The organism is Actinoplanes sp. NPDC049548 (assembly GCF_040676695.1).
GTDB lineage: Bacteria > Actinomycetota > Actinomycetes > Mycobacteriales > Micromonosporaceae > Actinoplanes.
The window spans coordinates 1-54,829 of sequence record NZ_JBFAPM010000031.1; the positions used below are offsets into that span (position 1 = coordinate 1).

Annotated in this window: 49 protein-coding genes and 1 riboswitch; of the genes, 20 read left to right on the forward strand and 29 right to left on the reverse strand. The window is 73.2% G+C overall.

Features of this window, described 5'->3' with window-relative positions; genetic code table 11:
- Positions 1–106 precede the first annotated feature (106 nt).
- The 5 genes from AB0J80_RS35635 to AB0J80_RS35655 form a co-directional block, all read right to left on the reverse strand.
- Positions 107–976, reverse strand: coding sequence for a DUF72 domain-containing protein (locus AB0J80_RS35635; protein WP_364713899.1), 870 nt, complete (start codon positions 974–976; stop codon positions 107–109).
- A gap of 71 nt (positions 977–1,047) precedes the next feature.
- Entirely contained in the window at positions 1,048–1,470 is a 423-nt protein-coding gene (locus tag AB0J80_RS35640) for a TraR/DksA C4-type zinc finger protein (protein ID WP_364713900.1), read from the reverse strand.
- 217 nt (positions 1,471–1,687) lie between these two features.
- Complete coding sequence (locus AB0J80_RS35645; protein ID WP_364713902.1) at positions 1,688–2,320, reverse strand: uridine kinase; 633 nt, start codon at positions 2,318–2,320, stop codon at positions 1,688–1,690.
- Between the two features lie 167 nt (positions 2,321–2,487).
- Positions 2,488–3,066 (reverse strand): winged helix-turn-helix domain-containing protein, encoded by a 579-nt coding sequence (locus tag AB0J80_RS35650; RefSeq protein WP_364713903.1) that lies wholly within the window; start codon positions 3,064–3,066, stop codon positions 2,488–2,490.
- A 197-nt stretch (positions 3,067–3,263) separates the two neighbouring features.
- Positions 3,264–3,689 carry a signal peptidase I gene (locus AB0J80_RS35655; RefSeq protein ID WP_364713905.1) on the reverse strand — a complete coding sequence of 142 codons (426 nt, stop codon included), beginning with the start codon at positions 3,687–3,689 and terminating at the stop codon, positions 3,264–3,266.
- 52 nt (positions 3,690–3,741) lie between these two features.
- On the opposite strand from AB0J80_RS35655, the gene AB0J80_RS35660 reads away from it, so the two are divergent.
- Together AB0J80_RS35660 and AB0J80_RS35665 are read left to right on the forward strand one after the other, a co-directional pair.
- Positions 3,742–4,134 carry an ankyrin repeat domain-containing protein gene (locus AB0J80_RS35660; RefSeq protein ID WP_364713907.1) on the forward strand — a complete coding sequence of 131 codons (393 nt, stop codon included), beginning with the start codon at positions 3,742–3,744 and terminating at the stop codon, positions 4,132–4,134.
- Positions 4,135–4,153: 19 nt separating this feature from the next.
- Positions 4,154–5,056 (forward strand): DUF3500 domain-containing protein, encoded by a 903-nt coding sequence (locus AB0J80_RS35665; protein WP_364713978.1) that lies wholly within the window; start codon positions 4,154–4,156, stop codon positions 5,054–5,056.
- Here the strand turns inward: AB0J80_RS35665 and secA2 are convergent.
- Together secA2 and AB0J80_RS35675 are read right to left on the reverse strand one after the other, a co-directional pair.
- The gene (gene secA2, locus AB0J80_RS35670; RefSeq protein ID WP_364713908.1) at positions 5,053–7,347 is read right to left on the reverse strand and encodes an accessory Sec system translocase SecA2; all 2,295 of its coding nucleotides are present in this window, start codon (positions 7,345–7,347) and stop codon (positions 5,053–5,055) included. The genes AB0J80_RS35665 and secA2 overlap by 4 nt on opposite strands.
- A 54-nt stretch (positions 7,348–7,401) precedes the next feature.
- Entirely contained in the window at positions 7,402–9,132 is a 1,731-nt protein-coding gene (locus tag AB0J80_RS35675) for an ABC transporter ATP-binding protein (RefSeq protein ID WP_364713910.1), read from the reverse strand.
- Between the two features lie 108 nt (positions 9,133–9,240).
- On the opposite strand from AB0J80_RS35675, the gene AB0J80_RS35680 reads away from it, so the two are divergent.
- From AB0J80_RS35680 to AB0J80_RS35695, 4 genes are read left to right on the forward strand one after another with little or no spacing between them, the layout of a single operon-like run.
- Positions 9,241–9,984, forward strand: coding sequence for an ATP-binding protein (locus AB0J80_RS35680; protein ID WP_364713911.1), 744 nt, complete (start codon positions 9,241–9,243; stop codon positions 9,982–9,984).
- The gene (locus AB0J80_RS35685; RefSeq protein ID WP_364713913.1) at positions 9,981–10,994 is read left to right on the forward strand and encodes a chemotaxis protein CheB; all 1,014 of its coding nucleotides are present in this window, start codon (positions 9,981–9,983) and stop codon (positions 10,992–10,994) included. Before AB0J80_RS35680 ends, AB0J80_RS35685 begins: the two co-directional genes overlap by 4 nt.
- A gap of 31 nt (positions 10,995–11,025) precedes the next feature.
- On the forward strand, positions 11,026–12,867 hold the full coding sequence (locus AB0J80_RS35690; protein WP_364713914.1) for a CheR family methyltransferase: 1,842 nt from the start codon (positions 11,026–11,028) through the stop codon (positions 12,865–12,867).
- A gap of 60 nt (positions 12,868–12,927) precedes the next feature.
- Positions 12,928–13,653: an ATP-binding protein gene (locus AB0J80_RS35695; RefSeq protein WP_364713916.1), complete on the forward strand. Its 726-nt coding sequence runs from the start codon at positions 12,928–12,930 to the stop codon at positions 13,651–13,653.
- An 8-nt stretch (positions 13,654–13,661) separates the two neighbouring features.
- On the opposite strand, the gene AB0J80_RS35700 is transcribed toward AB0J80_RS35695, so the two are convergent.
- Positions 13,662–14,801, reverse strand: coding sequence for a SigB/SigF/SigG family RNA polymerase sigma factor (locus AB0J80_RS35700; RefSeq protein WP_364713918.1), 1,140 nt, complete (start codon positions 14,799–14,801; stop codon positions 13,662–13,664).
- A 245-nt stretch (positions 14,802–15,046) separates the two neighbouring features.
- Entirely contained in the window at positions 15,047–16,657 is a 1,611-nt protein-coding gene (locus AB0J80_RS35705) for a hypothetical protein (RefSeq protein ID WP_364713919.1), read from the reverse strand.
- A gap of 1,246 nt (positions 16,658–17,903) precedes the next feature.
- On the opposite strand from AB0J80_RS35705, the gene AB0J80_RS35710 reads away from it, so the two are divergent.
- On the forward strand, positions 17,904–18,155 hold the full coding sequence (locus AB0J80_RS35710) for a CDGSH iron-sulfur domain-containing protein (protein ID WP_364713920.1): 252 nt from the start codon (positions 17,904–17,906) through the stop codon (positions 18,153–18,155).
- Between the two features lie 42 nt (positions 18,156–18,197).
- Here AB0J80_RS35710 and AB0J80_RS35715 read toward each other — a convergent pair whose 3' ends face one another.
- Both AB0J80_RS35715 and AB0J80_RS35720 read right to left on the reverse strand, forming a co-directional pair.
- Complete coding sequence (locus AB0J80_RS35715) at positions 18,198–19,151, reverse strand: iron-containing redox enzyme family protein (RefSeq protein WP_364713922.1); 954 nt, start codon at positions 19,149–19,151, stop codon at positions 18,198–18,200.
- Positions 19,152–19,214: 63 nt separating this feature from the next.
- Positions 19,215–20,336: a Vms1/Ankzf1 family peptidyl-tRNA hydrolase gene (locus AB0J80_RS35720; protein WP_364713924.1), complete on the reverse strand. Its 1,122-nt coding sequence runs from the start codon at positions 20,334–20,336 to the stop codon at positions 19,215–19,217.
- A gap of 127 nt (positions 20,337–20,463) precedes the next feature.
- Here AB0J80_RS35720 and AB0J80_RS35725 point away from each other — a divergent pair, with 127 nt between their 5' ends.
- Positions 20,464–21,003 (forward strand): hypothetical protein, encoded by a 540-nt coding sequence (locus AB0J80_RS35725; RefSeq protein WP_364713925.1) that lies wholly within the window; start codon positions 20,464–20,466, stop codon positions 21,001–21,003.
- Between the two features lie 6 nt (positions 21,004–21,009).
- On the opposite strand, the gene AB0J80_RS35730 is transcribed toward AB0J80_RS35725, so the two are convergent.
- Positions 21,010–22,272, reverse strand: a complete 1,263-nt coding sequence (locus AB0J80_RS35730; protein WP_364713926.1) for an SGNH/GDSL hydrolase family protein — start codon at positions 22,270–22,272, stop codon at positions 21,010–21,012.
- 166 nt (positions 22,273–22,438) lie between these two features.
- On the opposite strand from AB0J80_RS35730, the gene AB0J80_RS35735 reads away from it, so the two are divergent.
- On the forward strand, positions 22,439–23,914 hold the full coding sequence (locus tag AB0J80_RS35735; RefSeq protein ID WP_364713928.1) for a glutamate--cysteine ligase: 1,476 nt from the start codon (positions 22,439–22,441) through the stop codon (positions 23,912–23,914).
- 50 nt (positions 23,915–23,964) lie between these two features.
- On the opposite strand, the gene AB0J80_RS35740 is transcribed toward AB0J80_RS35735, so the two are convergent.
- The 7 genes from AB0J80_RS35740 to AB0J80_RS35770 all read right to left on the reverse strand — a co-directional run bounded on the left by AB0J80_RS35740 (position 23,965) and on the right by AB0J80_RS35770 (position 31,000).
- Positions 23,965–24,339 carry a cobalamin biosynthesis protein gene (locus tag AB0J80_RS35740; protein WP_364713929.1) on the reverse strand — a complete coding sequence of 125 codons (375 nt, stop codon included), beginning with the start codon at positions 24,337–24,339 and terminating at the stop codon, positions 23,965–23,967.
- Positions 24,336–25,706, reverse strand: a complete 1,371-nt coding sequence (locus AB0J80_RS35745) for a cobyrinate a,c-diamide synthase (RefSeq protein ID WP_364713931.1) — start codon at positions 25,704–25,706, stop codon at positions 24,336–24,338. The genes AB0J80_RS35740 and AB0J80_RS35745 overlap by 4 nt, the downstream gene beginning before the upstream one ends.
- Positions 25,700–26,302: a cob(I)yrinic acid a,c-diamide adenosyltransferase gene (gene cobO / locus AB0J80_RS35750; protein WP_364713933.1), complete on the reverse strand. Its 603-nt coding sequence runs from the start codon at positions 26,300–26,302 to the stop codon at positions 25,700–25,702. The genes AB0J80_RS35745 and cobO overlap by 7 nt, the downstream gene beginning before the upstream one ends.
- Positions 26,302–28,353, reverse strand: a complete 2,052-nt coding sequence (locus AB0J80_RS35755) for a VWA domain-containing protein (protein ID WP_364713934.1) — start codon at positions 28,351–28,353, stop codon at positions 26,302–26,304. Before AB0J80_RS35755 ends, cobO begins: the two co-directional genes overlap by 1 nt.
- Positions 28,354–28,409: 56 nt before the next feature.
- Positions 28,410–28,483: riboswitch (cobalamin riboswitch) on the reverse strand.
- Positions 28,484–28,552: 69 nt separating this feature from the next.
- Positions 28,553–30,124, reverse strand: a complete 1,572-nt coding sequence (locus AB0J80_RS35760) for a gluconokinase (protein WP_364713936.1) — start codon at positions 30,122–30,124, stop codon at positions 28,553–28,555.
- A 46-nt stretch (positions 30,125–30,170) separates the two neighbouring features.
- The gene (locus tag AB0J80_RS35765; protein WP_364713938.1) at positions 30,171–30,698 is read right to left on the reverse strand and encodes an SRPBCC family protein; all 528 of its coding nucleotides are present in this window, start codon (positions 30,696–30,698) and stop codon (positions 30,171–30,173) included.
- The gene (locus tag AB0J80_RS35770) at positions 30,695–31,000 is read right to left on the reverse strand and encodes a metalloregulator ArsR/SmtB family transcription factor (RefSeq protein WP_364713940.1); all 306 of its coding nucleotides are present in this window, start codon (positions 30,998–31,000) and stop codon (positions 30,695–30,697) included. Before AB0J80_RS35770 ends, AB0J80_RS35765 begins: the two co-directional genes overlap by 4 nt.
- Positions 31,001–31,066: 66 nt before the next feature.
- Here AB0J80_RS35770 and AB0J80_RS35775 point away from each other — a divergent pair, with 66 nt between their 5' ends.
- Complete coding sequence (locus tag AB0J80_RS35775) at positions 31,067–32,353, forward strand: glycosyltransferase (protein ID WP_364713941.1); 1,287 nt, start codon at positions 31,067–31,069, stop codon at positions 32,351–32,353.
- 6 nt (positions 32,354–32,359) lie between these two features.
- On the opposite strand, the gene AB0J80_RS35780 is transcribed toward AB0J80_RS35775, so the two are convergent.
- Positions 32,360–33,643: a citrate synthase gene (locus tag AB0J80_RS35780; protein ID WP_364713943.1), complete on the reverse strand. Its 1,284-nt coding sequence runs from the start codon at positions 33,641–33,643 to the stop codon at positions 32,360–32,362.
- A gap of 178 nt (positions 33,644–33,821) precedes the next feature.
- Between AB0J80_RS35780 and AB0J80_RS35785 the strand changes: the two genes are divergently transcribed.
- The 7 genes from AB0J80_RS35785 (at position 33,822) to AB0J80_RS35815 (ending at position 41,417) form a co-directional block, all read left to right on the forward strand.
- Positions 33,822–34,682 carry a universal stress protein gene (locus tag AB0J80_RS35785; RefSeq protein WP_364713945.1) on the forward strand — a complete coding sequence of 287 codons (861 nt, stop codon included), beginning with the start codon at positions 33,822–33,824 and terminating at the stop codon, positions 34,680–34,682.
- 21 nt (positions 34,683–34,703) lie between these two features.
- Entirely contained in the window at positions 34,704–36,995 is a 2,292-nt protein-coding gene (locus AB0J80_RS35790) for an EAL domain-containing protein (protein ID WP_364713946.1), read from the forward strand.
- Positions 36,996–37,133: 138 nt separating this feature from the next.
- A complete protein-coding gene (locus AB0J80_RS35795; protein WP_364713948.1) occupies positions 37,134–37,283 on the forward strand; it encodes a hypothetical protein in 150 nt (49 codons plus the stop codon).
- Between the two features lie 76 nt (positions 37,284–37,359).
- On the forward strand, positions 37,360–38,139 hold the full coding sequence (locus AB0J80_RS35800; RefSeq protein ID WP_364713949.1) for an exodeoxyribonuclease III: 780 nt from the start codon (positions 37,360–37,362) through the stop codon (positions 38,137–38,139).
- A gap of 82 nt (positions 38,140–38,221) precedes the next feature.
- Positions 38,222–39,946: a PP2C family protein-serine/threonine phosphatase gene (locus tag AB0J80_RS35805; RefSeq protein WP_364713951.1), complete on the forward strand. Its 1,725-nt coding sequence runs from the start codon at positions 38,222–38,224 to the stop codon at positions 39,944–39,946.
- Positions 39,946–40,989 carry a cobalamin-dependent protein gene (locus AB0J80_RS35810; RefSeq protein ID WP_364713953.1) on the forward strand — a complete coding sequence of 348 codons (1,044 nt, stop codon included), beginning with the start codon at positions 39,946–39,948 and terminating at the stop codon, positions 40,987–40,989. Before AB0J80_RS35805 ends, AB0J80_RS35810 begins: the two co-directional genes overlap by 1 nt.
- Positions 40,990–41,183: 194 nt before the next feature.
- Positions 41,184–41,417, forward strand: a complete 234-nt coding sequence (locus AB0J80_RS35815) for a hypothetical protein (RefSeq protein ID WP_364713955.1) — start codon at positions 41,184–41,186, stop codon at positions 41,415–41,417.
- A gap of 229 nt (positions 41,418–41,646) precedes the next feature.
- On the opposite strand, the gene AB0J80_RS35820 is transcribed toward AB0J80_RS35815, so the two are convergent.
- From AB0J80_RS35820 to AB0J80_RS35835, 4 genes are all read right to left on the reverse strand, one after another.
- Complete coding sequence (locus AB0J80_RS35820) at positions 41,647–42,444, reverse strand: LamG-like jellyroll fold domain-containing protein (protein ID WP_364713957.1); 798 nt, start codon at positions 42,442–42,444, stop codon at positions 41,647–41,649.
- 64 nt (positions 42,445–42,508) lie between these two features.
- Positions 42,509–42,889: a DUF6401 family natural product biosynthesis protein gene (locus AB0J80_RS35825; protein WP_364713959.1), complete on the reverse strand. Its 381-nt coding sequence runs from the start codon at positions 42,887–42,889 to the stop codon at positions 42,509–42,511.
- Between the two features lie 93 nt (positions 42,890–42,982).
- Entirely contained in the window at positions 42,983–46,900 is a 3,918-nt protein-coding gene (gene hrpA, locus AB0J80_RS35830; RefSeq protein ID WP_364713961.1) for an ATP-dependent RNA helicase HrpA, read from the reverse strand.
- Between the two features lie 59 nt (positions 46,901–46,959).
- Positions 46,960–47,739 carry an aldo/keto reductase gene (locus tag AB0J80_RS35835; RefSeq protein WP_364713963.1) on the reverse strand — a complete coding sequence of 260 codons (780 nt, stop codon included), beginning with the start codon at positions 47,737–47,739 and terminating at the stop codon, positions 46,960–46,962.
- 95 nt (positions 47,740–47,834) lie between these two features.
- Here AB0J80_RS35835 and AB0J80_RS35840 point away from each other — a divergent pair, with 95 nt between their 5' ends.
- Positions 47,835–48,200, forward strand: a complete 366-nt coding sequence (locus AB0J80_RS35840; protein WP_364713965.1) for a response regulator — start codon at positions 47,835–47,837, stop codon at positions 48,198–48,200.
- Here AB0J80_RS35840 and AB0J80_RS35845 read toward each other — a convergent pair.
- Complete coding sequence (locus AB0J80_RS35845; protein ID WP_364713967.1) at positions 48,133–50,454, reverse strand: ATP-binding protein; 2,322 nt, start codon at positions 50,452–50,454, stop codon at positions 48,133–48,135. The genes AB0J80_RS35840 and AB0J80_RS35845 overlap by 68 nt on opposite strands.
- A 72-nt stretch (positions 50,455–50,526) precedes the next feature.
- Positions 50,527–51,669, reverse strand: coding sequence for a sporangiospore maturation cell wall hydrolase GsmA (gene gsmA, locus AB0J80_RS35850; RefSeq protein WP_364713969.1), 1,143 nt, complete (start codon positions 51,667–51,669; stop codon positions 50,527–50,529).
- Between the two features lie 175 nt (positions 51,670–51,844).
- Between gsmA and AB0J80_RS35855 the strand changes: the two genes are divergently transcribed.
- Both AB0J80_RS35855 and AB0J80_RS35860 read left to right on the forward strand, forming a co-directional pair.
- Positions 51,845–52,786, forward strand: coding sequence for a phosphatase PAP2 family protein (locus AB0J80_RS35855; protein WP_364713970.1), 942 nt, complete (start codon positions 51,845–51,847; stop codon positions 52,784–52,786).
- Between the two features lie 15 nt (positions 52,787–52,801).
- Complete coding sequence (locus AB0J80_RS35860) at positions 52,802–53,371, forward strand: general stress protein (RefSeq protein ID WP_364713972.1); 570 nt, start codon at positions 52,802–52,804, stop codon at positions 53,369–53,371.
- A 36-nt stretch (positions 53,372–53,407) separates the two neighbouring features.
- Here AB0J80_RS35860 and AB0J80_RS35865 read toward each other — a convergent pair whose 3' ends face one another.
- The 3 genes from AB0J80_RS35865 to AB0J80_RS35875 all read right to left on the reverse strand — a co-directional run.
- Positions 53,408–54,253, reverse strand: a complete 846-nt coding sequence (locus AB0J80_RS35865) for a hypothetical protein (protein WP_364713974.1) — start codon at positions 54,251–54,253, stop codon at positions 53,408–53,410.
- Positions 54,250–54,585 carry a hypothetical protein gene (locus AB0J80_RS35870; RefSeq protein ID WP_364713976.1) on the reverse strand — a complete coding sequence of 112 codons (336 nt, stop codon included), beginning with the start codon at positions 54,583–54,585 and terminating at the stop codon, positions 54,250–54,252. Before AB0J80_RS35870 ends, AB0J80_RS35865 begins: the two co-directional genes overlap by 4 nt.
- 135 nt (positions 54,586–54,720) lie before the next feature.
- On the reverse strand, positions 54,721–54,829 hold a 109-nt coding region (locus AB0J80_RS35875; RefSeq protein ID WP_364713980.1), incomplete at its 5' end, for a sigma factor-like helix-turn-helix DNA-binding protein.

The window sequence follows — 54,829 nt, forward strand, 5'->3', positions numbered from 1 at the left end:
CCCAGGCAGCACCCCACCATCCTCACAGTTGTATCCGGCCGTCCGGACCGCGCCGCGAGGCGGAAGCTGGGCCCGTCGCAGGCCGTCATGATCGGCAGGACACGCCCTAGTCGCCCAGCAGCTCGATGAGCGTCGTGGCGTTGCGCTGGGCGTAGTCGGAGTAGCAGTTGTTCATGAAGACCTGTGTCTTCTCGGTCTCGTCCGCCAGGGCGCGCACCTTCGGCGCCCACTCCTCGAGCTCCTTTCGGGAATACTCGTAGCCGAACTTCTCGTGAATATCCTTGCTCGTCCACTTGTCGCTGTGACCGTGGAAACGGACCACCGCGAGATCGGCCGTGGCGGCGGCCACCGGGGGCACCGATGACTTGTAGCCCTGCGGCATGTCCACGCACACCAGCGGCAGCTCGTGCTTGCGCAGGAAGTCGAGGGTCTCCTCGGCGTTGTCGCCCTCGAACCAGGAAGCGTTGCGGAACTCGAACACCGGCCGCAGCGGCTTGCAGCGGGCCGCCACCTCGCGCAGGTAGTCCTTGTTCGCGCGGCGGATGCCCCACCATGGCGGGAACTGGAACAGCAGGGCGCCGAGCTTGCCCGCCGCCACGAGGGGGTCCAGGGCCGACAGGAACCGGGTCCAGATCTCCTCGTACGCCTGCGGTGGCAGGTCGTCCGGGTAGACGTTCTTCTTGTCGGTCTCCGGGCGCAGGTCCTTGTAGATGGCCGAGACCTTCGTCGGGTGACCGGTCAGCAGGCTGAACGCCTTGATGTTGAAGGTGAAGCCGTCCGGCGTGCGCTGCGCCCACAGCTTCGTGGTCTGCTCGGCCGGTGGCCCGTAGTACGTGGAGTCGACCTCGACCACCGGGAACTGCTTCGCGTAGTACGCCAGGCGCTTCTCGGGGTTGTCGGCGGTGGCCGGATACCAGCCGGACTCGAGCAACGTCTTGTCGGTCCACGACGCCGTGCCCACCTGGATCTCGCCCATGAGTCGAAGCTAGCCCCGAAGCGGCCGGTCCGCCGCCCGAGCTCGGGCGGCGGACCGGGACGACGCTTCTATCAGCCCGCGCGACGCTCGCGGTTCGCCTTGCAGTGCACGCACGTGGTGGCCGACGGGAACACCTCGAGCCGCTCGACCGGGATCGGGTTCGAGCAGCTCTCACAGTTTCCGTAGGTGCCCTCCTCGAGGCGCTGCATGGCGATCTCCGCCTGCGTACGCCGGTCGAGCAGAGTGCGCAGCAGCGACGTCGCCGCGTCGCGCTCGGCGGTCTTGGATCCGCTGTCCGCCTGGTCGTCGCCGGCGGCGTCGCCGATCTCGACCAGCCTCAGCCGCTGGTTCTCGGCCACGGCCTCCTCGTACTCGGCGTTGAGATCGTCGAACCGGGACTGCAGCAGAGCCCGGATCTGGTCGACCTCCTGCGTCGAACGCGCCTTGGCGGTGTCGGCACCTTTACCCGTGATGACCGCGCTGTTGACGAGCATTGTGCTCCCCCTGCCCTTCCCTCTGCCCCTGCCGGTGGACTCCCCCGTGCCGGCCCTTCGGTGTCACACCGTGGGGTCGGCTGATACCCACCGCCGGAGATCGGAAACTCCGATCCCGCAAAAAAGTAACCGCAGCATAACTGTCAGTGCTCGTTACCGCCACGGACTGCGCGAACCTGCTTTCGCGTCGCAGGTCACAGCGGGTGTCGGCGGGGATTCACTCACGCTCGAGGACCACGGCCGGCCGCCTCGGGTCGTCCACCCGGACCACGACGTCCGCGAATGCCCCGGGATCCACCTCGTCGGCGTAGCGTGCGAAGGCCGGCAGCGTCCAGCGCTCGTCGGGGCCGGTACGCCGGGCCAGCGCCGGCGCCGACAGTGCCAGGTGGACCGTCAGGTCGAAGGGCAGGCCGGCGCCGAGCAGCAGCGGCCCGCTCACGATCACCACGGCGTCCGCCGGCAGCTCCCGGTACGGCTCTCGGGCGGCCCGGTCCACGGTGGCGTCCCACAGCCGGGTCAGGATGCGCCCGCTGCCGCCCGGGCCGGCCGGATCGAGCACCTCCCGGCGCAGGCCCGCCTCGTCGACCCAGCCGGCGTAGAACGAGTCCGGGTTGGTCCGCCCGAACTCCAGCCGCAGCGAGGCCGGCCGCAGGAAGTCGGCCGTGGCGACGTGCACCGCCGGGCGCCCCCGCAGCCGCAGCGGGGCGATGAGGGCCTCGGCGAGGGATCCCGGGCCGGCGGCGGACGGGCCGTCGATGGCGGCGCGCAACGGGTGACCGGGCTGCAGCCCGGCGAGCCGGTCGGCCAGCTCCTCGACCAGGAGCTCCGTCGAGACGGGACGCACGCGCATCGTGGCAGCCTAGCGGCGGCAGCCGGGCAACCGGGGCCCGGCCGATGCGACGGCCGGGCACATGAGGCCCGGCTTCTGAGCTGCCGGGCGCATCAGGCCGGCTGCTTCGGCGCGGGCAGACAGGGCGCGCGGTCCGCGCGCCCACCACACCCCCCGCTGGGCGCGGCCTACTCGTGCGGCAGGACGACGATCCGGGCCTCGTCCGAGAGCCGGTAGCCGACGCCGTAGACGGTGGTGATGAGGGGCAGGTGCGAGCCCATCTTCACCCGCAGCCGGCGCACGTGGACGTCGACCGTGCGCTCGCCCGTGTGCTCGTAGCCCCACACGGCGTTGAGGAGCTGGGTGCGGCTGAACACGCGGCGCGGGTGCTCGGCCAGGAACAGCAGCAGGTCGAACTCGAGCCGGGTGAGGGGCAGCAGGACGCCGTCCAGGAGCACCTGGCGCGACGCCGTGAGCAGGCGCACCTCGACGCCTCCCTCCCGCACGGGTTCGGCGGGGAGCCGCTCGGGCTCGGGCTGCGGCTGCTCGACGGCGACCGAGCCCTGACCGGCCTCGACCAGCTCCCGCAGCGCATCGAGGAGCCGGTGCGCCTGCGGAGGCAGGGTGTCGCCGGTGAGCGGGATGTTGAGCGTCACGGTGAGTGCGGCGGCGGGCGCCGGGGGTGGCGCGGCGCGCCGGATCGTGGCCACCCGGCCCGACCCCGTCGCATGTCGTCCCGTACGCCCCGGCAGGGCGGTGACCGGCATGAAGCCTCCCGCGTCAAAGAATGGAAACGCCGTGCATCACAACGGCGATCGTATTAATGCACGCTTAAACCGCGGTCGATATTTCCGGTGCGCCGCCCGACGGGTCAAGGCGGCAACCACACTGTGGGAAACTCGTTCCAAACCCCGCCGATGCATCGTGTTTTTACGCACAGACAATGCGATTACCGTCACGCAGGTTAACGGGGCGCATCCGTTTCTTGCAGTTGTGAATAATCACGGGTTTCCCGAGGTGAGACAGGGGGCAGCCGCCACCCGGGCACCGACGGCCAGCGCACGGTCAGCACCACCGTCTCCACCTCGCCGGCCCGCCAGGAATGATCGTGGCCCGGACCCCAGACCACGTAGTCGCCGGGCTCGCGCAGGACCACCGTGCGATCTCTCAGCTCGATGTTGAAGCTGCCCCTGATCAGCACCAGCAGCGCCGTGCGGACCTCCCGGGTGGCCCAGGCGGCGCGGCGCTCGCCGGGCGGGTGGACGCCCCACTTCACCTCCACCGCGTCGGTGTGAAGCAGCTGCCCGGTGGGCATGAAATGGCCGAGCAGCCAGCCCTGGTTGCGCGCGCCGTCCTCGCCGGCGCGGCCGACGTAGACGCCGTCGGACACCCCTCACCCCCTCATAGAATGCAGCGCACATTAGCACCGTAGGCTGGCCCGCATGCCCGAGGAATTGGACGCCGAAACGATCGCGTTCGCACACCGGATGTTCGACCTGGCGCGCTCCGGCGGCGCCGGCGAGCTGGGCGACAACCTCGCACAGGGCCTGCCGGCCAACCTGACCAACGACAAGGGCGACACGCTGCTGATCCTGGCCGCGTACCACAACCATCCGCCGGTGGTCGCCACGCTGCTCGAGCACGGCGCCGACCCCGCCCGGGTCAACGACCGCGGCCAGACCGCGCTCGCGGCCGCGGTGTTCCGCAAGAACCCCGAGACGGTACGCATGCTGCTCGACGCCGGCGCGAACCCGGACGACGGCAGCCCCAGCGCCCGGGAGACGGCGGAGTTCTTCGACCTGCCCGAGATGACCGCCCTGCTGCGGGGCGAGTGACATGACGCTCGCCGGGGACATGAGCGCCGCCGCCCGGGACCTGCTGGCGGCCCACCCGGAGGCGGGCGTCGCGTTCGAGGACCGGCACCGGCGCTGGATCGAGTACCGCCCGGAGCCGCGTCCCGGACTGTCCCTGGCGGATCTCGCGCCCGCACCCCGCAAGGCCGCACACCGGCTGCTCGCCACCGGGCTGAGCCCGGCGGCGTTCGCCCAGGCGATGGCGGTGATCGCCCTCGAGGAGGTGCTCGACCGGCGCGAGGGCGGACGGCGCGGGCGGCACAGCGAGGACTACCGCGTCATCGTCTTCGGGGCGCCCGGCGACGACCGGTGGGCCTGGCGCTTCGAGGGTCATCACCTGTCGGTCAGCATGACGGTCGCGGACGGCCGGGTCTCCCCCGCGCCGGTGTTCCTCGGCGCCAACCCGGCCCGCGTGGACGCGCTGGGGCGGCCCGTGCTGCGGCCCCTCGGCGTCGAGGAGGACCTGGGACGGGAGCTGCTGCTCTCGCTGTCGACGGGGGCACGCCGTGCTGCGGTTGTGGCGGACGTCGCGCCGTACGATATCCGCACCGCGACCCACCCCCGCAGCGAGCCCATCGCACCGCCCGGCGTCGCCCGGGCCGACCTGCGGCCCGGCGAGCGTGCCCTGCTCGACCAGCTGGTCGCCCTCTACCTGGGCCGGCTGCCCGACGAGCTGGCGGCGGCGCTGGACCCGGCCGGCGGCGACCTGCACTTCGCGTGGGAGGGGCCGCCGCAGCCGGGCACCCGGCACTACTACCGGATCCAGGCCGACGACCTCGTCATCGAGTACGACAACACGACCGACGACGGCAACCACGCGCACACGGTGCTGCGGCGCCCGCGTGGCGAGTTCGGCGGCGACATCCTCGCCGCCCACCACGCGGGCGAACCGCATCAGCGCTAGCTGTTACCCCCGGAGATGAGCCGGCGGCCGACCGCCGCGATGAGGCGGTCGAGCTCCGAGCCGAACGGGTTGTCGTGCACGAGGTACGTCCAGGTGGCGCTCGGGCGGACCAGCTCGGCGCGCTCCGGCTGCCAGCCCTCGCTGAAGTCGGTCTCCTCGAACGTCTCGATCGTGCGGCGCTCGATCTCGGTGAAGACCTTCTGGAACGCCGGCACCGCCGCCCGGTGGAACTCGTCCAGCGGGTCCAGCTTGCCCAGCGCACGCAGGTGCACGCCCTCGCGGACCTCGGAGAGCTCGGCCAGGTGCTCCGCCCACAGCCGGTCCAGGTGGTAGAGGGCGATCGAGCGGGCCGCGTCCGACAGCACGTCCTCGTCGAGCTCCTTGGCCTTGTCCGGCGACTTCTCCAGCAGCATGATCGCCGCGACCTCGGAGGTCAGCAGGCGCTCGCGGCGCTCGGCGAGGGCGAGACGCTGCTGCTCGATCACCACGCTGTAGCGCCAGGTGTTGCGGTGGATCTCGTGGTTGACGCCCTCGGCCACGCGCTGGGCGTGCTCGACGGCGTACTCGGCCTGGTCGTCGTGGACGACGCCGTCCATGTCCATCCGCGGCGACGACGGCAGGACGTCGCCGGCGTGCCGGGTGATCAGGTCATCCTCGAGGCTGACGAAGAACACCGAGCCGCCCGGGTCGCCCTGCCGGCCGGCGCGGCCGCGCAGCTGGTCGTCGACGCGGCGGCTGTCGTGCCGGCCGCTGCCGATCACGTAGAGGCCGCCCAGCTCGACCACCTTGTCGCGGTCCTTCTCGTCGCTGCCGCCGAGGCGGATGTCGACGCCGCGGCCGGCCATCTGGGTGGAGACGGTGACCGCGCCCAGCGCGCCCGCCTCCGCGATGATGGCGGCCTCCTCGTCGTCGTTCTTGGCGTTCAGCACGACCGACGGGACGCCGGCCGCGGCGAGCTGCTTGGCGAGCAGCTCCGACGCCTTGACGTCCAGGGTGCCGATGAGCACCGGCCGGCCCTTCTCGTGGGCCAGCTTGATCTCCTCGACCAGCGCCTCGTCGCGCATGTCGTGCGCCGAGTAGATCCGGTCCGGCTCGTCCTCGCGGATGTTCGGGGTGTTCGACGGGATGACCGCGACCTCGAGCTTGAAGTACTCGCGCAGTTGCTCGCCGACGTGCACGGCGGTCGCCGTCATGCCGCACACCGTCTTGTAGAGGGCGATGTACGCCTGCACGGTGATGGTGTCGAGCACCTCGCCCTCGGCGGTGGCGTGCAGCCCCTCCTTGGCCTCCACGGCCGCCTGCAGGCCGTCGGGCCAGCGGCGGCGCTGGGCGACCCGGCCGCGCATCTCGTCGATCAGCTCGACCGTGCCGTCGCGCACGATGTAGTCGACGTCGCGCCGCAGCAGCGCCCGGGCGTGCAGCGCCACGTTGACCGCCGAGAGCTGGGCGACGTGCTCGTCCGCGTACAGGTCGATGCCCATCTTTTCCTCGAGGGCTTTGAGGCCCGCGTCGGTGAAGGCGACGCTGCGGCCGTCCTCGGCGACCTCGAAGTGCTTGCCGGCGCGCAGGTCGCGGACCAGCTCGGCGGCCTCGTGGACCGGGTCGCTCTCGGTGGCGATGCTGCCGGCGAGGACCATCGGTACGCGCGCCTCGTCGATGAGGATCGAGTCGGCCTCGTCCACGATCGCCGTGGCGAGTGCGCGCTGCACCCGGTCCTCGACGTCGGTGACCAGCTGGTCGCGCAGGTAGTCGAAGCCGCCCTCGCTGACCGACACGTACGTGACGTCGGCCGCGTACGCCGCGCGGCGCTCCTCGGGCGTGGACGCCTCAGTGACCCAGCCGACGGTCAGGCCGAGCAGCTTGTAGACGGGCTCCATCCAGGTGGCGTCACGACGGGCCAGGTAGTCGTTGACGGTGAGCACGTGGACCGGGCCATTGCCGAGGCGGACGTGCCCGTACGCGGCGATCGTGGCGGTGAGGGTCTTGCCCTCACCGGTGGCCATCTCGGCGACCTTGCCGGAGAGCAGCGCCATCGCGCCGACCAGCTGGACGTCGTAGGGCCGCTGCTCCAGAGCGCGCCACGCGGCCTCCCGCCCGATGGCGCACAGCTCCTCGTAGCTGGTGGCCTCGCCCGCCGCCGCGGTCAGCGCCTCGTCGTCGAGCTCCCGCAGGGCCTCCTCACGGGCCTCGATGTCCGGCAGCCGCTTCTCCAGCGGCCCCAGATCGACCGTCGTGCCCGGACGCTGCAGAAACTTGCGGAACCGGCTCTTCAGCCGCTGAGACACACCCATGGCGCGTTACGGTACTTCACTTTCCTGCGAGCGGGGTGCCGACTCCCGGGGCGGTCAGGGAACCAGCAGCTGGTGCGCGGCCAGCTCCCGGTAGAGCGGGCTGGACTCGACGAGCTCACGATGGGTGCCCTGGGCGACGACCCGGCCCGCCTCCAGCACGATGATGCGGTCACTGTCGATCACCGTGGACAGCCGGTGGGCCACGACGACCAGCGTACGGCGGACCGCGGCGGTCGCGATCGCCTCCCGCAGGGCCGCCTCGTTGCGGGCGTCGAGGTTGCTCGTGGGCTCGTCGAGCAGCAGGATCGGCGCGTTCGCCAGCAGAGCCCGAGCGATCGCCAGGCGCTGCCGCTCACCGCCGGAGAGCAGGACGCCGCCCTCGCCCACCTGCACGTCCAGGCCCGCGGGCGTACGGGTGGCGAGCACACCCAGGTTGACCTCGTCCAGGGCGCGCAGCAGCCGGGCGTCGTCGGCGTCCGGAGCGGTGAGCAGAAGGTTGTCGCGTAGCGTGCCGGCCAGCACGGGTGCCTCCTGCTCGACGTAGCCGAGCCGGCCGCGCAGGTGCGGGCGGGGCAGCTCGCGGATGTCGGTGCCCTCCACGCGGATCGTGCCGCCGGTGACCTCGTAGAACCGCTCGATCAGCGCCAGCGTCGTCGACTTGCCGGCGCCCGACGGCCCGACCAGCGCGACCCGGGAGCCGCGCGGGACGGTGAAGCTCACGTCGTGCAGCACCTCGGCGCCGCCCGCATACGCGAACGTGACGTGCTCGAAGGCGACGGCGTCCTCGGTCGGCGTCAGCGCGGGCGCCGCGCTGCGGTCGTCCGCCGTCTCCTCAGGAAGCGCCAGAACCTCCTCGATGCGCTGCAGCGCCCCCAGCCCGGTCTGCAGCCGGGTGTACGCGTGCAGCGCCTGGCCCAGCGGCATGACCAGGAAGAAGAGGAACAGGATGAACGCCACGAGGTCGCCGACCGTGATGGCGCCGGCCGCCACCCGCGCGCCGCCCACGCCGAGCACCAGCAGAAACGCTCCCTGGGTCGCCGCGGTCGCCGCCGGGCCGATCATGGCCTCCAGGCGGGCCACCCGCAGGCCCGCCTCGTACGCCTCCGCGGCACTGCGCCCGACCGTCTCGGCCTCGCGCTCCTCGGCGCCGCCGGCCCGGATGGTCCGGACGGCGGTGATGGACCGCTCCACCGCCGCGGTCATCTCGCCCAGCCGCGCCTGCGCCTGGCGGGACAGGCCTCGGACCCGGCGGGACGCGGTGAGCGCCACGCTCAGGCCGACCGCCAGGCCGGCGACGGCGACGCCGAGCAGCAGCGGGTCGAGCAGGGCCATGGCGATGGTCGCACCGGTCACCATCACCACCCCGGTGACGACTTCGAGCAGCCCGGACGTGACGACCGCCCGCAGCAGGGTGGTGTCCGCGCCGACCCGGGACAGCAGGTCGCCGGTGCGCCGGGCGTCGTACTCCGGGATCGGCAGCCGCAGCAGGTGGGCGGCGAGCCGGCGCCGGGTGGTCAGGACGACGCCCTCGGCGGTGCGCTGCAGCAGGTAGTCCCGGATCCCGCCGAGGGCGGCGCCGGTGAGCAGCATCGCGACCAGCAGGGCCACCGCGGCGCCGGCCGGCCGGTGCGCCGTGATGTCGTCGAGCACCGAACGCACCAGCACCGGCTGCACGAGGGCGGCCGCGGCGCCGGCCAGGGACAGCACGGCCACGGCCGCGAGCGTCAGCCGGTATCGGCGCAGGTACGGCAGGAGTGCGGGCAGTCCCACTCCCCCGTTCTCCATGAAGAGAGCGTATCCGGACGCCGACGGGTGTGTTTGCCTCCGCCTTCCGGCGGGCAAAGGGTGCGAACGACGTGACGGACACGACGCGACGGCGGACGAAGGGGGCCCATGTCGAGCCAGCTTGTCTGCCGCCCGGAGCAGGACCTTCCGGTCGCCGTCCTGCGGGTGAGCGGAGTGCTCGACACGACGACCGGCGAGGCCCTGGAACACGCCGTGGCCCGCAGCCTGTCGGCCCAGCCGGAGTCGCTGCTCGTGGACGTCAGCGACCTGGAGGTGGCCGACTCCGTCGCGCTGGACGTGCTCAGTGCCGTCGTCTGCCGTACGGCCGAGTGGCCCGGCGTACCGGTGGTGCTGTGCGGGGCGGAACCCGAGACGGCCCGGACGCTCCGCGACTGGCCCGGCTGCGACGCCGTGGCCACCGAGGAGAGCTGCGAGAAGGCGCTGGCCGAGGCCGAGCAGCGCGACGAGCCGGAACCGCGGCGGATCCGGGTGCGGCTGCGCCCGGTGCCCGACGCCTGCCGGCAGGTGCGCCAGCTCGTCTCCCAGGCCTGCACGGCCTGGCAGGTCCGGGAGCTCGGCGCGATCGTCGGCCTGGTGGCGACCGAGCTGGTGGCCAACGTCGTCCGGCACGCGCACACCACGATGGAGTTCACGCTCGGCCTGCGCGACGGGCTGCTGTGCCTGACGGTACGCGACGGCAGCCGTACGCTCCCGCGCCCGAAGGATCCGACCGTCGCCGAGGCCGGCGGGCGAGGCCTGTACCTTGTCCGGGAACTCACGGACGCCTGGGGTGTGCTGCCGGTCGGCGACGGTAAGGTGGTCTGGACGAAACTGACGACGGGAGCGGCGTGACAGCCGAGCACCGTGATGTGATTGCCGTCGGCGCCTCGGCAGGCGGCGTGGAGGCCCTGCGCGCCCTGGTCGCCGGGCTGCCGGCGGACTACCCCGCCGCCCTCCTGATCGTTCTCCACCTAACCCGCGACGCGCCCAGCGCTCTGCCCGCGATCCTGTCGCGCAGCGGCGCCCTGCCCGCGGCGACCGCCGTGGATGGCGAAGAGCTGCACCACGGGCGGATCTATGTGGCGCCCAACGACCATCACCTGCTGGTCCTCGACGGGCGGATCCGGCTCACCCGCGGGCCCGCGGAGAACGGCCACCGCCCCGCGATCGACCCGCTCTTCCGTTCCGTGGCCCGGGCCTTCGCGGAACGCGCCGTCGGCGTCGTGCTCTCCGGCTCGCGCGACGACGGCGCCGCCGGGCTGACCAGCATCGCCTCCCGGGGCGGCGCAACGGTCGTCCAGGATCCGGACGACGCTCTCTATCCCTGGATGCCCCGTGCGGCGATGGCCCACGTGACGCCGGACCACATCGTGCCCGCCGCCAAGATCGGCGGCCTCCTCGCCGGGATCACCGCCATGGACCTGCCCGAGCGCCACAACCGCGCCGACGACGAGCTGCTGGACGCCGAGGTCGCCATCTCCGAGCTCGGACCGACGACCACCGACGACCTGGACGCCAGCCCGGCCGGGTTCGGCTGCCCCACGTGCGGCGGCAGCCTGTTCCAGATCGGGGACCGGCCGGTGCCCCGCTACCGCTGCCGGGTCGGGCACGCGTGGTCCCCCGAGAGCCTCCTGGACGAGCAGGCCGTCGCGCTCGAGGGGGCCCTGTGGATGGCGCTGCGGGCGCTGGAGGAGAAGTCGGCGCTGGGCCGGCGCATGGCGGCCGGATCCTCACGTCCGGTCAGCGCCGACCGCTACCACCACATGGCCCGCGACGCCGAGGAGGCCGGTGCGGCGATCCGCCGGCTGATCGACCAGCTCGGCTCCTCGTCCCAGTCGCACAACCCGGCTCCGTCGTCCTGACCTGGGCCACGGGTTGCGATACGGTCTGCCGGTGAACCCCATCGACCCGGACTTCGAGGCCCTGCTCGTCTACTTGAAGGAGTCACGCGGCTTCGACTTCACGGGGTACAAGCGGTCCAGCCTCATGCGGCGGGTGAACCGGCGCATGTCTCAGGTGGACGCCACGGACTACCCGGAGTACCTCGACTATCTGCAGGTGCACCCGGACGAGTTCACGCTGCTGTTCAACACCATCCTGATCAACGTGACAGGCTTCTTCCGGGACTCCGACGCCTGGGACTACCTGCGCGCCGAGGTGCTCGAGCCGCTGGTGTCGACCCGGGCGAGCGACTCACCCATCCGGGTGTGGACCGCCGGGTGCGCGTCGGGCGAGGAGGCGTACACGCTGGCGATGGCGCTCGCGGAGATCCTCGGCGTGGAGGCGTTCCGGGACCGGGTGAAGATCTACGCGACCGATCTGGACGAGGAACAGCTCGCGGAGGCCCGGCAGGCGACCTACGGCGAACGTGAGATGCAGGCGGTCCCGCCCGAGCTCGCGGCCAGGTACTTCGAGCAGACCGGCAACCGCTTCACGTTCCGCAAGGACCTGCGGCGCTCGGTCATCTTCGGCCGCAACGACCTGGTGCAGGACGCCCCGATCTCCCGCATCGACCTGCTCACCTGCCGTAACACGCTGATGTACTTCAACGCGGAGACGCAGGCCAAGATTCTGTCGCGGTTCCACTTCGCCCTCTCCGACGGCGGCGTGCTCTTCCTGGGCAAGGCCGAGATGCTGCTCAGCCACGGCACGCTGTTCACCCCCATGGACCTCAAACGCCGCGTGTTCCGCCGGGTGCCGCGCGTCATGCCCATCGCGGGTCCGGTGTTCGCCGAGGCGGTCCCGAACGGCGCAGGTGCGGTGGTCGGACTCGACGAGCTGCGGGACGAGGCGTTCGCCAGCAGCCCGCTCGCCCAGCTCAGCCTCACCTCCGACGGCCTCGTCGCGCTCACCAACCGGCGCCTCGAGAAGCTGTTCGGCGTCTCCTCCCGGGACATCGGGCGGCCCTTCCGCGACCTCGACCTGTCGTACCGGCCGGTGGAGCTGCGCCGCTACATCGAGCAGGCGCAGCTGGAACGCCGCACGCTGCGGGTGCCGGACGTGGAGTTCGGGCGCAACGGCGACGTCACCCACCTCGAGGTGGAGGTCAGCCCGCTGACCGGCAGCGACGGCAGCCTGCTCGGCGTGAATCTGATCTTCCACGACGTCACGGCGGCGCGCCGGCTGCAGGACGACCTCGAGCACGCCAACCAGCAGCTCGAAGCCGCGTACGAGGAGCTGCAGTCCACCAACGAGGAACTGGAGACGACGAACGAGGAGCTCCAGTCGACGGTCGAGGAGCTCGAGACCACCAACGAGGAGCTCCAGTCGACCAACGAGGAACTGGAGACGATGAACGAGGAGCTCCAGTCCACCAACGACGAGCTGCAGAGCATCAACGACCAGCTCCGGATCAGCACCAGCCAGCTCGACGAGGCCAACTCCTTCCTGGAGACGGTGCTCACCAGCCTGCGAGCCGGGGTCGCCGTGGTCGACCGGGAACTGCGGGTGCGGATGTGGAACCGCCGCGCCCAGGACCTCTGGGGATTGCGCGCCGGCGAGGTGGTCGGGCAGCACTTCCTGAACCTCGACATAGGTCTGCCGTTCGAGCAGCTCCGGCCGATGCTGCGAGGATCGCTGGGCGAGGACGGCGTCTCCGGCGAGGTGTCCGTCGACGCGGTGAACCGCAGGGGCCGCGCGGTCGTGGTCCGGGTGGCGTGCGCCCCGCTGCGCGGCGAGGGCGGGAACCGCGGGACCGAGGGTGCCATCATCGTGATGGAGGCCGACGACAGCTGACGGTTTCACGCCCGGGGTTGCGGGTATGCGGGGGCTTCAGTGGGCAGAGAGGGACCGGCGGTGAGCGTCGAAGCGCGGGTGACGGCAGAGCACGGGCGGCTGCTCGTCGGTTTGTCCGGCGGGCTCGGCCTGCCCGACGTGGCGCCACTGCGCCAGCGGCTGCTGAAGTGCCTCGCGGAGCAACCGGACGCCATGATGCTCGACATCTCGGCGCTCAAGGTGCAGGAGCCGCTCGCCCTGGCCGTCTTCTCCACCGTGGCCCGGCAGGCCGCCCGCTGGCCCGGCATTCCTGTGGTGCTCTGCGCCCCCCGCTGGGAGGCCCGGCACGCCCTCACACTGGCCGCCTACAGGCGCCTGCCGCTGACCGACTCGGTCGACGAGGCCCGCGCCATGCTCGCCGACGATCGGCGGATGCTGCCCACGATCAGCGACGAGCTGCTGCCGATCAAGGGCGCCGCACGCCAGGCCCGCAACGTGGCCACCGACGCGTGCCTGCGGTGGGACCTGCCCGACCTGGTCGCGCCGGCGAGCCTGATCGCGAGCGAGCTCGTCAGCAACGTCGTCGACCACGCGCACACGATGATGACGTTGCGGATGTCCGTACGCCGCCGCTATCTGCACATCGCCGTCCGCGACGGTTCCTCGGAGCCGCCGGAGCTGCGCCCGACCACGCCGTCCGCGTCTAGTGGGCGTGGGTTGATGCTGGTCAAGGCCAGCGCGCACTCCTGGGGATGGCTGCCCTGCGAGGGCGGCAAGGTGGTCTGGGCCTCCCTGTCCACCCGCTGAGCCGCTGGTCAGCCCTCGCCGCGGAGATCCAGGAGATTCTGCAGGCCCGACACGCCGAGGATGCGGGCGACGTACGGCTGAGCGCCGGTGAGGGTCAGCTCGGCATCGGCGACCGCCGCCGCCGACGCGGCATCCAGCAGCACGGCGACGCCGGCCGCATCCACCAGGGGAACACCGGCCAGGTCGATCACCATCCGGTCGCCGCGGGCCGAGGAGATCGCATGCCGCAGCGAGGTCCGCAGCCGCTCCGCGGTGTCCCGGTCGACCTCGCCCTGCACCCGTACGGTGACCACGCCACCGCCGCGCTGCACGCTGACCTGCATGCCGTGGGCGTCGACGGCCCCGCCGGCACCCTCCCAGCGCGGCAGCGCATCGCTGAGCATCGCCTCCCGCAGCCAGGCGAGCGAACGGCTGAGCAGCCGGGACACGTGCATCTGCGAGATGCCCAGCTCGGCGGCGATCTCGGCCTGGGTGCGGTTGCCGTAGAACCGCATCGCCAGCATCCGCCGCTCGCGGGCGGGCAGCCGCAGCAGCAGCCCGGCGACGGTGAGCTTGTCGTCGACCATCTCGAGGTCGCTGTCGTGGTCGCCGAGCAGGTCGCCGAACTCCGCGGCACCATCCCCGCCGGCCGGCGCGTTCAGCGACGAGGGCGAGTAGCCGGCCGCGGACTCCAGCGCCTCCAGCACGGCCGCCTCGGTCACCTTCAGCCGCTCGGCGAGCTCGGCCGGAGTCGGCGTGCGCGACAGCTCGGTGGTCAGCACCATCGAGGCGTGCCCGACCTCCAGGCTCAGGTCCTGGATCCGCCGCGGCACATGAACACCCCAGGTCCGGTCGCGGAAGTGCCGCTTGATCTCACCGGAGATCGTGATGACCGCGTACGCCGTGAAGGAGCCGCGCTCGGGGTCGTACCGGTCGATCGCCTTGACGAGGCCCAGCCGCGCGACCTGCTCGAGGTCCTCCAGCGACTCGCCCCGGCCCCGGTAGCGGCGGGCCATGCGCCCGGCGAACGGCAGGCAGGTCCGGGTGAGCTCATCCCGCAGGGCGGTCCGCTCCGCGCCCGAGGCCTCGGCCATCCGCGTCGCGTAGTGGAGCGCGGCGGCATCGAGATCTTCCAGTACGCGGGTCTGCGCTTCGTCCTGTGCGGGCATGCTGATCCCCCTAGACCGGCGCGGAACTCCGCGCCCCCACGCAAGGCATGCCGCCCGGGGAATCCCCGTACGGCGATCTATGGCGAACGACCCCCGTTGCCCGCCCCGAGTCATTCGTTGTCGCCGAGCTAGTGCCCGGGCACACCGGACCTAAACACATCGACCGAAATGGTGACGCTCAGTGTACGTCCGGGCACGTTAGGCGTCGCCATTTCTCACGCCGTGGCGTCATCGTGTCGTACCCGCTACTGCTGCGGGCGAGGTGGGAGTCCGCTCGGCGCCTCGTCGTCGGTGCGAGGTGCCTCCCAGGCGGGGGGTGCCTGCGCCGGCTCGCCGGTCGGCGACGGACGCTGCGACAGGCCCGAGGGAGCGCTCGGCGGCGGGGCCGCGGCGGGCTCCATCGGGCGGTTCATCTGACCCATCTGCGGCGGCTCGAGCGGCGGGCGCTTGGGCCGCGCCGCCGGCTCCTGACCGGCGGCGGCCCTTCCCAGACCCGAGGACGCAGCTCCAGCCTCACCCAGGCCCGACGGCCCCGCACCGGGCCGGCCCAGTCCCGACGGCGCCGCACCCGGCTGACCGAGACCCGACGGCGCCGCACCCGGCTGACCAAGGCCTGACGGCCCCACACCCGGCTGGCCGAGACCCGACGGCGCGGCGGCGGGCTTCGGTGCGGGTGGGGTTGCGGGTTCCGCGCCGCCGGCCGGACGGTTGACCTGGCCCATCTGCGGCGGCTCGAGCGGCGGCCGCGTCCGTGCCGCCGGGGCGGCCCTGCGGAATGCGCTCTCGGCCGCCGAGACGCTCGACGCGGTGGGAGGCGTCGGCTGCGGGGTGGCGGCTCCCGAGCCGGCGGCTGCCGGAGCGGCCGGCTGCGGTAGACCCGACGCCGACTGCGGGAGACCCGAACCTGACTGGGCCGCGGACAGGCCAGAAGCCGGCTGCGCGAGGCCCGGAGCCGGAACTCCCTGCGAAAGACCCGAAGCCGGAGCACCCTGCGAAAGACCGGAAGCCGCCGAGAGGCCGGAGGCCGCCTGCGAGAGACCGGAGGCCGCGGCGCCCTGCGAAAGGCCGGACTGCGGGTCCTGGGATGCGGCCGGCACGGGAGCGGACATGCCGGCCACCTGCGGAAGACCGGATGCCGGCGCCGTCTGCGGGAGACCGGACGCCGAGGTGCCCTGCGATGAGTCCACAGCAGGGGACGCCGGCGCGATGCCGGAGGGCGGGGCGGTCTGCGACAGGCTGGACGAGGCGGACTGCGCGAGGGGTGCGGCGTCGGGCGTGGGCTCAGCGGCCTCGGGAGCCGCCGCGGGGTCGGACGCCCCGTTCGCTGAGGACGGGTCGAAGCCGGCCGGGTGGAAGGGCTTGACCGGCGGCGCCTCGCCCGGGTGGTAGGGCGAGACCAACGGCTCGTGAGGGCGCGACGGGGTGAAGCGCGGCGCATCCAGCGGGCGGTTCTGCTGGATGAACAGCGGCGGGCCCAGCAGAAGCGGGTCGACGTCCGGGATCTGCCGGTGGTTCTCCTGCTGCGGCGGCGACGGCCGGGAGCCCGGCGCGTGCACGCCGTTGTGCGGGGAATCCGCGGCGGGCGGCCAGCCCGCCGGAGCCGGGGCGCCGGGGAGACCGGCCTGCTCGGCGGGCGGCTGCGGAGACGGGTGCAGGCCCGGGTCCGCGCCCAGGCCGGGGCTCGGCGAGGGCGGCGAGAAGGACAGGCCGGAGGGTTCGCTGTCCGGGCGTGCCTCCGGACGCTCGAAGGACGGCGGCGCGAGCGGCGCACGGGCGCCGTCGGCCGGCGGCGCAGTCGGCGAACCGGATCCCGCAGGCTGCGGCGTCAGCCCGGAGGAAAAGGCCGGAGGCGTCATCCCGGAAGGAGCGGGCGGAGGCGTCAGACCGGACGCAGCGGGCGGAGGCGTCAGACCGGACGCGGTAGGCGGAGGCGTCACGCCGGACGGCGCGGACGCAGTGGGCGGCGTCAGGCCCGAAGGACCCGTCAGGCCCGAAGGAGGAGGCGTCGGTGAGGCGGACGCGGGTGACGACAGCGGCCCGGCAGGGGGCGGCGGTGCCACCGAGCCGGGAGCGGGTGGGGGCGTGGACAGGCCGGATCCACCCGGCGGCGGGTAGGCGGCGGGCGGCGCAGTCCGCCCGGAAGTTGCCGGAGGCACGGGGGCGTGCGGGGCCGGCGGTGAAGCGGACAGCCCCGAGGAAGCCGCTGAAGCAAACCGGCCCGGGTCCGCCGGCGAGGCGAACTGGCTCGGAGCGGCGGGCGGGACGGAAGGACCGCCCGCCGGCGGCATGGCCGGCCCCGGGCGGCCCGGAGGCATGGCCGCGCCGCCCGCAGGCGACAGGCCGGACGAAGCCGGAGCAGGCGGCGCAGCGGACAGACCCGAGGCACCCGACGGACCGGACAAACCGGGAGCAGGCGGCGCAGCCGACAGGCCGGAAGCGGGCGGCGCAGCGGACGGACCCGGGGCGGAGGGTGGCGGGTTCGGCGACGCGAAGTCCGGGCCCGAGGGGGACGGATCGACGTACACCGGTTCGCGCAGCGGCTCCGGCGGAGGGGGGAAGGACGGCGGTGTGGCGAACGACGGCCCGGGCCCCTGGGCGGACGGCGGCCCCGAGCGGGGTGACGAGGCGGGCGGGAAGGCGGGCGCCGCAGAGGAGGGCGGCGGGTCGAGGGCGACGGTGGCCTCCTGGATCGCGGCCGCCGGGAGGCCGAGGGGGGAGCCGCCGGGGCCGCCGCGGGCCGCCGCGATCAGGCCGGAGGATTCGGCGAGGCCGGCCGCTTCGACCACTTCTGCGGCGGCGAGGCCCGCGGTGCAGGGCAGGGGTTCTCCGCAGACCGGGCAGATCGTGATGCCGTTGTGCGGGCCGCGGCCGCCCGCGTGGGCCTGGACCATCTCCCAGGCCGTGCGTGCCAGGACACTGTCCGGGTTGATGTAGTTCATACCGGTCAAGGCCATGCCGTCCCACCCCCGTAGCTCGCCTGCGACAGGCGTTCACCGTCCAGTTCACCGTGAACCGGGCAGCTCCGGGTCGCTTTCGCACAATCGGTAGACCCACGGGTGGGCGCGGGTTTCCCGGCGGCGGCTCGCGGGCATGCGCTGCGGCATGAGTGGTGCGGCGGAGCGGGCTGATGAGGGTGGTGCGGTCGTGGTCCCGTACGAGGACGGGCCGTTGCTCGTGCGCGGCGACTTCACGTTGCGGACCCCGGACGGCCAGGTGATCGAGCCGGGGCGCAGGACGGTCGCGCTCTGCCGGTGCGGCAAGTCGGCGATCAAACCGTTCTGCGACGGTACGCACAAGGCCATCGGGTTCCGCGCCGGCACCGGCCGCGACGTGCCGGCCCCGCGCGACACCTGACGAGCGGGCGAGGGGCGACCGGCAGGCCACCCCTCGGCCCGGTCAGCTGCGCAGGGACGACTCCCCCGCCTCCCAGCGGGACAGCACGTACTCGGCCCAGCGGTCCTCCATCGTCAGCACGCAGCGGGCGCCGAACAGCACGTCCGCGGCGAGCTCCGGCTCGGCCTTGCAGAACGAGCCGCACATGTCGAAGGCCGCGATCTGTTCGTGGACCGCGTCCGCCTCCACGTGCTCGTCGTAGAAACGGGTGGCGTTCTCGTCGCCGCCGAGGCGGCGCAGGCCGTTGCCGTACGCGCGGTTCGGCCCGGTCGAGGTCATCTCGTACGCCGCCAGGTGCCCGAGCAACGCCCCGCGCAGCCGCCGGTGCAGCCCGAACAGTGACATGAGGTTGTTGTTGGCGAGCGTCTGCCAGGGCACGACGTCCACGTAGGCCCCGTACGTGGTGTCGAGGCCGAGCGCGGTCATCGTGCCCTTGAACATCTCCTGGTGCATGCGGCCGACCGTGCCCCCGCCGTACTCGTCGATCTGGACCTCGATGAGGGCGGCCTTGGCCCGGCCGCCGAGCCGGGGGATCGCGAAGGTGTGGGGGTCCGCCTCGCGCAGGTGGTAGACGGAGCGGTGGGTGGCGAACTCGCGGAACTGCTCGTAGGTGGCGCGGCCGCGGATGTAGCCGGACAGCGACGGGCCGCCGGACTCCCGGGTCATGGCGATGAGCGCGTGCGGGACGTCGTCGGTGTCCTCGGGTACGGGCAGCCGCCGCAGCTCCGCCTCGAAGGCCGCCTCCAGCCGGGCGCGCAGGGCGAGCAGGCCCGGATGCCATTCCCAGGTGTCGTCGACGCCGTCCCAGCCGCGGTAGTGCAGCTCGTAGAGGATGAACAGGCTCGTGTGCAGGTCGTCGTCCGTGTCGGGGTCACCGGCCGGGAAGTCGTGCGGCGCCTGGGCCAGCGCGGTGGTCACGGCGTCCGACAGGGGGCCTCGGGGCGAGGGAAGCTTCATGCGCCACTTCCTGGTCGAGAGGAACGGACCGGAGGGATTCCCGGTCCGTTCCCTCCCAAACGATCACGAGGCGGCCGATGCTCCGTCGGCGTAGCGCAGGATCGCCCCGATGCCGTGCTCCAGCTCGACGTCGCCCGGTCCGACGAGGACGAGCTCGGCGTCGGTGCCGACGATGGCCCGCAGCAGCGCGGCGTCGGCGCGGACCTTGCGGGGGTCGTTGATGCCGGACTCGCGCAGCTCCTGCTGGTCGACGGCGACGAGGCTGGGGTCGCCGGGCCCGATCCAGAGCTCGTCGGTGGACGAGGCGTCGTTGACGAGCAGCACCGTGTCGGCCTGGCCGCGCTGCAGCCGGGTGACGACGTCGGCGAGGCCGGTGCCGGCGGTGCCGTCGCCGCGCTGGGCGTTGTAGCGGTCCACCGCGTCGCGGACGTGGCGATCGGCCACCTCGGCGATGGCCTGGACGGTCATGTCGTCGAAGTGTTCCTCGCCGTCGCGGTGCCGGGTGCCGGCGTCGGTGACCACGACGCGTTCGCGCCAGCGCAGGGGCAGGCGTTCGGCGACGAGGGGGTTGGTCCGGGCGTCGCCGCCCACGACGATCACCTCGGCGCCCACGGCCTGGGCCAGTTCGGTGGCGGCAGCGGCGACGTCGCCGGCGTTGCGCTTCCACGTCTCCTCGGCGGCCTGCTGGTAACGCCGGTGTGACCAGCCGCCCGCGTTCACCTTGCGCAGGGGGAAACTCTCGCCGCCCTTGACCTCCCGGTGGCGGGGTACGCCGCCGACGGCCAGCCCGGTGACGTCGGCGCCGGTGCGGTCGGAGAGCACTGTCACGTACGGGATCTCCTCGCCGCGCTGGGCCACGAGCGGCATGGCGTGCGGCAGCGGCCCGTACGCGGCCTCGTCGGTCGCCGGCGGCGCGGGCAGCGTCTCGAAGAGCGCCACCTCTCCCTCGGTGGCGAAGACCGCCACGCCGTAGCGTCCCGGCTGGTACGGGTGGTCCTGGACCGCGGCCGCGACGGCGTCGAGCGTGGCGGCGTCGGCGCCCTGGCTCTCGAGGTCGGCGCGCAGGGCCCGCCAGCGCAGCTCGACCTGGTGCTCGGCGTTCTCCTCGGCACGGGTGGCGTCGAGGTACACCGACACCCACGGTCCCGGGTGGTCGTAGAGGGGACGAAGATACGAAAGGTCCATGGCGGCCGCGTACCCGATCTGCGGGGCTTTGCACGTGCGAGGCGCGAACCGTGAGTCGCGAAATTCACTCACTGTGGTTACAACTTCGCTCTTCGTACCATGAGGTCATCCCCAGGAGGTGATCCCCATGGATGAGACCGAGCTGTACCGCGAGCGGATCCTCCGGCATGCCGGTCCGGTCGTCACCGGGCGGTTCCTCGGCTTCCGCGCCTCGTACACCCGCGAGGTCAGGGTCGGGCAACCGCTGCTCATCGCCGTGTTCGTGACGGCGTCGATCGCTCAGGCGCTCGGCGCGCTGGTGCTCGCGGTTCTCCGCAGCGGCGGCCGCGGCGCGCGACGCAAGTTCAAGGACCTCAAGAAGGGACCCGAGTACCTCGTCACGCCGCTGCGGCTGCGCGACGACCTCGGGCAGACGTACGAGATCGAGATGCACGGCCAACTCCCCCAGTCGGCGCTGCACCGCGGCGATCTCGTGCAGGTGCGGACGGTCCCGCAGAAGGACCCGGACCTGCCGGTGAAACTGCGGCAGGTCCTCAACCTCGAGACGCTGCAGCCGTACACGCCGCGGATCCCGACGCTGTGGTCGCACCTCGGCCCGGCGTTGCTGATCCAGGCCGTGCTGGGCCTCGTCGTGGCGACCGCCGTGGCGACGGCCTGGATCAGCTGAGGCGCGTCAGAGCCGCGACAGCGGGACCACCGCGGCCATCGCCCGGTCGCCGGCGTCGTTCGGGTGCAGGTGGTCCCCGCTGTCGTACGCCGGCAGGAGCCGCTGCGGGTCGGCGGGATCGCGGGTGGCGGCGTCGAAGTCGGCGAGGCCGTCCAGCGTCCCGTCGCCGCCCGCCCGGATCCACTCGTTGACCGCGACGCGCGTGCGTTCGAGCTCCGGCGTCCAGGATCCCCAGCCCTTCCACGCCATGATGGTGGCGCCCACGACGCGCAGCCCGCGGTCGTGAGCCTGGGCGGAGATCTGCGCCAGCCCGGCGATGATCTGCTCCGGGTCGTCCTGGTGCGGGGTCTGCTGGATGTCGTTGATGCCCTCGAAGACGATCACCGTCCGCGCCCCGGCCCGCTCCAGCACGTCCCAGTCGAGCCGGGCCAGCGCGCTGACGCCGAAGGTGCTGTAGATCGTGTAGTTCGGCGCGTTGCTGTCCAGCAGGATCCGGTTGCCGCTGATGCCGGAGTTGGCGACGCCGTAGTCGGGCACCGGGCTGGTCGCGAGCCGGGCGGCGAGGTAGTCGGTCCACCGCCGGTTGGCTCCCCACGTCGACGTGACGCCGTCGGTGATGGAGTCGCCCAGCGCCACCACCGTACCCGGCCCGCCGGAGACGTCGACGCCGTTGACGTAGTGCCAGACCCGCGTGGTCTCACCGAACGCGGCGGCGCTCTCCTCACCCGCGTGGTCGGCCGGCCCGCGGCTGAAGAACGAGTCCTGCATCGCGGCCGGGTGGTAGGTGACGGTGCCGGACGGCTGCGGCGTCCAGGTGCTGACGAGCAGATCCTGGTCGGCGGGTACGGGCAGCGCCACGGGATCGCTGATCACCTCGGCGCGGGCCGGGACGGTGATCGACGGACGGCCGTGGAAGAGCACGGTGCGCAGGGTGCCGGGCCGGGCGGAGCCGTCGCTGGGGTCGATCGTGCCGTCGCGTCGGCCACCGCTGTGCGCGGAGACCGCCACGGTGACGTGGCCCATCAGCACCGGTTGCGTGCCGAACCGGTTCGACAGGTGGATGCGGACGCCGGCACCGCCGGTCGTGGTGTGGACGACGTTGCGGATGGTGAAGCCCGCGTACCCCTGTTCCACGCCCGAGACCGCGGCGGCCGGAGCGGTCGCCCACGCCGTCGTCCAGGCGGGCCCGCGTAGCCCCGCGTCCGCGGGCGCCGCGGCCGCGGCGACCAGCAGCACGGATGCCGCGGCGATCCGGGAAATCCTGCGCATCATTGCCTCCCCCACACCGATCAGGACAACGATCAGTTTCGATGTATTAACGACATCTGTAAAGGCGCCACGGCGATTGCGGAGGCCGGGAAAAGGGCACGTGAATGGTGCGCCGCGAGGCGGACTGGCAGATCATAGGAGTGGGCTCACGGAAGGGCGGTGCGCGGTGGGCGAAGAGGTCGAGAGCCGGGAGTTCAGCCGCGAGGACCGGACGAGGTACCGGCAGAAGATCCGCCGGAGCCTCGACGTCTTCGCGTCGATGCTGCGGGAGTCCCGGTTCGAGTTCGAGCGGCCGCTGACCGGCATGGAGATCGAGCTGAACCTCGTCGACGGCAACGCCGACCCGGCGATGCGCAACGCCGAGGTGCTGGCCGCGCTGGAGGACCCCGACTTCCAGACCGAGCTGGGCCAGTTCAACGTCGAGATCAACGTGGCGCCGCGGCGGCTGGCCGGCGACGAGAACGCCGACCTGGAACGCGAGCTGCGGGCCAGCCTCAACAGCGCCGAGGAGCACGCCCGCCGGACCGGGGCGCACATGGTGATGATCGGCATCCTGCCGACGCTGCGTAAGGAGCACCTGACCGCGGAGGCGCTGTCCGCCAACCCGCGCTACGCGTTGCTCAACGAGCAGATCTTCGCGGCCCGCGGCGAGGATCTCGACATCCGCATCGACGGCATCGACCGGCTCGCCGTCACCACCGACACGATCGCGCCCGAGGCGGCGTGCACCAGCACCCAGTTCCACCTCCAGGTGAGTCCGGCGCAGTTCGCCGCGTACTGGAACGCCGCGCAGGTCGTCGCCGGCGTCCAGGTGGCCCTCGGTGCCAACTCGCCGCTGCTGTTCGGGCGGGAGCTGTGGCGCGAGACCCGCATCCCGCTGTTCGAGCAGGCGACCGACACCCGCTCGGAGGAGATCCGGGCCCAGGGCGTACGCCCGCGGGTCTGGTTCGGCGAACGCTGGATCACCTCGGTCTTCGACCTGTTCGAGGAGAACGTCCGCTACTTCCCGGCGCTGCTGCCGATCTGCGACGACGAGGACCCGGAGCAGATCCTGGAGAGCGGCGACATCCCGCAGCTGAGCGAGCTGCGGCTGCACAACGGCACGGTCTACCGCTGGAACCGGCCGATCTACGCGGTGGTCAAGGACCGCCCGCACCTGCGCGTGGAGAACAGGGTGCTGCCGGCCGGCCCGACCGTCGTGGACACGGTGGCCAACGGCGCCTTCTACTACGGCCTCGTCCGCATGCTGGCCGAGGCCGAGCGTCCCATCTGGACGCAGATGTCGTTCAGCGCCGCCGAGGAGAATTTTCACTCGTGCGCGCGGCACGGCATCGCGGCGTCCGTTTTCTGGCCCGGGCTCGGCTACGTGCCCGTCTCGGAGCTCGTGCTGCGCCGGCTGCTGCCGCTGGCCCACGAGGGCCTGGAGAAGTGGGGCGTCTCCCGCAAGGAGCGCGAGCGGTTGCTCGGCATCATCGAGCAGCGCTGCCTCACCGGCCGCAACGGCGCCACCTGGCAGGTCGAGACCCTGCACGCCCTCGAGGGCGACGGCATGGACCGGCAGGACGCTCTGCACGAGATGCTGCGCCGCTACCTTCCCCCGATGCACGAGAACGTGCCGGTCCACGAATGGCCGCTGCCGTGAGCCCTGATCACCTACGGAGGAACGTGACCTAGCCGCCGCGGTCGCAGAGCTCAGCCACGTCCAGCAGCGGCGATCGCGACGGTGACGCCGTGCAGAACTTCCTTCGGGACCAGCAACCGCGCACCCGGCCCGGCCGCGGCCAGGGCCGCGGCCTCGGCGACGCTCGGCACCCCCACCGCCGCCGCGACCCGGGCCGACGGACGGGGCACCGCAACCATCGCCAGCCGCTCCGGAGGGAAGACGACGAGCGGCCAGCTGCGCCGGCGCGCGAACGGCTCGAGCAGCGACGCCCGCCGGTCCAGGGTCGCCACCGCGGCGACGTCGGCCGCGGACACCCCCGCAAGGCCGAGGGCGACGTCCACGGCGGCCTCCAGATCGGACAGAGCCGCAGCGGCTCGCGCACCGATCCCGACGACGACCGTCACGCCGCGGCGGGCACGTTCGCGGCGGCCGTCACCACCCGGTGCGCGATCGCCTCGTCGGCGGCCCAGTGCAGGTGCAGGTAGGAGGCGTGCAGGGACGGCGTCGCGAAGCCCTCCGGGTCGGCGCCCCGCCAGGCCCAGGCCGCTCCCCCGGCCGGCTCCAGCAGCAGGCCCGAGCGCGGGTGCACGGTCGTACGGTGGAACTCGTGGCCGGTGATGCGGGAGCCCGCCGGCAGCAGCGGGCTGTCCGACAGCGCCACCGCGTCGCGGTAGCCCAGGGTCAGGGACGGGGTCATCGCCGCCTCCGCGTCCAGGACGCCGCACATCGGGGCGCCGTCGAGGCTGCGGCAGAGCCAGAGCAGGCCCGCGCATTCGGCGACGATCGGCGTACCGGCCGCGGCCGCCGACGCCACCGCGCGGCGCAGGGGCTCGTTGGCGGACAGCTCGGCGGCGTACACCTCGGGGAAGCCGCCGCCGACGACCAGTGCCCGCGTGCCCGCCGGCAGGGCCTCGTCGCGCAGCGGGTCCACCACCACGACCTCCGCGCCGGCGCCGGTGAGCAGCTCGGCCGTCTCCGCATACGCGAAGGTGAAGGCCGGCCCGCCGGCGAGCGCGACCACCGGACGGCCTGGCACCGGCTCGCGCGCGGCGGGGGTCCACGGCGTCGCCGCGAGCGAGGGTGCGGAGCGGGCGAGCGCCAGGACCGCGTCGAGGTCCACCGAGGACTCCACCAGCCCCGCGAGCGCATCCACGGAGGCCAGCGCCTCGGCCCGGCGTTCGGCGGCCGGCACCAAGCCGAGGTGCCGGGAGGGGGCCTCGACGGCAGCGGCGCGGCGCATCGCCCCGAGCACCGGCGTGCCGACCTCCTCGCAGGCCTCGCGCAACAGCGCCTCGTGCCGGTCCGAACCGACCTGGTTGAGGATCACGCCGCCCAGCCGCACGGTGCCGAAGCTGCGGAAACCGTGCACCAGAGCGGCGACCGACCGGCCCTGCGCGGCGGCGTTGACCACCAGCACGACCGGCGCGTCGAGCAGGCCGGCCACCTGCGCGGTCGAACCGGTGTCGCCGGCGCCCGTCCGGCCGTCGTAGAGCCCCATCACCCCCTCGACCACGGCGAGGTCGGTGCCCGCCGAGCCGTGCGCGAACAGCGGCCCGATCCGGTCCTCGCCTACCATGACCGGGTCCAGGTTGCGCCCCGGGCGCCCGGCGGCGAGCGCGTGGTAGCCGGGATCGATGTAGTCCGGCCCCACCTTGAAGGGCGCGACCGACAAACCCCTTTTCGCGTACGCCGCCAGCAGTCCCGTCGCGACCGTCGTCTTGCCGTGCCCGGAGGCGGGGGCGGCGATGACGATCCGCGGGACGCTCACCACTCGATGCCCCGCTGACCCTTGCGGCCCGCGTCCATCGGATGCTTCACCTTCGTCATCTCGGTGACGAGGTCGGCGGCGTCGAGCAGGTCGGGATGCGCGTCGCGGCCGGTGATGACGACGTGCTGCACGCCGGGACGCTTGCGCAGGGTGGCGACGACGTCGGCGACGTCGACCCAGCCCCACTTCATCGGGTAGGTGAACTCGTCGAGCACGTAGAACTTGTGGGTCTCGGCCGCCAGGTCGCGTTTGATCTGCGCCCAGCCCTCGGCGGCCTCGGCGGCATGGTCGCGCTCGGTGCCGGCGCGCTGGATCCACGACCAGCCCTCGCCCATCTTGTGCCAGGCGACCGGCGCGCCCCCGGGCACCTCGCCGAGGGCCTTGAGCGCGGCCTCCTCGCCGACGCGCCACTTCTCGCTCTTGACGAACTGGAAGACGCCCACCGGCCAGCCCGCGTTCCAGGCCCGCAGGGCCATGCCGAAGGCGGCCGTCGACTTGCCCTTGCCCTGCCCGGTGTGGACGGCCAGCACGGCCTGGCGGCGGCGCTGGCGGGTGGTGAGCCCGTCGTCGGGGACGGTGGTGACCTGGCCCTGCGGCATCAGGCGGCCCTCCTCAGGGATCCGTCGGCGGCGAGCGCCTCTAGGGGCATGACATCGGCGTCCAGGGCGGCCGCGAGCCGCCGGGCGAGCCCGAGCCGGACCGGGCCGGACTCGCAGTCCACGACGACCGTGGCGACCCCGGCCAGGGCGGGGGCGAGCAGCACCGGGTCGGCGCCGCTGGTGGCACGCCCGTCGGTGACCACGACCAGCAGGGGCCGGCGGCGCGGGTCGCGGCGGCGCTCGGTGGCGATGGTCGCGGCGGCCGTGCGCAGGCCCGCGGCCAGTGGCGTACGCCCACCGGTGCGCAGGCCCGCCAGCCGGAGCACGCCGACCTCGTGGCTGGAGGTGGGCGGCAGCACCTGCTCGGCGGAGGAACCCCGGAACGTGATCATGCCGATGCGGTCGCGCCGCTGGTAGGCGTCGCGCAGCAGCGACAGCACCGCGGTCTTGACCACGGTCATCCGCTTGCGGGCCGCCATGGACCCGGAGGCGTCGACCACGAACAGCACGAGGTTGGCCTCGCGGCCGACGTGCACGGACTCGCGGAGGTCCCGGGGCTCGACGCCGGCGCCGCCGCGGTGCAGGGCGGCGCGCAGGGTGGCCGGCAGGTGCGGGGCGCCGCTGAGCTTGCCGCGCGGGACGCGGGAGCCGACCACCCGGCCGCGGCGCGCGAACGCCGGGGAGCGGCGGCCGGCGTGCCCGCCCTCGCCGCGCGCGGCGATGCGCAGGGTTCGCGGCCGGTAGACGGCCCCGGCCTGGGCGGGCTGCCCTTGACCCACGGCCGGGCGGGTCGCATCCGCCGGGCCGGTCCCGTCCGCCGGGCCGGTCCCGTCCGCGGGGCGGGACGAATCGGCCTGTTCGGACGAATCACCAGGGTGGGACGGGTCGACCGGGCCGGAGGACCGGCTTGCACCGGACGAGTCCCGGCGCCCTGCCGGATCGGCACCCTGCCCGTCGCCGGGACCGGGGCCGGTGGGGCCGTCGTCCGGCCCGTTCTGGTCCCCGCCCGGGTCCGGCGGCGGGTCGTCGTCGGGATCGTCCGCACCGGCCTCCCGCAGCGCCTCCTCGAGCCGCTGCTCGTCGGTGCCGGGCGGGTCGAGCGGATCCTTGCGGCGCCGGTGCGGCAGGGCGAGGCGCGCGGCGTCCCGCACGTCCCCGGCCGTCACCACCTCCCGGCCGTGCCACGCGGCCAGCGCCACCGCGCACCGGGCCACCACGATGTCGGCGCGCATGCCGTCCACCCCGTACGCCAGGCACACCCGCGCGATGCGGTCCAGCTCCGCGTCGGGCAGCCGTACCGTCGGCACGGCCGCGCGGGCCGCCACGATGCGCGCCGCGAGCGCGGTCTCCTCGGCGGCGAAGCGGGCCGCGAAACCGCCGGGATCGGCCTCGTAGGCCAGCCGCCGCCGCACGACCTCGGCCCGCTGCACCGCGTCGCGGGGCGCGGCCACGGTCACGACCAGCCCGAACCGGTCGACGAGCTGCGGGCGCGGCTCGCCCTCCTCGGGGTTCATCGTGCCGACCAGCAGGAACCGGGCGGCGTGCTTGACCGAGACCCCGTCGCGCTCGACGTGCGCGCGGCCCATCGCCGCGGCGTCCAGCAGCAGGTCGACCAGGTGGTCGGGAAGCAGGTTCACCTCGTCGACGTAGAGCGCGCCCCGGTGCGCGGCGGCCAGCAGGCCCGGCTCGTACGCCTTGATACCGTCGGCCAGCGCCCGCTGGATGTCCAGGGTGCCGACGACCCGGTCCTCGGTGGCGCCGACCGGCAGCTCGACCAGCGTGGCGGGCCGGTGCCCGTGCGGGGCCCCGGGCTCGTGCGGTCCGTCGGGGCAGCCGGGGTCGGGGGCGGCCGGGTCGCACGCGAAGCGGCACCCGCGGACGACGTCGACCTCGGGCAGCAGGGCGGCCAGCGCCCGCACGACGGTGCTCTTGGCGGTGCCCTTCTCCCCCCGGACGAGCACCCCGCCGACGGCCGGCGAGACGGCCGTGAGCAGCAGGGCGAGGCGCAGATCGTCGAGACCGACGACGGCGGAGAACGGGTACGGCGTCACGCCAGGGTCCTTTCCGCGGGTGTCCACGCCCGCGTGTGGGAGGGAGCGAGCGGCCGGAGTCTCCTGACTCCCGGGCAGCGGCTGCCCGGTCACAGTGGCGGGACCGTCCCGGACTCGCACCGGGTTCCTCCGCTACCGCTCGCCGGTCACTCTGTCGCACCGCCGCCCGCCGCGTCAACGCGGGCCGTCGTGGCCATCCTCACGCGTCGGCGCCCACCGCCTTCTCCGTGCCCGGCAGCGGCGAGGGCGCCAGCTTGTCGAGCTCGGTGAGCACGTCGGTGACCGCGAGCGCGGACCGCTCGACCAGCGGCCGCAACCGCTTGTAGAGCGCGGCGTCCCCGGGGTCGGGCCGGGTGTGCGTGGTGACGTCGACCAGCGCGGCGGCCCGGTCCAGGTCGGGCAGGTCGCCGATCGCGTGCAGGCCCAGCAGGCAGGCGCCCAGCGCGGTGCCCTCCGGCGTGTCCGCGATGGCCACCGGCAGGTCCAGGGCGGCGGCGAGCACGGTCACCCACAGGTCGGAGGCGACCGCGCCGCCGGTCGCGCGTACCTCGGTCATCGGGATGCCTTCGGCCGCGAACGTGTCGCGGACCAGGGCGAGCTGCTGGCAGACGCCCTCGACGGCGGCGCGGACCAGGTGGGCGCGGCCGTGCTCGCGACGCAGCCCCAGGTAGGCCCCGCGCATCCCGCCGCGCCACCACGGGGCCCGCTCGCCCAGCAGGTACGGCAGGCAGAGCAGCCCGTCGCTGCCCGGGGGCGCCGATGCCGCCTCCTCCAGCAGCGCGGCGTCGCGTACGTCCGCGTCCTCCCCCTCGGCCGCCGGGCGGTCGAAGCCCTCGGCCATCGTCTGGCCCGCCCAGCGCACCACCGACCCCGCGTTGTTGATCGCCCCGCCCAGCACCCACCGGTCCTCGGTCAGTGCGTAGCAGAACAGCCGTCCGGCCCTATCGGCCGTGGGCGCCCCGACCACCGTGCGCAAGGCTCCGCTGGTGCCCAGGGACACCGCCGCGACCCCGGCCGGGGTGGCACCGACGCCCAGGTTCGCGAGAGGCCCGTCCGCCGCCCCGATGATCAGCGGGGTGTCCGCCGGCAGCCCCGCCGCGGTCGCCACGTCGGGGTGCAGCTTCAGCGCCGTGGTGGTGGGCACCACCTCGGCGAGCCGGCCGGCCTCGATGCCGGCGATGTCGAGCGCCTCCGGGTCCCAGCGGCGCGCATGGATGTCGTAGAGGCCGGTGCCGGACGCGACCGAGAGATCGACGACGAAGCCCTCCCGGGCCAGGCCGCTCAGCACGACCTCCTTGACCCCACCCCAGCGGGGCGTGTCGCGCAGCTTCGCCGGGTCCTCCGCACGCCACCAGGCGAGCTTCGCCAGCGGCGCCATCGGATGCACCGGGGTCCCCGTCCGCGCCTGCAGGGCCTTGGCCCGGCCGGCCGCGGCGAGCTCCTCGCTCTGCCGCGACGACCGGTTGTCGGCCCAGGTGATCAGCGGCCCGATCGGATCGCCCCCGGCGTCCATCGGCACGAGGCCGTGCAGGAACGCGCTGAGGCTGACCGCCAGGACGCGGTCGCCCCGCTCCCGGCACTCGCGCGCCACGGCGACCAGCGCCTCGGCGGCGGCTTCGCGCAGCCGGGACGGGTCGAGCTCGGCGCGGCCCGGTCCCGGCACGGAGAGCGGATAGTGTGCGCTGGTCACGGCGCGCACCTCACCGTCCATCCCGGCCGCGACGGCCTTCGTGGCGGTGGTTCCGGTGTCGATCCCGATGACGACGTCCATGCGCCCCTCCCGTCCGTGTCGCAGACATGCCCGATGAGCACGCCGCTCAAGCGTGGGAGGCGAACTCCTTCTCGTACGCCGCGCGCAGCTCGTCCCAGCCGTGCGCCATCGCGTCGCGCCCCCGGATCACCCCGACCGGCTCGCCGGCCAGGAGGCGGGCAAGCACGGCGGCGCAGAGGTGCCAGCCGGCCGCGAACATCGGCGCGCCGTCGCGCTCGGCGAACGTGTGCCGCAGGATCAGCCGGGTGCCGTCCGCGGTGGGTTCGAGCTCCCAGCGCAGCAGGTCGTCGCCCCAGGTGTACTCGAGCAGGGCGGGGCGTTCGGCACGCAGCACGGTGGCCCGGCTCGCGGTCCGGTCCGGGCCGTCGACCATTACCAGGGTGACGTCACCGGTACGGGAGAGGTCGCGTTCGGCGGCGAACGGAGCCCACTGGTCCAAGCGCTCCGGCTCGGTGAGCGCCGCCCACACCTTCTCCGGTGGATGGCGCAGCTCGCGGACGAAGACGAGAGTCCAGCGGCCGTCGGCGGGGATGACGTCGGCGCCGCGGGGCGGCCCCGGATCGAAGCTGGTCATGATTGCTCCAGATGGTGGACGAGGGCGTCGAGGTGGTCGCTCCACAAGCTTCGGTACGGCGCCAGCCAGTCCTCCAGTGCCCGGAACGGTCCCGGCTCGAGCCGGTAGATGCGCTGCTGGGCGGCGGTGCGGCTGGAGACGTACCCGGCCTCGCGGAGCACCTTGAGGTGCTTGGAGACGGCCGGCTGGCTCAGGGCGAGGGCGCCGACCAGGTCACCGACGCTGCGCTCGGCCAGGCGCAGCTCGTCGAGGATGCGGCGGCGGGTGGGCTCGGCCAGCACGGAGATGGCATCGACGGGCACGACGCCGACTATTCCACTGCGGTTATATAACCGTCAAGGCATGGATGCCGGTGCGATGATGACCCAGTGCGGGTGCTGATCGTGACGTCCGGGTCGACCGGCGACGTGGCGCCGTACACGGGTCTCGGTGACCGCCTGCGGGCCGCCGGCCACGAGGTCACCCTGGCCACCCACGAGCCGTTCCGCGACCAGGTCGCCCTGCCGTTCGTGCCGATCCCGGGGGACCTGCGGCGCGTCCTGCCGCAGGCGCGCGGCCAGGACGGCAGCGGCTCGGGCACGGGCCCGCGGGCGCTGGCCCGGCTGATGCGCATCGCCCGCCCCCTGATCGCCGAGCTGGGCGAAGGCATCGTCACGGCGGTACGCGACACCCGGGCGGAGGTGATGCTGCTGTCCACCATGGTCGCGCCCCTGGGCTACCAGGTCGCCGAGGCCGCCGGCATCCCGTGGGCCGGCGTGTTCCTGCAACCGGTCCAACCCACCGGCGACTTCGGACCGGTGCTGATCGGCGGGCGCTCGGCCGGGCCGGCCGCCAACCGGCTGCTGGGCCGGCTCACCGGGGCCGCCGCCCGGCCGCTCTACCGCCGCCCGATCCGCGACCTGCGCGAACGGCTGGATCTGCCGCGCCGCGGCATCCGGAGCCTGCAACGGCGGCAGCAGCACCGATGGCCGACGTTCCACGGCTTCAGCCCCGCGGTCGTGCCGCGCCCGGCGGACTGGCCGCCCTCGCAGGAGGTCGTCGGCTACTGGTGGCCCGCCCGGCCGCCCGGCTGGACCCCGCCCGCCGAGGTCGAGGCGTTCCTGGCGGCCGGCCCGCCGCCGGTGTTCGTCGGCTTCGGGAGCATGGCGCCGGGGCACGGCGACCGCCTGGCGGCCACCGTGCTCGCGGCTGTCCGCTCGGCCGGCGTCCGCGCGGTCGTGCAGGCGGGCTGGGCCGGGCTGCGCGCCGGCGACGACCACCCCGGCGTCCTCAGCGTCGGCGCCCTGCCGCACGACTGGCTCTTTCCGCGCATGGCAGCGGTCGTGCACCACGCGGGCGCGGGCACCACGGCGGCGGGGCTGCGGGCGGGGGTGCCGGCTGTGGCCGTACCCGTGCTGGCCGATCAGCCGTTCTGGGCCCGCCGGCTGCACCGTCTCGGGGTCAGCCCGGCGCCGATCCCGCTATCCCGGCTCACCGCGGACCGGCTGGCGGCCGCTTTGGCCGCCGTCACGACGGACCCTCGCCACCGCGGGCGGGCGCAGGCCGTGGCCGCGCGGCTGGCCGGCGAGGACGGCGCGGCTCGCGTCATCTCCTGGCTGGGCTCCCTGGAGACACGTCCGGCCGCCCCGGAGAACCGGGACGGCCGGAAAGCGTGAGAAACGTCAGCGCTCGTCGATCGGGACGAACTGGCGCTCGGCCTCGCCCGTGTAGAGCTGGCGCGGACGGCCGATCTTCGTGGTCGGGTCGGCCATCATCTCGCCCCACTGCGCGATCCAGCCGGGAAGCCGGCCGAGCGCGAACAGCACCGTGAACATCTTCGTCGGGAAGCCCATGGCCTTGTAGATCAGGCCGGTGTAGAAGTCCACGTTGGGGTAGAGCTTGCGCGAGACGAAGTAGTCGTCCGCGAGCGCGATCTCCTCGAGCTCGAACGCGAGGTCCAGCAGCGGGTCCGGGCGGTCCATCGTGGACAGCACATCCTGCGCCGCCTTCTTCACGATCGCGGCGCGCGGGTCGTAGTTCTTGTAGACCCGGTGGCCGAAGCCCATCAGCTTGACGCCCTTCTCCTTCGCCTTGACGCGGCGCACGAAGGACTGGACGTCACCGCCGTCGGCGCGGATCTGCTCGAGCATCTCCAGCACCGCCGAGTTCGCGCCGCCGTGCAGCGGGCCGGACAGGGCGTTGATGCCCGCCGCGACCGAGGCGAAGAGGTTGGCCTGCGCCGACCCGACCAGGCGCACCGTGGAGGTGGAGCAGTTCTGCTCGTGGTCGGCGTGCAGCACGAAGAGCATGTCGAGCGCCTTGGCGACCTTCGGGTCGACCTCGTAGGTGACGGTCGGCAGGCCGAAGGTCATGCGCAGGAAGTTGTCGACGTAGTCCAGGGAGTTGTCCGGGTACGGCAGCGGGTGGCCGATCGACTTCTTGTACGCGTACGCCGCGATGGTCGGCAGCTTCGCCATCAGCCGGATGCCGGAGATCTCGACCTGCTCGGGGTCGGTCGGGTCCAGCGCATCCTGGTAGAAGGTCGACAACGCGGTCACCGCGGACGAGAGCACCGCCATCGGGTGGGCGTCGCGCGGGAAGCCGGAGAAGAAGGTGCGCATCTCCTCCTGCAGCAGCGTGTGCACCCGGATCTTGTCGGCGAACTCGGCGAGCTGGGCCGGCGTCGGCAGGGCGTCGTGGATCAGCAGGTAGGAGACCTCGAGGAACGAGGCCTTGCCCGCGAGCTGCTCGATCGGGAAGCCCCGGTAACGCAGGATGCCGGCGTCACCGTCGATGTAGGTGATCGCCGACGCGCACGAGGCGGTGTTGACGAAACCCTGGTCGAGCGTGACGTAGCCGGTCTCCTTGAGGAGGGCGCTGATCTCGATCCCGCCCGGGCCCTCGACCGCCGGGCGCACCGGCAGGGACAACTGGCCACCGGGGTGGTCGAGCTTGACATCCGTCATGTATTTCCCTCACTTCACCGGCAGATGTCGCCAATAACCTGCCGTTCACCGTAAACCCTCAGGCTGAACGGGTCATCAGGCGGTCGACCGCTGAGGGATTGATCACGACTGCGATCCGCACTCAACCATAGATAATGGTCTGTGAACCGCGTCGTCGCGGTGCGGAGGTGGTGAACCGATGCAGATTGCGGACCCTGCTCCTGTCGTCGTGGGCGTGAACGGGACGGCCGCGGGCCTGGCGGCGACGCGGCTGGGTGCCCGGGAGGCGGTGGCACGCGGGAAGTCGTTACGGATCCTGCACGTCTTCGCCTGGCCCGGCCGGCGCTACACCGATGATCCCCCGGATTACGGCTCCGCGCGACACGAAGCCGAACTCATCGTGCGAGAAGCCGAGGCGACCGCGACCCGTTCCGTACCCGGTGTCCGGGTCGAGGGCGTGCTGGTCGACGGTCTGCCCGTGCGGGAGCTGCTGCGCCGCAGCCGCACGGCCGAGCTGCTGGTGCTCGGCGACGACGACCTGGCGACCAGCCCGCGGCTGCCGCTCGACTCGCTGCTCGTGCAGACGGTCGCCCACTCGCGCTGCCCGGTGGTCGTGGCCCGCGGCGTGCGGCCGCCCTCGGGGCCGCTCATGGCGGCCGTCGACGGGTCGGCCAGCTCGCTGCTGGCGCTGCGGACCGCGGCCGCCGAGGCGTGCCGCCGGGACGTCGCGCTGGAGGTGGTGCACGTGGCGCGAAGCTCGGCGGAGGTGCCGGCCGGGCGGCGGCTGCTCGATACCGCGCTCGCCGCGGTCCCCGAGGCCGCCGGGGCGCAGAGCCGGGTCCTGGTGGGAGATCCTGCGCCAACTCTCGTACGCGCCTCCCGCCGAGCCCGCATGATGATCGTGGGCCCTCGCGGCACCGACAGCACCTCGCTGCTCGGCGCCGTGGCGGGCGAGTTGCTGCGCCGCTGCGCCTGCCCGACCCTGTTCGTCCACGGAAGTCCTGCCGAGGACGGCCCGGTGGACGGTACGGTGCCAACGGCGGGGGTGCTGATGAGCTGACGGCTGCCAGGGGGGGTACGCGTGCGAGCCACTGCGGCACCGCCCCGTGCCCGCCCGTGGTGGCAGGCGTTCGGCCTGACCGGCGCCGCGGCGACGCTCGTCTACACGTTCGGCCTCTCCTCGACGGTGGACGCCGTCTGCTTCGCCGCGATCGCCCTCGGCACGATGACGGCCTGCTTCGCCGTCCCGCGCCGGTTCGCCGCCCGGCCGCGGGCCGCCTGGCCGATCATGGGCGGCGCGGCGCTCTGCTTCCTGATCGGCGTGATGGTCCGTCCCTTCGTGACCGCACAGCCGCTGTTCGCCGACGCCGCCACCATCCCCGGATATGCGCTGCTCGGTGTCTACTTCATGCTCCTGCTGCGGGCCCGCGGCAGCATCGAGCGGCACGCCGTGCTCGACGGCCTCATCGTCTGCCTGGCCGGCGGACTCGCCGGCGCGCTGCTGCTGGCCGCCCCGGCCGCGGCCATCGCGGACCGGCCACCGCTCGTCTCCGTCCTCGCCGGCCTGTACCCGCTCTTCGACGTGGTGCTGCTGGCGATGTGCGTCAACCTGACGTTCACCGCCCGCACCTGGCCGCCCAGCCTGGTCGCCCTGGTGAGCGGGATCGGGCTGATGCTCGTCGGCGACCTCGCGTACGCGATCATCGGCGTGTCCGGCCGCACCTACGCGAGCCCGCTGCTCGACGTGCCGTTCCTGCTGGCGTACACGTTGCTCGGGGTCAGCGCCCTGCACCCGTCGGTGGTGGAGCTGGGCCGGGCCGACCGCCACCCGGTCCAGGCCTGGTCGTGGCAGCGCATGGCGCTGCTGATGCCGGCCGTGTGCACCCCGTTCGTGCTGCTGGCGGTGGTCGGTGGACATTCCTTCGAGTACCGGATGCTCATCGGCGCGTGCGGCCTGGGCATCATGGCGCTGCTGCTGATGCGCGCCGTGTCCGCCGTGCAGGCCCAGGTGGCCGCGCAGCTGCACTCCGAGTACCAGTCGATGCACGACCCGCTCACCGGCCTGCCCAACCGGCGCATGGTCACCACGGAGGTCGAGCGGCTGGCCGGCCGCGTGCCGGTGGGAGGACCGGCCCGGGTCTGGGTGGGCCTGCTCGACCTCGACGGCTTCAAGTGGGTCAACGACTCATGGGGCCACGACACCGGCGACCAGCTGGTCATCGAGGTGGCGGCACGGCTGCGCGCCGCCGTGCCGCCCGGCTCGATGCTCGCCCGCGTCGGCGGGGACGAGTTCCTGGTGACGTACGTCGGGGACGAGCCGGGCGCACTGCGGCTCGTCGACGACATCCAGGGCTGCTTCGCGACACCGGTTCCGGTCCGCGACACCGAGGTGGTGATCAGCGCGTCGATCGGCCTGGCCCACGCCCCGGCCGGCGGCGACCCGGCGGCGGTCACCGAGGCCCTGCTGCGCGACGCGGACACGGCGATGTACCGCTCCAAGGGCGAGGGACCCGGCCGCAGCACCATCTTCGACGCCTCCATGCACGACCGGGTGCGCGAGCGCATCGAGCTGGAGGGCGCCCTGCGTACGGCGCTCGCGGAGAACAAGCTGACCGTGGTCTACCAGCCGATCGTGCGTCTCGACACGGGCAGGCCCACCGCCGCCGAGGCGCTCGTGCGGTGGACCCACCCGGAGCGGGGCCCCATCCCGCCGACGATCTTCATCCCGGTGGCGGAGGACTCGGGGCTGATCGAGCCCCTCGGCACCTGGGTCCGCAACGAGGCCCTGCGCCAGCTGGCGCAGTGGCGCGCCGACGGCACGGTGACCGGCGACTTCTACCTCTCCATCAACGTGTCGCCCCGCCAGCTCGCCGATCCGCAGATGCCCGCCACGGTCGCGACGGAACTGCGTCACCACGGCGTTCCGGCCACCGCCGTGGCGCTGGAGATGACCGAGTCCGTGATGGTCGACGGCGGGGGCGTCGCGGCCCGGGTCCTGCACGAGCTGCGCGAGCTGGGCCTGCGCCTGCTCGTCGACGACTTCGGCACCGGCTTCTCGGCCCTGGGCTACCTGCGCCGCTTCCCCGTCACCGGCGTCAAGATCGACCGCTCGTTCGTGTCCGGGCTCGGCGAGAGCGCCGAGGACGAGGAGATCGTCCGGGCGGTCGTGGCGATGAGCCGGGCGCTGGGGCTCAGCATCGTCGCGGAGGGCGTCGAGACCCGGGTGCAGCGCGACGCGCTCGCCGCGACCGGCGTGGTCCAGGGGCAGGGCTGGTTGTGGGGGCCGGGCGTGCCGGCCGGGGACTTCGCGCTGCACTGGGCCGCCGACCGGCACGTGCCCGGCCCGGCCCCGCTGGCCGCGGGACCGGCCTGACCCTCCGAATCCCCAGGGGGTGACAAAGGTCTCTCCCTCCACTGGCGTACCTTCCTCGAGTCCGGCACTATTTGCTCGGCCGGGTTCCTTGCATCGGGACCGGGACTGCCGATCACATGGACCAGGGAGGCGATAGTCATGGCAGCTCTGATCGGATCCGACGGCTCGGTCATCTGGCTGGTGGCCGTGCTTCTGGTGCTCGCCACCGGCCTCTCCGCCGCCCTGCTCGCGGCCACCCGCGCGAACGGCGCCCCGATGCGCGCCGAGCACCGCTCCCCGGAGCGCTGACGCGCCCCTCGCCCCCGAGCACCGTCTCCCGGAGCGCTGACGCGCTCCCCGCCGCCCGATGGGGCAGGCTGGAGCCATGCGCTTCGCCACCTGGAACGTCAACTCCGTCAAGGCCCGCCTCCCCCGCCTGCTGGACTGGCTGCACGGCACCCGGCCGGACGTCCTGTGCCTGCAGGAGACCAAGGTCGGCGCCGACGCCTTCCCGGCCGCCGAGGTCGCGGAGCTGGGGTACGAGACCGCCGCGTACGGTCAGGGGCGCTGGAACGGCGTCGCCGTGCTCTCCCGGATCGGCCTCGACGACGTGCGGCGCGGCTTCGACGGTGAGCCCGGATTCCCCGACCCGGAGGCCCGCGCGATCAGCGCCACCTGCGGCGGGATCCGCTTCACCTCGGTCTACGTGCCCAACGGCCGCACGCCGGACGACCCGCACTACGCATACAAGCTGGCCTGGTTCGCCGCGCTGCGCGCCGCGCTGGCCGAGCAGAAGGGGCCGGCCGTGCTGACCGGCGACTTCAACGTCGCCCCGACCGACGACGACGTGTGGGACCCGCGGCTGTTCATCGGCTCCACCCACGTGACGCCGCCCGAGCGCGACGCCCTCGCCGCCCTTCGCGACCTGGGTTTCACCGACGTCGTCCCGCGCCCGCTCAAGGGCGACCGGCCGTACACGTACTGGGACTACCGGGCCGGGATGTTCCATCAGAACAAGGGGATGCGGATCGATCTCGTGTACGCGACCGCCGACGTCGCCGCCGCGGTCCGCGACGCCGTGGTCGACCGCGAGGCCCGCAAGGGCAAAGGGCCGTCGGACCACGCGCCGATCGTGGTCGACACCGACCCCGGTTCCACCTTCTGAGCAGCGACGCCCACCCACCGAACGCGTAGGGTGGGTGGGATCGCGATCCTGTCCGGCGGGGAGATGAGAAAGGAGGACCGTGGTGACGGCTCACCTTCCGCTGCAAGCGGACGACGTACGGAGCGATGGTCACGCGACCGGTCCGCCGGTCCATGCCCCCGCTCCCGCCCTGCTGCGAGCGGCACTCGACGCCTCTGCCGAGGCGGTCGTCGTGTGCACCACGGACGACGACACGATTGTGCTGGTCAACGCGGCAGCCGCGGAGCTCGTGCCCACGATGCTGCCCGGTGCGAGCGTCGCCGGCGGACCGCTGGCGGCGCTCGCTCTCGCTCTGGCCGAGGGCGCCGAGACGTTCACGGACGACTTCGGTGGCCGGCAGGTGCACGGACGCCGCCGGCCGCTCGACGAGCACCATTACGCCTGGTATCTGCGGGACTGCACCGAAGAGATGCGCCGCGCGGAGCAGTTCCGGGCCGAGCGGGAGCGCACGGCCTTCCTCGCCGAGGCGGGGCGCCGGCTCTCCGCGTCGCTGCATCAGCGGCGCTGCCTGCGTACCACTGTCGAGCTGGCCGTGTCCCACCTGGCGGATGCCGCCGTGGTGGTGCTGCCGGCGCAACGGCGGCAGAGCGAGTGGATCCGCCTCGTCAGCGACGGCTCCGTCGAGGAGGGGTCGCTGCGCGAGAAGCTGCTCACCGAGGTTCCCGGCCTGGAGGAGGCGCTCGCCGGCTTCCCGCCGATCCCCAGCCGCTGGCTGGACGCGTCGCAGGTGCCCGCCTGGCTGCTCCCGGAGGACTTCGGGCCGGTCGGGGCCCTGCTGGTCACCCCCTTGCCGGGCAACGCCGAGCCGGCCGGCGCGCTGATCCTCGCCCGCCGGGGCGCGGACGCCGAGTTCTCGCCCGAGGACGAGGTGCTGGCGCGCATCTTCGCCGCCCGGGCCGGGGCGGCCATCTCGGCGGCGGCGCTCTACCGCGAGCAGGTGGACACCACCGCCATCCTGCAGGCCGACCTGCTGCCGCCAGAGCTGCCGCAGCCGGACGGCGTCGAACTGGTCGGCTCCTACCAGGCCGCCCGGGACGCCCTGCGCATCGGCGGCGACTTCTTCGACGTCTACGAGGCCACCGAGCCCGGCCGCGAGACGGTGGTCGTGCTCGGCGACGTCTGCGGCAAGGGCCCCGAGGCCGCCGTGCTCACCGGCAAGATCCGGCAGACCCTGCGCGCGCTGTGCCTGGTGGAGCACGACCCGGCCGCGCTGCTCAAGGTGCTCAACCGCGCGCTGCTCACCTCCGGCCGTCAGCACCGGTTCGTGACGCTGGTCCTCGGCTCGATCGCCCGCACCGACCACGGCCGGGTGCGCATCTGCCTGGCCACCGGCGGCCACCCGGTGCCGCTTGTGCTGCGCACCGACGGCACGGTCGAGGCGGCCCCGGTCAAGGGCACGCTGGTCGGGGTCGTTCCTGACATCACCGTACGGCCGGCAGCCGTCGAGCTGGGCCCGGGCGAGTTGTGCCTGCTCTACAGCGACGGGCTCACCGAGGCCCGCGGCGGCCCCACCGGTCAGGAACAGTACGGCGAGGCCCGGCTGCGCGCCGCGCTGTCCAGCTGCCGGGGGATGCCGGGCGACGCGGCCGTCGAGCGGATCCGCCAGCTCGTCTCCGACTGGGTGCACGGCGGCGTCCGCGACGACATCGCGCTGCTGGCCGTGCGCGCGCCGACGCGTACCAAACTCAGCCTGATGGACACCGGCCCCGCAGGCTCGCCTTTCGCCATCGACGCCCGGCGGGGTGAACGGAGGAACCGCGCCCGCTGATGACTGTCTTCACGACGAACCCGCCCGCGTCCCTCGACGAACCCGGCCTCGCCGACCACTATCTGCGGCTGGTCGGCGACGGCGACGAGTACGGCGCGGTCTGCGTGGTCACCGACCTGCTCGACGCCGGCGTACCGGCCCAGCGGATCATGCTCGACCTGATCGCCCCCACCCAGGGCCGCGTCGGCGAGCTGTGGGCCACCAACGAGTGGTCCATCGCCCGCGAGCACGCGGCGACGGCCATCAGTGAACGCGCCCTGGCGGCGGTGTCGGCCCGCTCGACGGCCCGGCCCACCCGCGGCCGCATCACGGTGGCCTGCGTGGACGGTGAGTGGCACGCGCTTCCCGTACGGATCCTCGGCGAGATGCTGCGGCTCGACGGCTGGCGGGTCGACTTCCTCGGCGCCAGCGTCCCCGGCCCGCACCTGGTCACCCACCTGCACCAGACCGGCCCGGACGCCGTGGCGCTGAGCTGCATGATCCCGACCCGGCTCCCCCGCGCGCACGCCGCGATCACGGCGTGCCGCTCGGTGGGCGTGCCGGTGATCGCGGGCGGCCGCGGCTTCGGCCAGGACGGCCGCTGGGCGCAGCGCCTCGGCGCCGACGCATGGGCGGCCGGTGCGGAGGAGGCGGTCGCCCGGCTCGCGCACCGCTGGCCGCCGGTCATGGGCGACCCGTACGCGACCGCGTTCCTCGGCGACGACGAGTACACGTACGTGGTCCGCCACCGCGGCGACCTGGTCCAGGGCACCATGGACCGCCTCACCGCCGCCTACCCGCCCATGGCCGCGTACGACCAGCGCCAGCACGATGCGACGATCGAGGACCTGGGCCACATCGTGGACTTCCTCGCGGCCGCGCTGTACGTCGGCGACCCGCAGGTGTTCACGGACTTCCTCGACTGGACGGCGGCGGTGCTCGAGGCGCGGAGTGTGCCGCCGGTGGCTCTGCAGGCCGGGTTGCGGCTGGTCAAGGAGCAGCTCCGGGACTTCCCCACGGCGACGGGCATCCTGGACGCCGGTCTGGCGCGGGTCGGCAGTTAAATAGGTCGCGCGCCCCTGGCCCCCGGGACTACCGTGAGCCGCATGATCTCCTGAGACGCTGCCTCTGCCGCATTCCGGCACCGGGTAGTCCGGCGGTGTTCGTCCGCCGTGGGTTCGCCGCATCCGGCGCCCGGGGCTCATCGCGCTCTTCTTCTCGCCACGGTTTCCCCCTCGTCATCTCCGAGGAGGCCCTTATGCCTGCCCAGCCCTTCTCCGTCCCCGTCGACCAGGAAGACCTCGCCCGCGTTCGCCTCGCCGTGGTGGATGTGCCGGCGGTCGCCGCCCGCGCGGACGCCCGGCACGGCACCTCAGCGCACCACGGCGCCGAGGACACGCGCCAGGCCGCCCGGGAACGCTCCGGCCGCGCCCGCTCCGGTCGCGCCGCGACCGCCGGCACCGGCCGGTCCTACGCGTTCCGGCGCAGCTGACCGGCACCGCCGGCCGGTGTCACGCGTCCCGGGGCACGTGACCGGCCGGTGACACGCGCTCAGGCGCACCTGACCGGCCGGTGACACGCGCTCAGGCGCACCTGACACGCCCTTCGGCGCACCCGACCGGCGCGGACGCGGGAAGGCCGGGACCCTTGCCGAGGTCCCGGCCTTCCCTGTGTCCGGGTCCCCGCCCGGCCGAGCCGATGTGGGAGCGGGGCCCGGAGGCTCAGCCGATCCGCACCCACACGTCGTCGAGCAGGCCGTGGTACATGTCGCTGCGGGTGTGGAAGTTGGGGCCGCCGATGCGCAGCGGCAGGTTGTTGCCGACGGACAGCGTCGACGGGATGGCGATGTGACCGCGGTCCGTGCCGTCGACGTAGACGGTGAGGCGGGTGCCGGAGCGCTGGCACATGACGTCGTGCCACTTGTTGTCGGCCACGCCGACGGTGGACCGCACGATGTAGATCGTCGGTTTCGCCGCGCCCTGCCCGATGACGACGCAGTGGGCCTTGCCCTGGGCGGCGCCGATCTGCATCTTCCATTGGCTCTCGGTGTCCGAGACGCCCTTCTGCATGACGTTCGACGAGTCGGTGACCTGCGCCTTGGTGAGGCGTACGGTGGCGCCCCAGCGGAACAGCCGGGTGCCCGGGTCGAGGTCCGGGTCGTCCGTGCCCTCGAGGAGCAGGCGCGGGCAGAGGGTGGCGCTGTCGGCGCAGGGCGCGGGGAAGGCGGCGTACTTGTCGGCGGTCGTGCCGTTGAAGTGGATCTGGCCGCCGTCGGCCCGGCGGACGGTGAGGGCGGTTCCCCTGCCGGAGCGGTCGGCGACCTTACCGGCGGCGACGGTGCCCGTGTCGAACGTGTAGCGGGCGACCGTGACGGGTGCGGCAGCGGCCGCGGTGGCTAGCGTTGCCCGGGTGGCCGGTGTGGCTCTCACCTCGGCGGACGCCGCGGTGGTCGCGAGGGCTGTCGCGGCGAGCAGGGGCAGAGTCAGGACAGTCGTGGCGATTCTGACGGGGAGACGCATCCGTAAAAGGTACGTTCCCCTCGAAACACCGCGAAGTTCAACAGCTCGGCGTTTCGGACAGGGACTAGAGCAGACCGGCCGACTCGGCAATCATGCAGACGGCCACGAGGCGCATGAGGTGCCATTCGGCGCTCAGCCAGGCGCTCCCCGACACGTACGCCTCACCCGGCTGCGGCACCGGGCGGCCCATCCGCTCGGCGGCGGCGGCGATCGACTTGGCGTAGGCGGCCAGCCCCTCCGCGTCGACCTCGCGACCGGCGTGGTGCAGGGCGTCCCGGACGGCGGCGGCATGCTGGTCGACCTGGGCGAGCAGGCCGGCGTCGCCGAGCGCGGCGGCCAGGCCGTCGACGCCCACCCGCGCCATCATCTCGTCCAGCAGCGCGCGGGCCGGGTCGACGGCGGGAGCGGCGGAAATCGGGGCGAAGGCGAGGAATTCGTTCGTCATGGGAAGGACGCTAGGGCCTCCGGCGGCCGGATGACAGCCGGGTAACCGAACGGCACCCGACCGCTCCCCACAGCGCACCTCTCGGGGGCCGGATCAGGCGGGGAGCTGGTCCATCGCCCGGTAGATCCGCTTGTCCGAGACCGGGTACGCGGTGCCCAGCGACTGCGCGAAGAAGTTGATCCGCAGCTCCTCGAGCATCCACCGGATCTCCCGCAGCCCCTCGTCGGCGGGACCGCCCCGGGGCAGCTCCGCGCGCAGCTCGCGATACTCCGCCTCGATCTCCTGCAGCTGTGCCATCAGCTGCCGGTCGCGCGCCAGGTTGCCGGCGAGCCGGTCGAGGCGGTACGCGATGCCCTTGAGGTACCGGGGCAGATGATGCAGCTGCCGCCAGCCGGTGTCCGTGACGAATCCGGGGTGGACCAGCGCCTTGAGCTGCGCCCGGATGTCCGCGAGCGCCGGGACCAGGGCCGGGTCGCGCGTCGTGCTCAGCCGCTGGCCGATCTCGTACGCGGTCGCGAGCACCGCCTGCACCTGGGTGACCACCGTGGCGGTGGCGTCCACCAGGTCGGCGCGCACCTCGTCGCGCAGCTTGGCGAACGCGTCGGTCGACCACACGGGGCCGCCGGCGTCCTGCACGAGCCGGTCGACCGCAGCCCCCGCGCAGTCGTCGAGCAGGTCGGCGATCGAGCGGTACGGGTTGCCGCGCGACAGCTCCAGCTTGGCCCGGTTGTCCAGGCGCCCCTGCAGGTAGCGGGCGGCCGGCGGCAGGGTCAGCAGGAGCAGCCGGCGGGTTCCGGCCCGCATCGCCTCCCGCTGCTCGGCCTCGGTCTCGAAGACGCGCACCGCCACGCTGCCGCCCTCGTCGGCGAGCGCCGGGTACACCGTGACCTCGTAGCCGCCGCGGACCTGCTGGACCGTGCGGGGCAGCGTACCGAAGTCGTTGGTGGTGATGCCGCGCCGCTCGATGTCGCCGGCCGCGGCCGAGATCGTGGCCTGGACCTTCGGGGCCAGGGCGGTGCGCAGCACGTCCAGGTCGCGGCCCTCCCCCACCACGGCGCCGTCCTCGTTGACCACCTGGAAGTTGATCCGCAGGTGGTCGGGGACCTGGTCGGGCCGCCAGGCGTCGCGCGGCACCACCGTGCCGGTCAGCCGGCGCAGCTCGTCGCCGACCGCGTCGGGAAGCGCCCCGCGGCGGGCCGGGATGCGGGCGAGGACGGCGTCGGCCCAGTCCGGGACCGGCACGAAGCTGGTCCGCAGCTGCTTCGGCAGGGCCCGGATCAGCGCCACGATGATGTCCTTACGCAGCCCGGGCACGTTCCAGCCGAAGTCGTCGGCGTCGAGCTTGTTGAGCAGCGGCAGCGGCACCCGCACGGTCACGCCGTCGGCGGCGGCACCGGGCTCGAACTGGTACGACAGCGGAAGCCGGACGCCGCCGGCCAGCCAGGCGTCCGGGTAGGCGGCCGGGTCGACGGCGTCGCGACCGGCGTTGACCAGCATCTCCCGGGTGAAGGTGAGCAGCTGCGGGTCGTCCCGGCGCGCCCTCTTCCACCAGGCGTCGAAGTGCCGGGCCGAGACCACGTCGGCCGGGATGCGCGCGTTGTAGAGGGCGAAGACCGTCTCGTCGTCCACCTTGATGTCGCGGCGGCGGGCCCTGTTCTCGATCTCCTCGATCCGCTCGAGGAGCCGGGCGTTCTCGGCGAAGAACGCATGGTGGGTGTCCCAGTCGCCCTCGACCAGGGCGTGCCGGATGAACAGCTCCCGGGACAGCTCCGGATCGACCTTGCCGTAGCCGACCTTGCGCCGGGGCACGATCGGCAGCCCGTACAGGGTCACCTTCTCGTACGCCATGACGGCGCCCTGCTTCTTCTCCCAGTGCGGTTCGCTGTAGCTGCGCTTGACCAAATGCGGTGCTAGCTTCTCGGCCCACTCCGGCTCGATCCGGGCGTTGACCCGGCCCCACAGCCGCGAGGTCTCCACGAGCTCGGCGGACATCACCCAGCGGGGTTGCTTCTTGAACAGCGCCGAACCCGGGAACAGGGCGAACTTGGCCCCGCGGGCGCCGAGATACTCCCGTTTGTCGACGTCCTTGAGTCCGATGTGGCTGAGCAGGCCGGCGAGCAGCGCGGTGTGGAAGCGCTGCGCGTCCGGTACGCGCTCGTCGTCCTCGGTGATCTCCAGGCCCAGGCTCCGGGACACCTGCCGCAGCTGCGCGTAGATGTCCTGCCACTCCCGCACGCGCAGGTAGTTGAGGAACTCGCTGCGGCACAGGCGCCGGAACTGGTTACCGGACAGCTCGCGCTGCTTCTCGCGCAGGTAGCGCCACAGGTTGAGGTAGCTGAAGAAGTCCGATTCCTTGTCGGTGAACCGGGCGTGCTTCTCGTCGGCCTGCTGCTGCTTGTCGGTGGGGCGCTCGCGCGGGTCCTGGATCGACAGTGCCGCCGCGACGACCATGACCTCGGCCACGCAGTCCTGCTTGCCGGCCTCGATGACCATGCGGGCCAGCCGCGGGTCCACCGGCAGCTGGGCGAGCTGCCGGCCCATCGGCGTCAGCTTGCGCTTGTCGAGGGCGCCCAGCTCCTCGAGGAGCTTGATGCCGTCGGTGACGTTGCGCCGGTCCGGCGGGTCGATGAACGGGAACGCGGCCAGGTCACCGAGGCCGAGGTTGGTCATCTGCAGGATGACCGAGGCCAGGTTCGTGCGCAGGATCTCCGGCTCGGTGAACTCCGGCCGCCCCTCGAAATCCTCTTCGGAGTACAACCGAATGCAGATACCGTCACTGGTACGCCCACAGCGGCCCTTGCGCTGGTTCGCGCTGGCCTGCGACACCGGCTCGATGGGCAGCCGCTGCACCTTGAGCCGGTTGCTGTAGCGGGAGATCCGCGCGGTGCCGGGGTCGATGACGTAGCGGATGCCGGGGACGGTCAGCGACGTCTCGGCGACGTTGGTGGCCAGCACGACCCGGCGCCCGGTGTGGCGCTCGAAGACGCGGTGCTGCTCGGCGGCGGAGAGCCGGCCGTAGAGCGGCACGATCTCGGTGTCGCGCAGGTCGCGGCGGTTCAGCGCGTCGGCGGCGTCGCGTATCTCACGCTCGCCGCTGAGGAAGACGAGGATGTCGCCGCGGCTCTCCAGCCCCAGCTCGTCGACCGCGGCGGCGATGCCGTCGATGAGGTCGACCGGCTCCTCACGGCTGTCCTCGGTCTCCTCCACCAGCGGCCGGTAGCGCACCTCGACCGGGTAGGTCCGTCCGGACACCTCGATGACCGGCGCCGGCCCTTGCGGAGAGGCGAAGTGCTCGGCGAAGCGCTGCGTCTCGATGGTCGCCGACGTGATGATCAGCTTGAGATCCGGCCGCTTCGGCAGCAGCTGCCTGAGGTAGCCGAGGATGAAGTCGATGTTGAGGCTGCGCTCGTGCGCCTCGTCGATGATCAGGGTGTCGTAGCGGCGCAGCATCCGGTCGTTCTGGATCTCGGCGAGCAGGATGCCGTCCGTCATCACCTTGATCATGGTCTCGTCGGAGACCTGGTCGGTGAAGCGCACCTTGTAGCCGACCGTCGCGCCCAGCGAGGTGCCCAGCTCCTCGGCGATGCGCTCGGCCACCGTGCGTGCGGCGATCCGCCGCGGTTGGGTGTGCCCGATCTGCCCCCGCACGCCGCGGCCCAGCTCGAGGCAGATCTTCGGGATCTGAGTGGTCTTGCCGGAGCCGGTCTCCCCCGCCACGATGACGACCTGGTGGTCGCGGATGGCGGCCAGGATGTCGTCCTTGCGGGCGCTGACGGGCAGCTCCGCGGGATACGACACCGGGGGCACCCCGGCCACTCGTGCCTCGCGGCGTTCCTCGGCGCGGGCGACCTCGTCGGCGATCTCGGCGAGCACGGCGGCCCGCGCGGCCTCGTCCCGGATTCTGCGGGTGCCCTCGAGCCGCCTCCCCAGCCGGTGCTCGTCGCGGGGAAGCAGAGCGGACATCCTGCGGCGGAGCTCGGCGAGGTCCTGGCTTATGGGCGTTACAGACATGGCGGAACAACAATAGGCACACCCGGCCGGAAACGCCCGGTGATTATCGCCGCTGGCGCTCAGCCGAACCGGGACAGGCCGTCGACCTGCGCCATCTCGTCGGACGAGAGCTCGAAGCCGTCGATGCGGGCGTTGCCGGCGATGCGCTCGGGGGTACCGCTCTTGGGGATGACCACGATGCCGTGCTGGATGTGCCAGCGCAGCACCACCCGGGCCGGGTCGACGCCGTGGGCGGTGGCGATGCTGGTGAGCACCGGGTCGTGCAGGTTCGTGGTCTTGAACGGCGAGTAGCCCTCGACCACGATGCCCCGTTCGCGGTGCTCGGCGACCAGCTTGGGGTCGTACAGTTTCGGGCCCCAACGGATCTGGTTGACCGCCGGCTTCTCGCCCGTGGCGGCGGCCAGCTCGTCGATGTCGGCGACGTCGTAGTTGCTGACGCCGACGGCGCGCGCCCGCCCCTCCTGCCGCGCGGCCAGGAACTCCCGCCAGACCGCCACGGAGGCGCCCCGGCGCGGCGGCCAGTGGATCAGCCACAGGTCGACGGCGTCCAGGCCCAGCGCGGACAGGCTCGCGTCGAGGGTGGCGCGCTCCCGGCCGGCGCGTTCCGGCGGCAGCTTGGTGGTCACGAAGACCTCGTCGCGGGGTACGCCGCTGTCGGCCAGCGCCCGGCCCACCTCGGCCTCGTTGCCGTACATGGTGGCGGTGTCGAGGTGGCGGTAGCCGGCTTCGAGGGCCTCGCGGACGGCGTGGTAGGCCGCGTCGCCCCGCAGCTGCCAGGTGCCGAAGCCCAGCAGCGGCATGGCGACCGGCCCGCCCAGGGACACGGAGGGAAGGGTCATGGCTCCATCTTGCAACGAACTCGGTCCGGCCCGTGTCCGCGCGCCGGCTGCGTCTTTAACCCTGCGACACCGTCGCGGGAAAGAGGGCCGGCCGCATGATCGTCGTCGCCGAGGACCACGAGGACATCCTGTTCGTCCTGCAACGCGTCCTGGAGCGCGCGGGCCACCAGGTCGTCGCCGCCACCGACGGCGCCGCCGCGCTCGAGGCCGTGCGCCGCCACCGCCCGGACGTCGTGGTCACCGACGTCGACATGCCGAAGATGACCGGCCTGGACCTGTGCCGGGCGATCCGCGCCGACGACGGCCTGCGGCACATCCCGGTGGTGCTGGCCAGCGGCTCGCTGCTGCCCGGCGACGAGCGGGCCGCCGAGGTGGGTGCCACCGCGACGCTGCTCAAGCCGTTCCTGCCGGCCCAGCTTCTCGCATGCGTGGCGGAGCTGATGCCGTCCCGGCCGGTGTGACCCCGGGCAGGGTCGCCTGCTCGATCGCGGCCCGCTCGGCGAGCGCCCGGTCCAGCGCCGCCTGCGGGTCGTCCGGTCCGGCGCCGGTGGCCAGCGGCAGGGTGAAGTGGAACCGGGTGCCGCCGCCCGGGTTGTCCGACACCCCGATCACGCCGCCGTGGCGCTCCACGATGCGGCGGCAGATGGCCAGGCCGAGGCCCGTGCCCGCGTACCCGGCGGCGGTCCGCGCCCGGTGGAACGACTCGAAGATGTCCGGCTGGTCCTCCGCCGGGATGCCGATGCCCCGGTCGGCCACCTCGATGCGGGTCCAGCCCTGCTCGGCGGGCGCCGCCGTGACGTCGATCCGGGCGGCGCGGCCCGCCGGCACGTACTTCAGGGCGTTGCCGACGAGGTTGTCGACCACGTGGCGCAGCATCGCCGGGTCCGCGTCGACCACGGGCAGCGGGCCGACGTAGATGTCCGGGGGCGGGGTGCCGGCCGGGCGCGGCTGCTGTGTACGCTCCTCGACCACGTCCTCGACCAGCGGCCTGAGCGATACCGGCCGCAGTTTGAGCGGCGCATCCCGTGCCGTCGTGTACGCGAGCAGCGTGTCGATCATGGCGCCCATCCGATCCACCGCGCCGGCGACCCGCAGCAGCGCCGAGCGGGCCTCGCGTACCTCCGGGCCGTCGGGCGCGTCGGCGAGCTCGTCGTCGGCGTTCTCGCAATGACCGCGGACGACGGCCAGCGGTGCCTTGAGGTCGTGCGCGACCACGCCCGCGAAGACCGCCAGGTCGTTCTCGTAGCGGCGCAGGTCGGTGATGTCGTGGAAGACCGCCACCGCGCCGTGCTGCCCGGCGCTCGGGTCGAGGGGCCGGCCGTCGACGCTGACCAGGATGCCGTCCGGGCGGCTCTCGTTCCGGATGATCATCTCGACGCCGTCCGAGGCCTCGCCGCGCAGCGCCCGTACCAGCGGCATCTCCTCCACCGGGAACGGCGTCTGGCCGTCGGGGCGGAAGAGCCCGTAGTGCTCCTGCCAGCCGTCCGGCCCGTCGATGTCGTCGGGCACCCCGAGCAGCGCCTTGGCCGCCGGGTTGTGCAGCAGGTAGGCGCCGTTCTCGTCGACCACGCCCACGCCGTCGCCGATGCTGGCCATGATCGCGCTCAGCAGCCCGGCCTGGCGGCGGCTCTCCGCCTCGGCGAGCCGCAGGTCGGCGGTGGCCACCAGCACCTGCGCCTCGGCCCGGGACCGGCCGGTGGCCAGGACCCAGGTCAGCAGGGCCAGCATGCCGGTGATGACCAGGCCGCCGACCAGGACGGCGGTGGGCGTACCGCTGCGGGCACCCGGCAGGTAGTGCGAGTCGGCGCCGGTCAGCAGTGACCACTGCCGGTCGGCCACCGGGAAGGCGGCCTGGCGGATCAGGTCGCGCTCGCCCCGGGTGTCGTACGACGCCACCACGACGCGCCGGCCACTGCCGTCGGTCGCGGAGAGCTCGCCGTCGAGCAGGCCCTGGCTGGCGGTGCTGAGCACGCCGCCGAGGAAGTCCCGGCCGTGCAGGCCCATCGCCAGCCAGCCCTGGAAGGGCGGCGGCTCACCCGCTGTGGGCGCGGCGCCGAAGACGGGTGCCACGAACAGGAACGACAGCTGCTGCCGGTCCACCGGCAGGTTCCGGTCGCGCAGCAGGACGTACGCGGCTGACACGCTGGGCTGCCCGGTGCGGCGGGCCTCGGCCAACGCGGCGGCGGCCTCGGGAGCGGCCGACACGTCGATGCCCCTGGGGCCGGCGCCGCCGTTGTTGAGGCTGCGCCGGAAGACCGGGAACAGGTGCTCGCGGGGCTCACCGAAGGGCTGCAGCGTGAGCCCGGACGAGCCGCGGGAGCGCCACAGCTGCTCGGTGGCGGCGACGTCATCGGGTGCGGCGGCGACCACGAAGGCGACCGAGGTGGCGCCGACCAGGCCGGCACGGTCCAGGGGCGCGGTGGCGGCGGAGAAGTCGGCGGCGGTGAGCCGGGCGTTCGTGCCGAGCCCGGCGGCCACCGCCTGCATGAGGTCGCGGTACCGGCCGGTCTCCCCGATGACGGCGGCCCGCGCGACGGCGGTGCGCTGGTCCATCACCCGGTCGGCCGCCGCGCGTTGGTCGTCGCGCAGCGCCCGGGCGGTGAGCAGGGTGACGGTGACGCCGAGCACGAGCACGGCGACCACGAGGAGCGGGCCGACGAAGCGTCCGTGCCACGCTCGCGCCGGCTCGGCGCGCGCGGTCCCGGGCCTGCTCATCACTGAACCGAGCATAAGACGCAAATCACCCCCGCCGGCGAGGTTCCGCCGACGGGGGTGAGGATCGCTCACTTACTTCCAGGTGTCGTACTGGTAGAGGTTCCAGGACGCCATGATGCCGGTGACCTTGGTGTAGTAGTTCGGGTCGGTGGCGTAGCCGGCCTTCCAGACCTTCCAGATGAACTTGTTGGCGTCCTTGGTGTACGCGAACGCCGGCTTGTAGCGGGGGTTCACGCGCAGGAAGTTGCCGTGGTCGCGGAACGAGTGCGACTGCGTGGCATACGTGCGGAACGCGGCCGACGTCGAGAAGCAGTTGCCGGCCTTGGTGCACTCGTTGGTGCGGTAGACGTGGCAGCCGTTCGCGAGCTTGCCGTACGAGCCGTTCTGGCACTTGATGCCGAAGTAGTTCTTGTCGACCGTCGAGAGGCCGCTGCGGCCCCAGCCGGACTCGAGGATGGCCTGGGCGATCGTCACCGACGGCGGGACGCCGTAGTCACGCCAGCCGCGCTGCGCGCCCGGCACCGAGGCCCGGATGAACTGCTCCGGGGTGAGCGACACCGTCGGCGCCGGCACCGTCGACCCGGAACAGGCCGGGATCGGGCCCGAGTACATGTACGCGTGCGAGATGTACGCGCCGGCCGTCGTGCGGTCCCACTGGCTGGTGGTGCGCACCGTACCGTCGACGTTCTGCCCGGTGACCGCGCAGACCAGATTGATCTTGGAGCCGGACGCCACCGAACCGAGGACCGCCCCGGAGGTCGACGGCGCCGAGCGCAGGTTGACGCGGCCCTCGAGGCTCTTGACCGTGCCGACCACGTACTTCTTGGCGGCGCGCGTGGTGACCGGCTTGGCCTTGACCGGCACCGCGGTCGGCGAGCCGACGGCGCAGCGCGGCAGCGTGCGCGACGCCGACACGTACCCGTGCGAGACGTAGCGGCCCTCGCCGAGCTTGTCCCATGCCGTCGTGGTGCGCAGCGAGCCCTTGACCCGCTGGCCGGTCAGGGTGCACGCGACCGTGACCTTCTGGCCGTTGCGCAGCGAACCGACCACCTTCGCGGCCAGCGACGGCGCGGACCGGACCTTCAGTGTGGTGCCCACCTTGATGGTCGCGGTCACGCCGGCGGCGACGGCGGCCTGCGGCGCCACGACCAGCCCGGCCCCGAGCGCGACCGCGAGCAGCGGCCCGGTGAGCAGTCGTCGGGCGGTACGCACCATGGAAGTCCCCTCGATCGTGGCCTCGGCGTCCCCTCGCTCCGGCTCCGTTCGAAGGTCCCGGCGGGCCGTTGCGGGCTGAGAGCGAAGCCGGGTGCAGTCGAGTTGCCACGCTTGAAAACGGTGCGGTCTGGGCATAGCGGGACCGCCCCGTCGCGACGTACAGGAGGACCACCGGATGACGGCCCTGGCATCCCGCCCCGCGCAGCAGGAGACAGCCGCTGCCGGCCGCGGAGTCACGCACGTGCTCGGCCACGCGTTCGTCAGCGTGCTGGCGGCGGCGGGAGTCGCTCTCGTGTACTACGCGTGCGTACGCACCTCACCGGGCCAGAAGGTCGACACCCTGGCCATGCGAGGCGCCGACGTGCAGCATCCCCGGGTCGTCGAGGTGCTCGACCGCGCCCTCAACGGCACGACGCTGGTCAGCCTGGTGGCGGTCTGCCTGGCAGCCGCCGCGATCGGCATCATCCGCCGCCGCGCGGACCTGGCCATCGGCGCGGCCATCCTGGTACTGGGCGCGAACGCGACGACGCAGCTGCTGAAGTCCCGGCTCCCCCGCCCGGACCTCGACGGCTTCCCGGCACCCAACTCTTTCCCCAGCGGCCACACGACCGCGGCGGCGTCGGTCGCATTCGCGCTGATCCTGGTCCTGCCGTTCGCCGTCCGCGGCACCGTCGCGCTGGCCGGCGCGGCGTACGTCACGATCATCGCGATCGCCACCGTCTGGGCCGAGTGGCACCGCCCCAGCGACACCGTCGCGGCCCTGCTGGTGGTGCTCGCCTGGGCCGCCCTGGCATCGGCGTTCGTCCGCGCCCGCCGCGTCCGGATCACCGGCGTGACGGCACGGCCGAACCGCAAGGCGATGCTGCTGTTCACCGTCGTGGGCGCGTTCTCGGCGGTCGCCGCCCTGCTCGGCCTCGGCGCGGTGGCGCTGTCCCACACCCTCGTCCCGGGCCTCGCCTCCGGCCGCGTCGCCTTCGGGGCCGGAGCCGCCGCCGTCACCGCCTCGGTGGCGGCGATCTTCGCCGTCTGGGTACGCCTCGCGGCGGGCGATCAGCCGTCGTCACCGAGCTCGCCCCGGGTGCCCGCCTCCGCCCTCTCCGCACCCCTGCCCGACTGACCCCCTGGAGGAACCATGACCACCCCCACCGACCCCACCATGCCGGGCGCGTCCGGCACCGTCCCGCCCGGCCCGGCCGGTGTCCCGTTCACACCGGCGACCGACCCGGCCGCCCGCGCCGGCCTTCCCGGCCCCACCGTCACGGTGGCCACCTACCCGGACTACGCCCTCGCCCAGCAGGCGGTCGACTACCTGTCCGACAACAAGTTCCCGGTCGAGCGGACCAGCATCGTCGGCACCGACCTGCGCCTCGTGGAGAACGTCCTGGGCCGGGTGACGGTCGCCCGCGCCGCCATGGCCGGCGCGGCGAGCGGCGCGTGGTTCGGCCTGTTCCTCGGCCTCTTCTTCGGCCTCTTCAGCGACTCGAACTGGTTCAGCGTCATCTTCCTGGGCCTGCTCATCGGCGCCATCTGGGGCGCCGTGTTCGGCGCCATCGCCCAGGCCATGACCGGCGGCCGCCGCGACTTCTCCTCCCGCAGCTCGCTGCAGGCGGCTCAGTACGCGGTGATCGCCGACGCGGACGTCGCGGACGACGCCCGGCAGCTGCTGACCCGCCTGAACTGGCAGACCAGCGGCGCCAGCTGACTCGCCGGTACCCCGGCGCCGGGGCGCCGGGGTACCTCAGCAGGGTCCGGCGTTCCCGCTGACGAGCACTGTCAGGTAGTGCACCAGGCGCAAGCTCGCCGTCTGGTCCGTCGGTCCGGCCGCGAGCTCCTGCACGGCCGGCACCTTTCCCACCAGGACCGCGACGTCGATCTTCTGACCGGCCGACGCCCGCAGCGTCACGGTCCCGGTCCAGGAAGGCAGCGCGTCGGGGTCGAACCAGTCGTCGACCAGGAAGTACGTGAACGGGTTGGGGTCCGGCACATCGGCCCGACGCGCCGCCAGGATCACCGTCCGCCCCACCGGCAGGGCGCTGCGGCCTCGCAACCGGATGCACCCGCCGGCGACCTGCGCGCCGTCGCGGGGCGCGTCGACGGATACGCCGAACAGCATGTCGTCGTTGACGGAGCGCGGGTCGGCGGGCAGCCATGCCGGAGTCCGGCCGGCGACCGTCGGCGTCGTGGTGGGGTCCACCGGGTCGGCCGGACCGCCGGCGATCTCGCCGCCGAATGCGACCGCGCCGCCGATCACGACGGCCAGCGCCATTCCGGCCAGCGGTGCCGCACGCGCGCGCAGCCTCCTCCCGGAGATGGTCAGCGTGTGCCGCCTCCCCCTTCTGCCCGGGCGGAGCTGCCGGTAGCCGCAGAGCAGAGCAACTCCGGCGCTCAGCAGGATCACCGTCCCGGCCGGTGCGACGACCAGCCCGACCACGACGACGATCGCGGTCGTCGCCACGAGGTACCAGACGAGGACGACCTCGAGGCGGCGGATCGAGGCCGCCATCCGCGCCGCGGGCTCCTCGCCGGGGCGGGGGCCGTCGTCCTCCAGCCCGAGGCGGCGCAGGAGCAGGCGCGCCGCGCTCATCGGTGGTTCCATATCCGCTTCACCGCCGCTCGCAGGTCCCGGAGCACGAACACGAGGATCGGGATGAGGGACGAGACGTCGAAGATCCACTGGAGGATCGCCGTGATGTCCTTGGTCATGCCTTCCAGGCGCCCGGCGAAGCCGAGGACCCGCGCCGCCAGCGAGTGCAGCGAGATCCAGAGCAGGATGAAGAGCAGGTCGAAGACGGCGCTGAGCAGGAAGACCCCGAGCATGCCGACCTTGCCGCCCAGCGCGCGCAGCTCCGCGCCGGCCTCCGCCTCGCTGTGCTCGGCGGCCCGGCGACCGGTCAGCCGGGACGCGAGAGGACGCACGGCCGCACCGACATGGGCATGAAGCTACCGGCGGTCCAGAGAGCGGGCCGACCAATGTCGCCCGTACGTGTCACGGGTGTGTCGGCACAGCGACGACCGCCCCGTGAGGGGTGCGGGGCGGTCGTGGCGCCGGCGTCAGAGTGTGTTGTCGAGCTGGCCGCGGAGCTTGGTCAGGGCCTTGGTGAGCAGGCGGCTGACGTGCATCTGGGAGATGCCGATCTGCTCGGCGATCTGCGACTGGGTG

What these genes read in the sequence shown, in the direction of transcription:
- AB0J80_RS35840 (WP_364713965.1), top strand. Translation starts at nt 47,835, where the DNA reads ATGATCGTCGTCGCCGAGGACCACGAGGACATCCTGTTCGTCCTGCAA.
- AB0J80_RS35725 (WP_364713925.1), top strand. Translation starts at nt 20,464, where the DNA reads ATGGATGAGACCGAGCTGTACCGCGAGCGGATCCTCCGGCATGCCGGT.
- AB0J80_RS35855 (WP_364713970.1), top strand. Translation starts at nt 51,845, where the DNA reads ATGACGGCCCTGGCATCCCGCCCCGCGCAGCAGGAGACAGCCGCTGCC.
- AB0J80_RS35660 (WP_364713907.1), top strand. Translation starts at nt 3,742, where the DNA reads ATGCCCGAGGAATTGGACGCCGAAACGATCGCGTTCGCACACCGGATG.
- AB0J80_RS35650 (WP_364713903.1), bottom strand. Translation starts at nt 3,066, where the DNA reads ATGCCGGTCACCGCCCTGCCGGGGCGTACGGGACGACATGCGACGGGG.
- AB0J80_RS35705 (WP_364713919.1), bottom strand. Translation starts at nt 16,657, where the DNA reads ATGACGCCTCCGGCCTTTTCCTCCGGGCTGACGCCGCAGCCTGCGGGA.
- AB0J80_RS35665 (WP_364713978.1), top strand. Translation starts at nt 4,154, where the DNA reads ATGAGCGCCGCCGCCCGGGACCTGCTGGCGGCCCACCCGGAGGCGGGC.
- AB0J80_RS35640 (WP_364713900.1), bottom strand. Translation starts at nt 1,470, where the DNA reads ATGCTCGTCAACAGCGCGGTCATCACGGGTAAAGGTGCCGACACCGCC.
- AB0J80_RS35780 (WP_364713943.1), bottom strand. Translation starts at nt 33,643, where the DNA reads ATGACGGATGTCAAGCTCGACCACCCCGGTGGCCAGTTGTCCCTGCCG.
- AB0J80_RS35785 (WP_364713945.1), top strand. Translation starts at nt 33,822, where the DNA reads ATGCAGATTGCGGACCCTGCTCCTGTCGTCGTGGGCGTGAACGGGACG.
- AB0J80_RS35760 (WP_364713936.1), bottom strand. Translation starts at nt 30,124, where the DNA reads ATGGACGTCGTCATCGGGATCGACACCGGAACCACCGCCACGAAGGCC.
- AB0J80_RS35720 (WP_364713924.1), bottom strand. Translation starts at nt 20,336, where the DNA reads ATGGACCTTTCGTATCTTCGTCCCCTCTACGACCACCCGGGACCGTGG.
- AB0J80_RS35815 (WP_364713955.1), top strand. Translation starts at nt 41,184, where the DNA reads ATGCCTGCCCAGCCCTTCTCCGTCCCCGTCGACCAGGAAGACCTCGCC.
- AB0J80_RS35845 (WP_364713967.1), bottom strand. Translation starts at nt 50,454, where the DNA reads ATGAGCAGGCCCGGGACCGCGCGCGCCGAGCCGGCGCGAGCGTGGCAC.
- hrpA (WP_364713961.1), bottom strand. Translation starts at nt 46,900, where the DNA reads ATGTCTGTAACGCCCATAAGCCAGGACCTCGCCGAGCTCCGCCGCAGG.
- AB0J80_RS35645 (WP_364713902.1), bottom strand. Translation starts at nt 2,320, where the DNA reads ATGCGCGTGCGTCCCGTCTCGACGGAGCTCCTGGTCGAGGAGCTGGCC.
- AB0J80_RS35825 (WP_364713959.1), bottom strand. Translation starts at nt 42,889, where the DNA reads ATGACGAACGAATTCCTCGCCTTCGCCCCGATTTCCGCCGCTCCCGCC.
- AB0J80_RS35680 (WP_364713911.1), top strand. Translation starts at nt 9,241, where the DNA reads ATGTCGAGCCAGCTTGTCTGCCGCCCGGAGCAGGACCTTCCGGTCGCC.
- AB0J80_RS35820 (WP_364713957.1), bottom strand. Translation starts at nt 42,444, where the DNA reads ATGCGTCTCCCCGTCAGAATCGCCACGACTGTCCTGACTCTGCCCCTG.
- gsmA (WP_364713969.1), bottom strand. Translation starts at nt 51,669, where the DNA reads ATGGTGCGTACCGCCCGACGACTGCTCACCGGGCCGCTGCTCGCGGTC.
- AB0J80_RS35635 (WP_364713899.1), bottom strand. Translation starts at nt 976, where the DNA reads ATGGGCGAGATCCAGGTGGGCACGGCGTCGTGGACCGACAAGACGTTG.
- AB0J80_RS35835 (WP_364713963.1), bottom strand. Translation starts at nt 47,739, where the DNA reads ATGACCCTTCCCTCCGTGTCCCTGGGCGGGCCGGTCGCCATGCCGCTG.
- AB0J80_RS35810 (WP_364713953.1), top strand. Translation starts at nt 39,946, where the DNA reads ATGACTGTCTTCACGACGAACCCGCCCGCGTCCCTCGACGAACCCGGC.
- AB0J80_RS35800 (WP_364713949.1), top strand. Translation starts at nt 37,360, where the DNA reads ATGCGCTTCGCCACCTGGAACGTCAACTCCGTCAAGGCCCGCCTCCCC.
- AB0J80_RS35765 (WP_364713938.1), bottom strand. Translation starts at nt 30,698, where the DNA reads ATGACCAGCTTCGATCCGGGGCCGCCCCGCGGCGCCGACGTCATCCCC.
- AB0J80_RS35860 (WP_364713972.1), top strand. Translation starts at nt 52,802, where the DNA reads ATGACCACCCCCACCGACCCCACCATGCCGGGCGCGTCCGGCACCGTC.
- AB0J80_RS35710 (WP_364713920.1), top strand. Translation starts at nt 17,904, where the DNA reads ATGAGTGGTGCGGCGGAGCGGGCTGATGAGGGTGGTGCGGTCGTGGTC.
- AB0J80_RS35865 (WP_364713974.1), bottom strand. Translation starts at nt 54,253, where the DNA reads ATGAGCGCGGCGCGCCTGCTCCTGCGCCGCCTCGGGCTGGAGGACGAC.
- AB0J80_RS35675 (WP_364713910.1), bottom strand. Translation starts at nt 9,132, where the DNA reads ATGGAGAACGGGGGAGTGGGACTGCCCGCACTCCTGCCGTACCTGCGC.
- secA2 (WP_364713908.1), bottom strand. Translation starts at nt 7,347, where the DNA reads ATGGGTGTGTCTCAGCGGCTGAAGAGCCGGTTCCGCAAGTTTCTGCAG.
- cobO (WP_364713933.1), bottom strand. Translation starts at nt 26,302, where the DNA reads ATGCCGCAGGGCCAGGTCACCACCGTCCCCGACGACGGGCTCACCACC.
- AB0J80_RS35795 (WP_364713948.1), top strand. Translation starts at nt 37,134, where the DNA reads ATGGCAGCTCTGATCGGATCCGACGGCTCGGTCATCTGGCTGGTGGCC.
- AB0J80_RS35700 (WP_364713918.1), bottom strand. Translation starts at nt 14,801, where the DNA reads ATGCCCGCACAGGACGAAGCGCAGACCCGCGTACTGGAAGATCTCGAT.
- AB0J80_RS35715 (WP_364713922.1), bottom strand. Translation starts at nt 19,151, where the DNA reads ATGAAGCTTCCCTCGCCCCGAGGCCCCCTGTCGGACGCCGTGACCACC.
- AB0J80_RS35730 (WP_364713926.1), bottom strand. Translation starts at nt 22,272, where the DNA reads ATGCGCAGGATTTCCCGGATCGCCGCGGCATCCGTGCTGCTGGTCGCC.